The following is a 57,217-nucleotide window of genomic DNA, read 5'->3' as shown; positions in this document are numbered from 1 at the left end:
CGTCGGCGCCGTCCACCCGGGAGACCGTCGTCATGAAGCCCGACGCCAAGATCCCCGGCGGCCTCAAGGTGGTCCGCCCGGCCGAAGTGGCTCCGGCCGCCGAGTCCTTCACGTCCGGGTCCTGACTCTCCCCGCACAGCGACTGGCGCGGCGGAGCTTGGGTCCGGTGTTGCAACGACCACCGGACCCAAGCTCGGCCGTGTGCGCGGTCAGTGGGTGTAGGCCTCCACTTCGGACAACTGACCAGCCGGCCAACCGGTGTTCGCGGTGAACGTCAGCCGCAGGTACCGCACCGGAGTCCCGGTGAGCGTCACCGTCGCGGTGTTGCCGCTCGACGGATCGAAGGTGTACCCCGTCGCCGCCTTCAGGGAGCCGTACACGGAGTTGTCGGTACTGCCCGTCACACCGATCGTCTGGGTGCGCGTCGCCCAGGCGGCGGCCGGAGGCAGCTTCAGCACCAGCCGCCCGACCGCCTCGGCGGCGCCGAGGTCCACGGTGACGGACTGCGGGAAGGCGTTGTTGCGGCTCTCCCAGTAGCTGTCGGCGTTGCCGTCCACCGCGTTGCCCGCGCCGTACACGTCGGCGTGGCCCGTCTCCGTCACGGGGCGTCCCTGAGCGAGGTTGCCCGTCTCCTCGGGCGGGTCCGTGGGATCGGGCGGGTCCGTGGGCCCGCCGCCCCCGGGGACACCGCCGTTGGTCCACACCGGGGCGGGCCAGACACCCGTGCAGGCGGGCGGGTTCGCGTACCAGCCCGAGTTGCCGGCGCCCTGCGTGATCTGGAAGCCGCTTCCGACGCAGTTGTGGATCGGGTTGGACTGGGCGATGTGCGTGGCGACGACCTTGTCGAACGAAGCCGTGCCCGGGGCCTGGATCTGGAGGGCGTACGTCCCGGCCCCGTCGATCTTGATGTTGTCGAAGTGCAGCCCGTTGCTCGCGCCCTCGATGAGGTGGATCGCGGCGTAGGAGCTGTCCAGGATCTCGCTGTCGGTGATGTTGATCGTCGCACCGTTGATCGGCTCGTTGAGGCCGCTGAACCAGATCGCACCGACGCCGAAGCGCCAGTTGAAGTCGTTGTTCCCCGTGCGGATCAGGGTGTTGCGGGCGGCTGTGTGCGTACCCGAGACGGCAGTGCCCTGCCCCGAGTTGACACCCGGGTACCGGTTGGCGATGTGCAGCCCGCCACCGTTGGTGATCGTGTCCGACATGACGTTGTCGGAGATCGTGATGTCCTTGCCGCCGTACGTCACGATGTTGTTGGCCAGGATCGGCAGGATCACCGTGTTGAACGTGAACCTGTTCTTCACGTTCGGGACGTTCTCCGCCCACATGGCCAGACCGTCGTCACCCGTGTTGCGGACGAAGGTGTTGGTCACCGTGGAGTTCGTGACCCCGTAGTGGAAGTTCACCCCGTCTGCGGTCTGGTCCAGGATCCGGCTGTTCCTGATGGTGAAGTCGTCCATCGGGCCGTCCATCCAGGCGCCGCACTTGGTGTGCTGCATCCAGACGTTGTCGACGACCGAGTCGGACATGGCCCCGCCGATGGCGTTGACCTGGTCGTTGTCCACCCGCTCACGGATGTCGCCGATGATGGCGAAGTCCCTGAGGGTGACGTCGCTGCTGCCGCCCTGCGCCGCGTACTTCCCGTACACGCCTACCGCCTTGCCGCGGTCGGTGGGGTGACGGCCGGTCAGCACGCTGTACCAGGGGCCCGCGCCGCGCAGGGTCACCTTGTCGACGACGATGTGGTCCTGGACCTTGAAGGTGCCCTGCGGGACGTACACCTCCTTGCCCTGCGTGCGGCCGGCGTCGACCGCGGCCTGGATCTTCGCGGTGGAGTCGGCGGCCCCCGTGGGGTCGGCGCCGAAGTCGGTCACCACGTCCAGCGCGCCCGACGGCTTGCCGACCGGTGCCGCGACATGCTCGAAGTCCGCCAGGTCGATGGTGAACGACGGCGAGGCGGCGGTGGAGGTGACCTGGAGCCGGATCTTCGTACCGGCGGCCAGGGTGGACCCGAACATGGTCCGGGTCTCGTCGTAGAAGTGGTGCGGATCGGTGTCGCCCGGGTTGTTGTTGAACGGGTAGCCCCCGTAGTACCAGCCGTACTTCGACGTCACCGGCACGCTCTTGAGTGAGGAGCCGTCGACCCGCAGGTCGAGAGAGGCGTCCCGGCCCGTCCCGGCCGCGTTGTCGGGCAGCGAGTAGCGGAACGTCATGGCGTTCGCGGGGGCGGTGAGCGTGAACTCGACGTACTCACCGGCCGAGTCGAGCGTGACGGCCTGCCGGCCGGACGCCTCGGACGGCAGCGATCCGTAGAGGCGGTCGGGGCCGATCAGGGAGCCGTTGGTGGCGGCGTACTCGGCCTCCTGCTCCTTGAACGGGACGGTGGCGCCCCGGCCGGATATCCCGACGGGCGAGGGCGCGGGGACCGCTGCGGCCTGCGCCGGGGGAGCGCCGGCCAGGACGACCGCGGCGGCGGTTCCCGCCGCGGCGAGTACGAGGGAGAGGGAGGCGGACAGGGAGCGTCTGAGAAGGCGCGGTCCAGTGAGTGGTGGGGTCACGTGTGGGACGTCCTTGCGGCTCGAGGGGCTCTTCGGACGCCCCACAGGCTAGGAGCAGTCCAGTAAAGAAGTCCACGGTGCTGCGCAAGATTTCGTCTGCATCGCTCAAATTTGTGACTCGAATCGGGAATGCTGAGCGAACGCGTCGTGCGCAGGGTTTCAGGAAATGGAGCTTGTCATGTCCATTGACAGGCGATCCGTCCGGCTGGCTTCATGTGGGGAACGCAATGGGAGCGCTCCCATGTGTCGGGCCCGCCTCACCCCCACGAAAGGCGACAACGGATGAAGCCATGGACGAGAAAGCGGCTGGGCACGGCGCTGGCCGCCGCGGCGACCGCCACCGCGCTGCTGATGACGGCGTCCGGCCCGGTGGCCGCACGGCCGGCATCCGAGCCCCCGGCGGCACGGACCGCGGCGGCCGGGACGGACTGGCTGCACACCGAGGGCAACAGGATCGTCGACGCGCAGGGCGACGAGGTCTGGCTCACCGGGGCCAACTGGTTCGGCTTCAACGCCACCGAGCGCGTCTTCCACGGGCTCTGGTCGGCCAACCTGGACACGATCACCCGGCAGATGGCGGAGCGCGGCATCAACATCCTCCGCGTCCCGATCTCCACCCAGCTGCTGCTGGAGTGGAAGAACGGGCAGGCCGCGACGTCCAGCGCGGTCAACACCTGGGCCAACCCCGAGCTGAAGGACAAGACCACCCTGCAGGTGTTCGACGCCTTCCTGGGGGTCGCCGAGAAGTACGGCATCAAGGTCATGCTGGACGTCCACAGCGCGGAGGCCGACAACTCCGGCCATGTGTACCCCGTGTGGTGGAAGGGGGCGATCACCACCGAGCAGTTCTACTCCGCCTGGGAGTGGGTGACCGCCCGCTACAAGGACGACGACACACTCGTGGCGATGGACGTCAAGAACGAACCGCACGGCAAGCAGTCGGACAGCCCCCGGGCCAAGTGGGACGGCTCAACGGACCAGGACAACTTCAAGTACACGTGTGAGACGGCCGGCAAGCGCATCCTCGCGATCAACCCCCACGTCCTCGTCATGTGCGAGGGCATCGAGGTCTACCCCAAGGACGGGGTGAACTGGTCCTCCACCTCGGCGGCGGACTACCACGGCATGTGGTGGGGCGGGAACCTGCGCGGCGCGAAGGACCACCCGGTCGACCTCGGCCCGCAGCAGGACCAGTTGGTCTACTCCCCGCACGACTACGGACCGCTCGTGTACCAGCAGCCCTGGTTCCAGGGCGAGTGGAGCCGCACCACGCTGGAGCGGGACGTCTGGGACCCCAACTGGCTCTACCTGCACAAGGAGGGCACCGCACCGCTGTTCATCGGTGAGTGGGGCGGCCACCTCGACAACGGCCCCAACCAGAAGTGGATGACCGCCCTGCGCGATCTGATCGTGGAGAACGGCATCCACCAGACCTTCTGGTGCGTCAACCCGAACTCCGGGGACACGGGCGGCCTGCTGGGCCACGACTGGGCGACCTGGGACGAGGCCAAGTACGCGCTGCTCAAGCCCGCCCTGTGGCAGTCAGGTGGGAAGTTCGTCAGCCTCGACCACGAGGTCGGACTCGGTGGCCAGGGCAGCACCACCGGCATCAGTCTGGGCGACCTCTACGGCGGCTGAGCCCGCCCCCGCCCGGCGCACCGCCCCCTGAACGTCCTGGGGTGCCGATGAACCCCACCGCCTCGGCACCTCAGGGCTCTCCACCCGGACACTCCTCAGCCGTCCCCGCGCAACGCGTTGATGAGCAGCAGGGCGATGTCGTCGGTCCCCGGCGTCGCGCGCTTGGCGTACCGCACGAGCGTGTCCGCGACGGTCTCCATGTCCTGGTCCAGCGCGAGGGCGAACTGCGCGGCCAGGTCGGCGGCGGCGTCGTCGAAGGCCACCCCGGGAGCCTCCACGAGCCCGTCCGTGTACAGGGCGAGCGCCCCGCCGGGAGGCAGCGGGAACTCGGCCGTCGGGTAGCGGGACGCGGGGTCGATGCCCAGGAGGAGGCCGGGCGGCAGGTCGAGGACCTCGGTCTGCCCGTCCGGCTGTCTCAGCAACGGCGGGGGGTGGCCCGCGGTGGCCATGCGGACGGTGTGCCGCGCGAGGTCGAGATCGATGTAGAGGCAGCTGGTGAAGAGGCCGGGATCGAGGTCGGTGAGCAGCCGGTTGGTGCGCGCCAGGACCTCGTCGGGCGGAGCGCCCGCGGAGGCGTGGACGGCGGTGCGGACCTGCCCCATGAGCGCGGCGGCGTTCTCGTTGTGCCCTTGTACGTCGCCGATGGCGGCGGCGGCCGTGGTGCCGTCCAGCCGGATCAGGTCGTAGAAGTCCCCGCCGATGCCCATGCCCCGGGTCGACGGGAGGTAGCGCGCCGCCACGTCCAGACCGGTGATCGCGGGCAGCGTCTGGGGCAGCAGGTGGGCCTGCAGGCTGTGCGCGAGCCTGTCCTTGGTGTCGTACAGCCTGGCTCGGTCCAGCGCCTGGGCGAGCAGCCCCGCGATGGAGGTCAGCAGGGCGCGTTCCTCCGGTTCGAAGGGGTGGGGCCGGTCATAGGCGAGGACCAGCGACCCGACCGGGTGCCCGGAGACGATCAGCGGCAGGAAGGCGCAGGCGGCCACCGCGTCGCGGAGGTCCGCCGAGGGATAGGCGCGCTCCAGCTCGGTGAACGTGGGGTAGAAGTCGGGGATGCCCGTCATCAGCACGTGCGCGGCGGGCGTGGCGGAGGTCAGCGGGGCACCGTCGAATCGCTCCATGAGTGCGGGACGGCTGCCCCTGGCGCCCTCGACCCTCAGCCGCCCCTCCGCCGACGTCATCACGACGAGCGTCTGTATCCGGAAGGCGGGCATGAGCTGGTCGGCGGTCAGTTCGATCACGTCCCGTGTGCCGACCGCCTCGGTGAGCGTCGCCGCCAGGTGCATCAGGTGGTACAGCGCGGTGGCCCGGCTGGGCACCGCGGAGTAGGTGGGCAGCGCGGGTGAGGGGATGTCCCGGGGGCCGGGCCGCGAGGCGGGCAGGATCCGGACGCTGATGCCCGTGTCGTTCGGGAACAGGTGGAAGGACAGCCATCGGTCCGGTGGCCGCAGAACGGTGAAGGAGGTCTGCTGGCGGCTGATGACGGCCGCCCGGTAGTGGTCCTCGACGGAGGGGTTGTCCAGCCAGGGGAGCGAGACCCAGGGGAGGGTCCCCAGCACGTCCTCGGCCCGGGCTCCCAGGAGGGCGGCGGCGTCGTCGTCGAGGAAGACGACCGTACCGTCGATCGACAGCGAGCAGCTCCCGCCGGGCAGCCGCCGCACGAACTCCGCGATGGCCGTGGCCTCGGCCGGGCCCGGGGCGTCCGGCTCCGGGGGCGACAGCACCCGTGGCTGGGTGCCCGGCAGGATCGGGTAGCCGCTGCTCTCGGCCTGCCGCAGGAGCATGCCGATCCCGTGGCAGCCCCTGACGACGGCGTCACGCTCCTCGGGAGCCAGAAGCGGCGAGTGCGAACCGGGCCAGAGCAGCGCGAGCCCGCCCCGGGCCTTGGAGCCGGTGTGGATGGGGGCGGCGCCGAGCGCGAACTGGTACGGCAGCACGAGCGCAGGCCGTGGATAGCGGCGTGCGAGCTCCTCCTGGCTGCCGAGCCAGATCAGACAGCGCAGACGCACGGAGTCGGCCACCGGAATCGGCGCGGACAGCGGCACCCGGGTCCACGGCGCGGCGAGCTGCCCCGGCACCCCGGCGAGCACGGCCAGGTGGAGTGTGGTCCCGTCCGGCGACAGCAGGTACAGCATCGCCACGGACGCACCGGTCTCACGCACCACGTGGGCCACGGCGCTGTCCAGCAGCTCCGTGCCCGAACCCGTGGCGGCGACAGAGGCGGCATGGTCCTGCACGCCTTCCAGCGTCCCGCGTGACGGACGGCCGCGCACCCGCTGACGCACGTCGCCCCGGCGGCGGTACGGCCGGGTGCGCGAGGTGCGCGTCGCGGACGGGGAGCACCGCCCCGGCGGCGTCCGCCGTACATGGGCGAGGGCCCGGATGCTGGGGAGCATCCGGGCCCTCGGCGAAGCGTCACACGCGGTTACGGGTGCTGTGCCGCCCGTGCCTCGCGCCGGTTGTCACGGAAGGTGTTCACCCGCCGTGCCGTGGCGAAGAGCGGGATCACCGCCCCCAGGACCACCTGGAGCGCACAGCCGGTCTGCAGGAGCAGCTGACCGCCGGGGGCGTCGAACGCCCACGCGGCGAGGAGCCCCATCGCTGCCACGATCCAGCTGAGCATCGCCACCGCGAGGACACCCCGCGGCTTCGGGTACTCGACCCGGCTGACCATCAGCCACGCCACTCCGATGATCGCGAGGAGCGTCGGCACGAAGGGCAGCTCCAGGAGCACGATCGAGACGACCGTGAGCGCTCCGAAGGGGCTCGGCATGCCCTGGAACATGCCGTCCTTCAAGGTCACGCACGAGAACCGCGCAAGCCTGAGCACCACCGCCAGCAGCACCACGATCGCCGCGAGCGCCGACACCCGCTGGTGTGCGTCGTCCGCGACCATGCCGTACACCAGCACGAAGTACGCCGGTGCCAGACCGAAGCTGATGAGGTCGGAGAGGTTGTCCAGCTCCGCACCCATCGGCGAGGACCGCAGCTTGCGCGCCACGAGGCCGTCGAAGAGGTCGAACACCGCCGCCAGGAGCATCAGGATCACCGCGGTGGCTGCGGAGTGCCGGGCCATGCCCGACTCGTCGCTGCCGGTGAGGTGAGGGATGAGGATGCCCGTGGTGGTGAAGTACACCGCCATGAATCCGCACGTGGCGTTACCGAGGGTGAGGGTGTCCGCTATCGACAGCCGCATGGAGAGCGGCATGTCCTCCGCGTCGTCCTCCTCGTCGGCCTCAGGTACCCAGCCGGTCTGCGTCTCAGGATCAACTACGGTCAATTCGAGTCACCCCCGCGGTCGTGGCCTGGCCGACCTCGACCGCGACGTCGACACCTTCGGGAAGGTAGATGTCCACGCGCGAGCCGAAGCGGATCAGACCGATGCGTTCGCCCTGCTCCACCTTCGTACCCTGCGGGATGTAGGGCACGATCCGACGGGCGACCGCTCCCGCGATCTGCACCATCTCGATGTCGCCGAGCTCGGTGTCGAAGTGCCAGACAACGCGCTCGTTGTTCTCGCTCTCCTTGTTGAACGCCGGGACGAACCCACCAGGGATGTGCTCGACCGAAGTCACGGTACCGGCCAGCGGAGCCCGGTTGACGTGAACATTCAGCGGGCTCATGAAGATCGCGACGCGGGTGCGCCCGTCCTTCCACGGCATGATGCTCTGCACCACGCCGTCGGCCGGCGAGATGACGCGACCCTGGGTGATCTCGCGCTCGGGGTCGCGGAAGAACCACAGCATGCCCGCCGCGAGCGCGGTGGTGGGCACGGCCACGGCGGCCCAGCGTCCGGACTTGCGGGCCCGGGCGAGGCTGAGTGCCGCGGTGGCGACGGTCGGGAGGAGCCACGGCGATGCTCCACGGGCGAGGCGGACCCCGCCGCGCGTTGCAGGGATTTGGCTGTCGGGCATGGTTGACCTTCGTAGCGGATGATGCCGCGCTGGCAACGGGGGGACGGCGGCTTTCCGGCGATGCTATCGGGTGCGAGCGGCAACTGGGCAAGCCAGCAGCCGAGTCGGACAGCTGAAAGGCTCCGGACGGGGGTGACCGGGTGTGATGTTCTTCGCCACCAAATCACCTCGAAAGGTACATTTCAGCCCTGGAGCCGGTACTCCTCGAGCAGCCGGCGACCGATGATCATTTTCTGGATCTCGGCGGTACCTTCACCGATCAGCAGCATCGGGGCCTCGCGGTAGAGGCGCTCGATCTCGTACTCCTTGGAGAAGCCGTAACCGCCGTGGATGCGGAAGGCGTCCTCGACGACTTCCTTGCAGTACTCGGAGGCGAGGTACTTCGCCATCCCTGCCTCCAGGTCGTTCCGCTCCCCGGAGTCCTTTTTGCGCGCTGCATTGACCATCATCGCATGAGCGGCTTCGACCTTGGTGCCCATTTCAGCCAGTTTGAACTGGATCGCCTGGTGCTGGGCGATCGGTTTTCCGAAGGTCTGACGCTGCTGGGCGTACGACACGCCCAGTTCGAACGCACGTTGTGCGACGCCACAGCCACGCGCGGCGACATTCACCCGCCCGACCTCGACACCGTCCATCATTTGGTAAAAACCTCGGCCGGTCGTGCCGCCCAGTACGCGATTGGCCGGAATGCGCAGTCCGTCCATGATGAGCTCGGTGGTGTCGACACCCTTGTAGCCCATCTTGTCGATCTTCCCCGGGATCGTGAGGCCGGGGCGGACCTCCCCGAAGCCCGCCTCCTTCTCCACGAGGAAGGTCGTCATCGACTTGTGCGGAGCGGTGCCCTCGGGGTGTCCTTCGTCACTCCGGCACAGGACGGCGACCAGGGTGGACGAGCCGCCGTTCGTCAGCCACATCTTCTGGCCGTCGAGGACGTACTCGTCGCCCTCCCTGACGCCCTTCGACGAGATCGCGGAGACGTCGGAGCCGAGCGCCGGCTCGGACATCGAGAACGCTCCCCGCACCTCGCCCAGCGCCATCCGCGGCAGGAACGTGTCCTTCTGCTCCTGCGTGCCGTGCTGCTTGAGCATGTACGCCACGATGAAGTGCGTGTTGATGATGCCCGACACGCTCATCCAGCCCCGGGCGATCTCCTCGACGCACAGCGCGTACGTGAGGAGTGACTCGCCCAGACCGCCGTACTCCTCCGGAATCATCAGCCCGAACAGGCCGAGTTCCTTGAGGCCTTCGACGATGTCCGTCGGATATTCGTCGCGGTGCTCCAGCTGGGTGGCGACAGGAATGATCTCCTTGTCGACGAAATTCCGGACCGTGGAGAGAATTTCCTGCTGGACGTCCGTCAGACCGGCGGTCTGTGCGAGTCGGCTCATGGCTGCTTCTCCACGTTCTTGCTCGTCGTCTGGTCGATCTCGGGGCGGCCGGGCTGCTCGCCGCCGCGTTCCTTGATGTACGTCTCGGTGGGGACCATCACCTTGCGGCGGAACACGCAGACCAGCGTGCCGTCCTGTTTGTAGCCCTTCGTCTCGACATGGACGATGCCGCGGTCGCTCTTCGACCTCGACGGCGTCTTGTCGAGGACGGTCGTCTCGCCGTAGATCGTGTCACCGTGGAAGGTCGGCGCGACGTGCTTCAGCGACTCCACCTCCAGGTTGGCGATGGCCTTTCCGGAGACGTCGGGAACCGACATACCGAGCAGCAGCGAGTAGATGTAGTTGCCGACGACGACGTTCTTTCCGAAATCGGTCGTGCTCTCGGCGTAGTTGCTGTCCATGTGCAGCGGGTGGTGATTCATGGTCAGCAGGCAGAACAGGTGGTCGTCGTATTCCGTGACCGTCTTCCCGGGCCAGTGCTTGTAAACAGCACCGACCTCGAACTCCTCATAGGTGCGTCCGAACTGCATATCAGGCCTCCGGAGCTTCGAACTTGGAGGTGCGCTGCATCCCGGCCGCGCGGCCCTTGCCCGCGATGACCAGGGCCATCTTGCGGCTGGCCTCGTCGATCATCTCGTCGCCGAGCATCGCCGAGCCCTTCTTGCCACCCTCTTCCGAGGTGCACCAGTCGTACGCGTCGAGGATGAGCTCGGCGTGGTCGTAGTCCTCCTGCGCGGGCGAGAACACCTCGTTGGCGGCGTCGACCTGACCGGGGTGCAGCACCCACTTGCCGTCGAAGCCCAGCGCCGCCGCACGGCCCGCGACCTCGCGGTACGCGTCCACGTCGCGGATCTGCAGGAACGGGCCGTCGATGGCCTGCAGGTCGTGCGTGCGGGCCGCCATCAGGATGCGCATCAGGATGTAGTGGTACGCGTCCGCCGGGTAGCCGGGCGGCTGCTGGCCCACGACCAGGGTCTTCATGTTGATGGAGGCCATGAAGTCGGCCGGGCCGAAGATCAGGGTCTCCAGGCGGGGCGAGGCGGCTGCGATGTCGTCGATGTTCACCAGGCCCTTGGCGTTCTCGATCTGCGCCTCGATGCCGATCTTCCCGACCTCGAAGCCCATCGTCTTCTCGATCTGGGTCAGCAGCAGGTCGAGCGCCACGACCTGCTGCGCGTCCTGCACCTTCGGCAGCATGATGCAGTCGAGGTTCGGGCCCGCGCCCTCGACGACCGTGATGACGTCGCGGTACGTCCAGTGCGTCGTCCAGTCGTTGACCCGCACGACGCGCGTCTTGCCCGTCCAGTCACCGTTGTTGAGCGCGTCGACGATGTGGTGCCGGGCGCCCTCCTTGGCGAGCGGCGCGCACGCGTCCTCCAGGTCCAGGAACACCTGGTCGGCCGGGAGGCCCTGGGCCTTCTCCAGGAACCGCGGGTTCGAGCCGGGCACCGCCAGACAGGAGCGGCGCGGACGAAGTCGGTTCACCTGGGCGGTGGGCGTGGTCATGCGGGGACCTCCAGAGGGTCGAGCTTGTTCGCTTTCCGGATCTCGTCGACGATACGGCCGATGATCTCGGTGATGCCGAAGTCCTTCGGGGTGAAGACGGCGGCGACGCCGGCGGAGATGAGGGCCTGCGCGTCGGCCGGGGGGATGATGCCGCCGGCGATCACGGGGATGTCCGGCGCACCGGCGTCGCGCAGCCGGCCCAGCACGTCCGGGACCAGTTCCGCGTGAGAGCCGGACAGGATGGACAGGCCGACGCAGTGCACGTCCTCCGCCAGGGCGGCGTCGGTGATCTGCTCGGGTGTCAGCCTGATGCCCTGGTAGACCACCTCGAAGCCGGCGTCCCTGGCCCGTACGGCGATCTGCTCTGCGCCGTTGGAGTGCCCGTCCAGGCCCGGCTTGCCGACCAGCAGGCGCAACCGTCCGACACCCAGGTCCCCGGCGGTGCGGGCGACCTTCTCGCGGACCTGTGCGAGCGGTGTCCCCGCCTCGGCGGCGACGGCCACCGGAGCGGAGGAGACGCCGGTCGGCGCCCGGAACTCACCGAACACGTCGCGCAGTGCCCAGGCCCACTCGCCCGTGGTGACGCCCGCCCGGGCGCACTCCACGGTCGCCTCCATCATGTTCTCGGTGCCCGCCGCCGCCTTCTTCAGAGCCGTCAGGGACTCGGTGGCCCGGGACTCGTCGCGGTTGTCGCGCCACTCGTGCAGCGCGGCGACGACCCGGGCCTCGTTCTCCGGGTCCACCGTCATGATGGCGGCGTCGAGATCGGCGGTCAGCGGGTTGGGTTCGGTCGTCTCGTAGATGTTGACGCCGACGATCTTCTCCTCGCCGCCCTCGATCCGGGCCCGTCGTGCCGCGTGCGAGGACACCAGCTCCGACTTGAGGTAGCCGGACTCCACGGCGGCCATCGCGCCGCCCATCTGCTGGATCCGGTCGATCTCGGCCAGCGACTCGGCGACCAGCTCGTCGACCTTCGCCTCGACGACGTGCGAGCCGGCGAAGATGTCCTCGTACTCCAGCAGGTCGCTCTCGTGCGCGAGGACCTGCTGGATGCGCAGCGACCACTGCTGGTCCCAGGGGCGTGGCAGCCCCAGTGCCTCGTTCCAGGCGGGCAGCTGCACGGCGCGTGCGCGGGCGTCCTTGGAGAGGGTGACGGCCAGCATCTCCAGCACGATGCGCTGGACGTTGTTCTCCGGCTGCGCCTCCGTGAGCCCCAGGGAGTTGACCTGTACGCCGTACCGGAAGCGGCGCTGCTTGGGGTTCCCGATGCCGTACCGCTCGCGTGTGACCTGGTCCCAGATGCGCCCGAACGCGCGCATCTTGCACATCTCCTCGATGAAGCGGACGCCCGCGTTCACGAAGAACGAGATGCGGGCGACGACGTCGCCGAACCGCTCCTCGGGCACCTGCCCGGAGTCACGTACGGCGTCGAGCACCGCGATGGCCGTCGACATGGCGTACGCGATCTCCTGGACCGGAGTGGCCCCCGCCTCCTGCAGGTGGTAGCTGCAGATGTTGATCGGGTTCCACTTCGGGATGCGGTTGACCGTGTACGTGATCATGTCGGTCGTCAGACGCAGCGACGGGCCCGGCGGGAAGACGTGCGTCCCCCGCGACAGGTACTCCTTCACGATGTCGTTCTGCGTCGTGCCCTGGAGCTTGTCGGGGTTCGCGCCCTGCTCCTCGGCGACCACCTGGTACAGCGCCAGGAGCCACATCGCGGTCGCGTTGATCGTCATCGAGGTGTTCATCTGCTCCAGGGGGATGTCCTGGAACAGCCGCCGCATGTCACCGAGGTGCGAGACGGGCACGCCGACCCGGCCCACCTCGCCGCGGGCGAGGACGTGGTCCGGGTCGTAGCCGGTCTGCGTGGGCAGATCGAAGGCGACCGACAGACCTGTCTGGCCCTTGGCGAGGTTGCGCCGGTAGAGCTCGTTGGACGCCTCGGCGGTCGAGTGACCGGCGTACGTCCGCATGAGCCACGGACGGTCCTTCTGACGTTCGGTCATCGTTGACCTCAGACGTTGCGGAAGCGGTTGATGGCGTCGATGTGCTGCTCGCGGAGCTCGGTGTCGCGCACGCCCAGTCCCTCGCGGGGCGCCAGCGCGAGGATGCCGACCTTGCCCTGGTGCAGGTTGCGGTGCACGTCGTGCGCGGCCTGGCCGGTGTCCTCCAGGGAGTAGACCCTGGAGAGCGTCGGGTGGATCTTGCCCTTGGCGATCAGGCGGTTGGCCTCCCACGCCTCGCGGTAGTTGGCGAAGTGGGAGCCGATGATCCGCTTGAGCGACATCCACAGGTAGCGGTTGTCGTACTCGTGGTTGTAGCCCGAGGTCGAGGCGCAGGTGACGATCGTGCCGCCCTTGCGGGTGACGTACACGCTCGCGCCGAACGTCTCACGGCCCGGGTGCTCGAAGACGATGTCCACGTCCTCGCCGCCGGTCAGCTCGCGGATGCGCTTGCCGAAGCGCTTCCACTCACGCGGGTCCTGGTTGTGCTCGTCCTTCCAGAACCTGAAGCCCTCGGCGTTGCGGTCGATGATCGCCGTCGCGCCCATCTTCCGGCAGATCTCCGCCTTCTGGTCGCTGGAGACGACACAGATCGGGTTGGCGCCGCCGGCCAGCGCGAACTGGGTGGCGTAGGAGCCGAGTCCGCCGCTCGCGCCCCAGATCAGCACGTTGTCGCCCTGCTTCATGCCTGCGCCGTTGCGCGAGACGAGCTGGCGGTAGGCGGTCGAGTTGACCAGGCCCGGGGAGGCGGCCTCCTCCCAGCTGAGGTGCTTGGGCTTCGGCATCAGCTGGTTGGACTTGACGAGTGCGATCTCCGCCAGGCCGCCGAAGTTGGTCTCGAAGCCCCAGATGCGCTGCTCGGGGTCGAGCATCGTGTCGTTGTGGCCGTCCGAGGACTCCAGCTCGACCGAGAGGCAGTGCGCGACGACCTCGTCGCCCGGGTTCCACGCGTTCACTCCGGCGCCGGTGCGCAGGACGACACCCGCAAGGTCCGACCCGATGACGTGGTACGGCAGGTCGTGGCGCCTGGTGAGCTCGCTGAGCTTGCCGTAGCGCTCCAGGAAGCCGAAGGTCGACACCGGTTCGAAGATCGAGGTCCAGACGGAGTTGTAGTTCACCGAGCTGGCCATGACGGCGACGAGCGCCTCGCCGGGCCCGAGTTCGGGCACGGGCACCTCGTCCAGGTGCAGCGACTTGCGGGGGTCCTTGTCGCGGGTGGCGAGGCCGGCGAACATCTCGGCCTCGTCCTTGTGCACGGTCACCGCGCGGTACGACTCGGGGATGGACAGGGCCGCGAAGTCCGCGGCCGTGCTGTCCTGCGATTGGATCGCGTCCAGGATTTCCTTCACGGTGATGCCTCCGGCAGATCGGGTCTCCGGCGTCGGGGGAAACGCTCGGAGGACCCCTGTGGTCAGGGGAACGGTGCGGTGTGGAGGTGTGCCGTCGGTTCGGCGGGTGGTGCGGTGTGCCTGCTCGGTGGAGCAGAAAAGGTTTGCCTGTGACGCAGGCGCCCGGGCGCGCCGACACGTGGTCTGCGGGGACAGCCGGCGTACGAGAGGTCTCTGCACGCCGGCCGCCCGGACTCCTTCAACGTATGGCACTGCGTGACAGGTGGCAAGGCACCCAGTGCCAACAATTTCTCTCAGTTGTCATCTCGTAGGCACGCATGAGCAACATCATGGGCGGTATGTCATGTTGCGCCCCCTTTTCCGGGTGCTACGGCGCGGTGCGGTACACGTACGGCGTCGTCGTGCTCAGGGCGGTGAAGCCGAGCCGTCGCAGGATCGGGGCGGACAGGTCCGTCGCGTCGACCTGGAGGAAGCGGCAGCCGTGCCTGGCGGCGACGCGCGCACGGTGGGCGACCAGTGCCCGGTAGATCCCCCTGCCGCGCCAGGGCGCCGCGGTCCCGCCTCCCCACAGCCCGGCGAAGGCTGTACCGGGGTACATCTCCATCCGGGCCGAGCTCACCGGTTCGTCGCCGGCCATGGCGACCACCGCGGCGAACGTGTCCGGGTCTGCGTCGAGACGGGCCAGCGTCCGGTGGCGCAGCCGTGAGCCGTCGGTGCCGAAGGCCAGCTCATGGGCCCGGACCATCAGTTCCACCCCGGCCGCGTCGGTCACGTCCCGCAGCCGGACGCCCTCGGGGAGTTCCACCGATGCGGACCGGCCCTCCACCGGCGCCACCAGCAGGGTCTCCGACGGCTCCGCCTCGAAGCCGGCGGCGGTGAGTAGCCCGCCCAGTCCCGCCGGGCGGTCGTGCCCGTACAGCTTCCACTCGAACTCACCGAGGCCCCGGGCGGTGTAGTGCTCCACCTGCGCGGCGATCTCCGACTCCGCGCGGCCGGGGGAGAGGTCGGGGGCCGTCCACACGACCCCGTTCCAGTCGTCGGCGCCACCGGTCTGGCGCACGACGCCACCCACCCGTTCGACGTGTGTCCCGGGGCTGTCGGGCCGGGCGTGTTCGCGCATCTCGTGGTCGAACAGGGCCAGCGTCTCGTCAGGGTTCATGCGCGCATCCGAGCACGTGGGACCCCTGCTGACCACCGGGTTTTCCGATGACACTGCGTCAACCGGCGTCCTGGGGGCACACGGAAGTGATCTTGACGGAACGTTACGGGCTGGGGTGATACGCGATGGGCATACGGGCGCGCGGGGGAATGCGGAACGGGCGCGGACCCGACTTCGACGTCCGGCGGACGGCCTTCGGCTTCGTCCTCGCCGGCATCCTGCTCGCCGGGGGCGGGCTCGCGCTGCGCACCGCTCTGCGGAGCGCCGAACGGCATCCGGTCGCCGCCGTCGTCCTCACGGTCCTGCTGGTGGCGGGGACTGTCGCGCTCCTGCGCAGGCGGCGAAGCCGCAGGCGGGCCGCGAGAGCCGCGACGGCGGTGGTCGAGACCGCCTACGACGTCGTGAACGCCGCCCTGGAGGAGCAGGCCGAGGCCGCTGCCGTACAGGCCACCGAACCGCTGCCGCGCCCGCTGCCGGTCGACTACGCGGCCATGGATCCGTACGAGTTCGAGGAGGCCGTGGCCGGACTCTGCCGGCGCGACGGCTGCCCGGACGCCGAGGTCGTCGGCGGTGCGGGTGACCTCGGCGCGGACGTGGTCGCCACGACGCCGGACGGGCGCCGGCTGGTCGTGCAGTGCAAGAGGTACACGGCCGACAACAAGGTCGGCTCGCAGGACCTCCAGCGCTTCGGAGGCACCTGCTACGCCGTGCACGAGGCCGACGTCGCCGTGATCGTCTCCACCGGCGACTTCACCGGCCCCGCCCTGGAGTACGCCGAGCAGTGCGGGATCCTCTGCCTCGGCCCGGACGAGCTCGGCGCGTGGAGCGAGGGGGCCGCGCCGCCGCCCTGGCACGGGACGGCTGCCGTGGAGCCCGCCGTCGAGGGGCCCGCCTTCGAGGACGAGCTGCCCGAGGCGCCGCTCAGTGCTCCTTCAGGGCCTGCTGGATCGTGCGCATGATCTCGTCGAGCGGGGCGTCGGTGCGGGCCACGGTGACCAGCACCTCACCCTCCCTGGACACAGAGGCCGCGGGGGTCTTCGCGGGCTCGCCGCCCGCGGTCCGCCCCGCTCCGATCCCGGTACCGAAGGTGTCCCGGACGATCGCGAACGCGTGGTCGAGCTGCGACTCGACGTCGCCCTGGCCGTCCGCGCGCAGCCAGCGCCGCAGCACGTGGTTGTGCGCGGTCACCACGGCGGACGCCGCGACCTCGGCGAGCAGCGGGTCGTCATTGCCCACGTGGTGGTCGCGCTCGTCGAAGTGGCCCAGCAGATAGCGCGTGAACAGCCGCTCGTAGCGGGCCACCGAGGCGATCTCGGCCTCGCGGAGCGTGGGCACCTCACGGGTCAGCTTGTAGCGCGCCACGGAGACAGCGGGCTTCGCCGCGTACATCTTCATGACCTCCTTGATGCCGCGGCACACGGTGTCGAGCGGGTGCTCGTGCGCGGGGGCGGCGTTGAGGACGGCCTCGGCCCTGACGAGGGTGTCGTCGTGGTCCGGGAAGATGGCCTCCTCCTTGGACCGGAAGTGGCGGAAGAACGTGCGCCGGGCGACCCCGGCCGCCCCCGCGATCTCGTCGACCGTCGTCGCCTCGTACCCCTTCGTGGCGAACAGTTCCATCGCCGCCGCCGCCAGTTCGCGGCGCATCTTGAGCCGCTGGGCGGCGGCCCGGGTGCCGGCGGTGGTTTCCGGGGCGTCCGTCGCGGTGGAGGAACGGGGGGACTTGGCGGGTTGGGACATGAGGTGAACGTAACCCATCGGCGCAGGGGAGTGCGTCCGTGGGGGCGGGTCGCCCGAGGGGCCCAGCAACCCGCCCCACCCTGCACCGGTGTCAGCGGCGGGCATATTCGCGGAAGCCGCGCCCCGTCTTGCGGCCGAGGCAGCCCGCGGCCACCAGATGTTCGAGGAGCGGCGCCGGGGCGAGCCCAGGGTCGCGGAACTCGCCGTGCAGAACCTTCTCGATGGCGAGCGAGACGTCCAGACCGACGACGTCCAGGAGCTCGAAGGGCCCCATCGGGTAGCCGCCGCCCAGCTTCATCGCCGCGTCGATGTCGTCGAGCGACGCGTAGTGCTCCTCGACCATCTTGATCGCGTTGTTGAGGTAGGGGAACAGCAGCGCGTTCACGATGAAGCCGGCCCGGTCGCCGCAGTCGACCGGGTGCTTGCGCACCTTCACGCAGACCTCGCGGACCGTGGCGTGCACGTCGTCGGCGGTGAGCACCGTACGGACCACCTCGACCAGCTTCATCGCGGGCGCCGGGTTGAAGAAGTGCATCCCGACGACGTCCTCGGGGCGTGAGGTCACCCGGGCGACCGCCACGACCGGCAGCGACGAGGTGGTGGTCGCGAGCACCGCACCCGGCTTGCAGACCTTGTCCAGGGTCGTGAAGAGCTGCTGCTTGACCTCCAGGTCCTCGGCGACCGCCTCGACCGCGAGATCGACGTCGGCGAAGGAGTCCAGCGAACCCGACGCGGTGATCCGGGCGAGGGTCTCGTCCCGGGCCTCCTCCGTCAGCCGGCCCTTCGACACCGAACGACCCAGGGACTTGGCGATCCGCGCCTTCGCCGTGTCCGCCTTCTCCTGGCTGCGCGCGGCGAGCACCACGGCGTACCCGGCCTTCGCGAAGACCTCCGCGATGCCGGAGGCCATCGTCCCCGAGCCGGCCACCCCCACCGAGGACACGCTCCGCCCGGTGACCGCGCCCGCGCTCTCCTTCGGGGTCAGGGCGTCCGGCACCACGGTCTGGCCGCCGGCCGCGTCGTACGTGTAGAAGCCCCTGCCCGCCTTGCGGCCGGTCAGGCCGGCTTCGCTGAGCTGCCCGAGCACCGGTGCCGGGGCGTGCAGCCGGTCGTGGGACGCCGTGTACATGGCCTCCAGGACGGTGCGGGCCGTGTCGATCCCGATCAGGTCGAGCAGCGCCAGGGGACCCATCGGCAGCCCGCAGCCCAACTTCATGGCGGCGTCGATGTCCTCACGGGAGGCGTAGTTCGCCTCGTACATCGCCGCGGCCTGGTTGAGGTAGCCGAACAGCAGGCCGTCCGCGACGAAACCCGGCCGGTCGCCGACGGCGACCGGCTCCTTGCCCAGCTCACGGGCGAGCCGGGTGACGCTCTCCACGGCGGGCGGCGCGGTCAGCACGGAGGAGACCACCTCCACGAGCTTCATGGCAGGCGCCGGATTGAAGAAGTGCAGGCCGAGGACGCGCTCGGGGTGCTGCGACTCGGCGGCCAGCCGGGTCACGGAGAGGGCGTTCGTGCCCGTCGCCAGGATCGTGGTGGGGGAGACCACAGCGTCGAGCTCCCGGAAGACCTGCTGCTTGATCTCGTAGGTCTCGGGCACGACCTCGATGACCAGCTCCGCGTCCGCGGCGGCCTGCAGATCGGAGAACGTGCGGAACCGGGCGAGGACGTCGCGCCGCTCCTGCTCCGTGATCCGCTCACGGCGCACGGCGCGCGCGGTGGAGGCCTCCAGGGAGGCGACGGCCTGCCGGGCCGCGGCCTCGCTGATGTCGATTCCGATGACCTCGCGACCCGCACGGGCCAGGACCTCGGCGATGCCGGTGCCCATGGTGCCGAGGCCGACGACGGCAATGGTGGAGAGAGGGGTGTCCATCACGGGACTCCAGGGTGAGTGACGACTGTGAGGAGCACGGCGGCGCACGTGGGTCTTGGATCGACCGGCGCTCGGTGTGCGGGGACTGTGTGTCGTGGTGCACGGACCCGGGTGCGCACGGGCACCCACGGGTGAGGAGGTGACGGGCTCTGTCCCGAGCCACGTCTCACGAACTGCCGAACCGACAAGCAACTCCGGACGGCTGCGTCACCAGGCCACCGGAGCCTGCGGGTGTGTGTCCCGCTCACTTGAGCTTAACCGGCGAGTAACGAGCGCGCCAGCCCTGGCGGCCTGTGCACTGGCACACAGTTCCGCGAACACCGAGAGTGCGCGTCGCTAAACTCACCGTCATGGATGAGGAGTTCCGCTCACTGACGGACAGGCTCGGGGACGAGGCGGGCTGGTGCGAGGACTTCCGGCGACTGCTCGCCACCGAGGACGACGAGGAGCTGGCCCTGGTCCTCGTCGAGCGTGAACGGCCGCTGTGGGCCCGCGAGATCGCGGCGTTCCGGCTCGGCTGCCGGGGCGACCGCCGGGCATTCGAGGCACTGGTCCTTCTGCTCAACCACCGTGATCCCGAGCGCTGCGTGTCGGCCGCGCACGCCCTGCGTCTCCTCGGCGACCCCCGCACGCCCAGAGCGGCGGCCGCGCTCGCCACCAACAGTCTGCGGACGGGCTACGCCCTGCACCCGGTGCGGCTGCTGACCGCGCTGCGCGCACCCGAGTCGGTACCCGCCCTGGTCAGCACCCTGCACCGGCTCCTGACCCCCGGCGAACCGCACTGGCGCGTGGCTCTGGCCTGCGTCGAGGGGCTGGGGAGCCTGGGGGACGACAGGGCCCGCCCCGTCCTGGAGGCAGCCCTGCCGCACCCGCGCCTCGGTACGGCGGCGGAGGAGGCGCTCAGGCGGCTGCCGGAGGGGTGAGGGGGCGGGCGGGTGCAAGGGGACCGCAGTCGACTGGCTCCCCATTACCGTCCGGCATCCACCAGAGGCGCCAGGAACGGGCCCCCACCCTCCTAGTAAGAGCCGTCCGAGAAGATCACGTTCCGTGGTGACGGCCACCTCATCCCGATCGCGACGGCCTGCGCGTCAGTCGCACGCGGCAAGCAGCTCGCGGACGGCGGTTCTCACGGATTCGTCCTGGACGAAGCCTCGCCACCCGCCGCTGCTGCGCAGCCGCTGATCAAGGGTCGGCACACCACGCACGAGCTCGGCAGCGGGCCGGGCTGCGCGGCCGATTCGGGCCAGGTAGCGCACTGCGGGGAGCATGACCGGCAGCCATTGTCCCTCGGCCGGCCCCCGCAAGGCAGTCATCAGCGCCGGCACGGTGCTTTCGGTGTCGCCGGTTACCGCCCACAGGGCGTGTGCTGCTTCGACACGGGTCCAGGGTTCGGTGTCGGAGGTCATGGTCCGGAGCCGGTCCGCGTGCTGGGCGGCGTGCGTGCCCAGGTCGGCGAGCATCTGCAGGGCAGGGCGCGGGAAGCCCTTCCCCGCGACAGTTCGTCCAAGTGCTTCCAGGGCGGGGCCGGGTTCTCCACCGACCTTCCAGTAGGCCCAGGCCGCGAGTTCCGTGTGCTCCGCGCCGACGGCCGACCGGGCCAGGAGAAGTTCCGCCGCCCCGTTTCCTGCTCTTCCGATTCCCGCGAGCGCTCCCGCTGCAGCGGTCCAGGTCCGGTCGTCCTCCAGCAGGCCGAGCAGCTGCGGAACCGCTGCATCGGCAGCGGGGCCCCAGTCAGCGAGCACCTGACAGTACGCGCTGAGTACGTGGTCGTCCGTAGCGGAATCGAGCCGGCCGCAGATCATGGGAAGCAGCAGGTCGGCGTGGTCGGGAAGGTGGCCGACGACCTCATGGAGCGCGGGGAGGACTGCGTGATGCCAGTCGGCGGAGGGGTAGTGAGCAGAATTCGAAGCGAAACCGGACCGTGGGTGAGCCGCCGCATCGATCAGGCCCGGCACGCAGCGGGGGTCGTTCATCCGGGCCAGCGCCCATAGGGCCGCCTCGGCGACGGCCTCCCGTTTACGTGTGGTCCGGGCACGGGTGTCGCCGATCAGCGCGGCGACCTCATCCGCGTGAGCCGCGGCCGCCGGACCCAGACAGGCCAGCAGTTCGGCCGCCCTGAAACGGACCTCGGCTGCGGGGTCGTCCAGCCGTGCCACGAGGCGTGGAAGGAGCGCGGTGGCAGGTGAGCGCCACTGGGCCAGCAGCCCGCCGGCACGGGCCAGGCCGCCGATCCGCTGTTCGACGTCGGGGTGGTCATCCAGCAGGCCGAGTGCGAAAGAGGGAGACGGGCCGGTGAGCAGCGCAGCCGTCCAGTGGTGGACACCCTGCACACCGGTCTCCACCGCGCTGGTGCGCTGCCACAATTCGACGCTCTTCGCCCACATGCGGGCGACCCTACGTCGGACGTCAGCCGTCGTCGCAGCGGCGTGGTGAGATGCCTGATCACATGCTCAGACGAAGGCCGCTTACGCGTCCCTCAGCCACCAGCCCGAGCCATCACGGACGACGGGCCGTTCGGACCTCGAGTCCAGCCGCAGGCTGACCGGCTGGGGCCTCGTCAGGCTGTTTCGGGCACTCGACCTCAGCCTCGACACCAGCGGCACGCAGCCGGTGGGCGAGAAGAGTCGTCTCGGGCATCGTCCCTGCGAACATGCCGGCCCGGATCTGCTGAAGTGTCCTCTTCGTCCGGGCCAGATCTCCGCCAAGTTCGGCGCGAAGAACCTTCATCACGGGCACCGAACTGGCGTGAGGATCACTGAGTAGTACGAGCCGCGCCTCGCCGTGCTCGGCCAGAAGACGCCGGCGCAGGTCGTCCGGCACGGAGCTTGCCCCTGTCCCGCACTCGTACAAAGCGTCACCGCAGCCGGAGCAGTGGTAGCCGATGTCCCATTCAAGGCTCTGCCCAACCAACGCCAGTACGCCGACGCACTCCAGCTCCGAGCCGCAACCCGAACACTGTGCCGGGTAGCTGACAGACGCGGTCAGCACGACCTGTCCCCTCCACCGGCACGACCTTGACGCCCCGGACCCCGGGGCCCTGATGCCAAAGGCAAGCTAGGTCCCCACGGGCAGCGCGGGGAACACGACCACCGAGCCGTCCTTGTCGCGGGCGATCTCGATCGCCACGTCTGTCGCACGGCTGTTGACCGTGATGCCATCGCCGAGCTGGTGAATCCGGTGTGTCGCGCGCATCAGTCGATCGACTTCACCAGGTGTGAAGACGGGCCGCAAACCATTCGGGCGGGCCAGCTCCAGCGCCGACAGACGCACCAGGACACCGGCGATGCCGGAATCGAGCTCGTCGAGGCGCTGTTGATCGCGCCTGAGTGCGCGGGTGAAGCTCTCGAACAGGTTGCCGGGGTCGTTCTGGGCATGCTCGACGGCTTGCAGGACGATGACCCGTCGCTTCAGTGCGAGGGCGAGGGTGGCGAGTTCGAGGTGGGCGCGGAAGGTGCCTCCCTGGTCGTCGACGCCGGGGAACGACTTGGTCAGCGCGGCGATCTCGACGGCCTCGCCGTCGGGCAGCTTGTCGAGTGCGCTCCGCCACCGGGCAAGGCGGCGATCAGCCCTGCCCAGCGCCGTGTTGATGGCATGCACCGCCGAGTCCAGTCCCAGCGAGACACCGAGCTTGCCCTGGTCCAGCAGGATGGCGGTCGCTTTGTCGATGGCATCGCGGCAGCCGTCGAGTTCGCTGTGCTCGTCATCGAGCTTCTCTTCGTGCAGTTGCTCCAGCAGCTCTGTGATGTGCTCGATGGCCTGTTGGCGCTGGCGGTCGGCATGCGCGCTCACCCCCACCGCCACGGCCATGAGCACGAGCGGCGCGGCCACGGTGAGCGCCGCGCTGCCGGCGGCCGCGACACCGGCCGTCGCGCCGGCCCCACCTGCTGCGCCCGCCGCTGCCGCCTTGCCGACCGGCACGAAGGTCGCGCCGGCGACGATGCGGCCCCCGTGGTCCACGATTGGACCGCGGATACCACCGGCCAGAGCCTTCGACACCATCGGGCGAAGGGTGCCCTGACCGAGCTGAGCGGCGACCTTCGCCGGAACCACCATGGTGTACAGGTTCTCGCCGGCGGCGGTGGCCGTGGCCGCAGCGGAGGAGTTCCGCGCTGTCTGCGTGACGAGTTGCGACAGGTGCTGTGCCAGGGGACTCACGGCATCGAGCGGGATGCCTCGGCTGCGGTCGAGGTCGGCGGGCAGCGGATGCACCTCAAGCGTGGCGATCGGCTCGTCGGCCAAGGCAGCCAGCACACTGCGCAGTTCGCCCAGGCGCTCAGCCGTCATCGGACCGTCCCCGGCCACTGCGGGCACCCGGACGTCACCCGTCGCGAGTGTCCACACCGGAACGGCTGGTGCCTTGCGGTAGTCAATCATCGTCTCCCCCTTGTACGCCCACAGCCGCGTACGGCTGACGCCCGACAGGAACGGCATGAACCCTCATGTGATCAACCGGCACGGAAACCCGGTGATCACTGGCCTCTTGCCTGCCCTGCGGCCGACTGACCCAACTCCCCCTGAACGTAGTTAATCTACGTGATCTGCGGACGTGCGAACGCCCTGCGCAGGAAGCGGTCGGCCTCGGAACCGGGCACGGAGATACGGGCAGGGCGAGCCGGCGGTCGCACGGACGCCGATCGAGCCCCCGGCGGCTCCTTCACAGCTCGGCCCAGACCGTTTTGCCGGGTGCGCCGACACGGTCAGGCGTACGCGGAAGTCGCGCCCCGGACGTTGCCGTGCTGCACCGTAGTAGAGGAACTCCGCGAGGTTGTCCGCGTCGGGTGAGAGATCAAAGAAGCGGCTGCGGCGGAGGCGGGCAGGGATCCGCGCGGCCGGTACGTCGACGTCGAACACCCGGAACGTGGAGAGCTGCTGGGCGACCTTGGAGACCTCTTCGCCGCCGTCCGAACTGGCCAGACGCGGCAGAGTGGAGAGACCACTGCTCAGCCGCTGGATGCCGAAGCTGCCGCTGTCGGACTCCTTCCCGGCCCGCTTGTCGACGACCTTGGCTTCCTCGCCGGAGACGGTGATGCGTCGGCCGCGTCCTTGCGTGCGCTCGAACTGGAAGCTCTTGATGCGGGACAGGCTGTAGGCGTCCTCGCTGCTGCGGAGCTTGCGGCGGCGGACGGTGAGTTCGTACTCGTCGGGTGCGTTCACGCTCGCGTGGGTCGTCCACGTCGCCTTGAGGCGGATCGTCATGGACGTGGGCGGCTTGGGGCCACCCCAGAACGCGACCTCGTCGAAGCCGCCCCGTGCGTCCAGGGCGGGCTGGAGGTCGGTGCGGATGATGTCCGAGAGCAGGGAAGACCTTCAGCAGGTTGGACTTGCCGACCCCGTTCGGCCCCACCAGGACTGTGAGGGGGCCGAGGGGGACGGTCACGTCACGGAGACTGCGGAAGTTCTCCACGTGGAGTTCGAGCAGACGGCTGGGCATGGTCGCGGACCTATCGGGTGAGTGGGGCAGCGGTCATGTCATTCCGGGAAGGGCGCGCTTTCCGGGGCGTAGGTGCCGAGGGCGCGGACGTACCGGACCTCCTGCACCAGGGCACCACCTGCCTCGAAGGTCTCCTCCGCGCCGTCCGGCCGGAACCCCGCCCGCTCGTAGAAGCGCCTGGCCCGCGCGTTCCCCTTCAGCACCCAGAGCGTCGTCTCGTCGAACCCGTCCGCCGATGCCCGGTCGGTCACCTCGGCCAGGAGCGCGCCACCGATGCCGGTAGCGATGCGGTCGGGGTGCACATAGATCGCGTACAGCTCCGCGCTCCCGGGCCGGGCGCCCTCGTCGCGGCACGGGCCGTAACAGACCCACCCGGTCACCGTGGCGTCCGGAGCCTCGGCCACCAGGTTCACCGGCCCGCCCTCCGCCGTGAGGTGCGCGCGTCGGCGCTCGGCGTCCTGGGCGATGTCCATCGCGTCCAGATATGCCGACGGGATCAGCCCCGCGTACGCGCGTTGCCAGCCGCGTACCCGGATCTCCGCCACGGCGGCGCAGTCGGCGAGAGCCATGTCGCGTATGCGCACGCCGGGGGCGTACGCGGGGACGGTCCGTGTGATCACGCGGACCATCCTGGCGTACGCCCCCGGCGAGGGTCAGGCAATTCGTCAGCGGCGGAAGCCGAGCAGCCCGTGGAGCATGCTGCCCTTCGTGCTCGCGCCCGCCTTCGCGGCCGGGGCGGCCTTCGGTTCCGGCTGGGCGTCACAGACCGCTTCCGGCCCGCCGCCGTCACCGGCCGGCAGGCTGCCGTCGGTGAGGTAGCGCACCAGGTGCTTGTCCAGGCATCCGTTGCCGCTCAGCGTGATGCCGTGGTTGCCGCCGCCCTGCTCGACGACGAGGCCCGAGCCCTTGAGCCTCCGGCTCATCGTGACGCCGCCCTCGTAGGGAGTGGCCGCGTCGTCGGTGGCCTGGAAGATCAGCGCGGGCGGGATCTCGTCGTTGCCGACCTGTACGGGCTCCAGGGACTCCACCGGCCAGGTGGCGCACGGGGCGTTGTACCAGGTGTTGTTCCAGGTCATGAAGGGCGACTTGCGGTGCGTCTGCCAGGTGTCGTTGCGCCAGGTGCTCCAGGTCCGCGGCCATCCGGCGTCGCGGCACTGCACGGCCGTGTAGACGGAGTACCCGTTCTCGCCCGCCGTGTCGACGGCGGCGAAGTCCTCGTACGCCGTGGCGAGCGCGTCCTGGTCCTTGTCGTTCACGTACGCCGCGAACGCCTCGGCGAGGCGCGGCCAGTAGCCGTTGTAGTAACCGCCCGGCATGAAGGTGTCCTCGAGCTCCGCCGGCCCGACCTTTCCGGCCGCGGGGTGCTTCTTCACCGCGTCGCGCATCCCGTACCAGGCGGCCTCCACCCGGGCGGGGTCCTTGCCGAGGCCGTACGCCGCGTCGTTCTTCGCCACCCATGCGGCGAAGGCCTTGTGGCGGGCGTCGAAGGCGTGGTCCTGGCCGAGGTTGTCCTCGTACCAGACGCCGTCCGGGTCGACGACCGAGTCCAGTACGAGGCGGCGGACGCGCTCGGGGAACAGCTTGGCGTAGACCGCGCCGAGGTAGGTGCCGTAGGAGTATCCGAAGTAGTTGACCTGCCGCGCGCCGAGGGCCCGGCGGATGACGTCGAGGTCCTTCGCGGCGCTGACGGTGTCCATGTACGGCAGCAGGTCGCCGTGCTTCTCGCCGCACGCGGCGGCGAAGGACGCGGCGCGGTTGCGCGCCGTCCGTTCCGCCTCGTAGGAGTCCGGCACGGAGTCAGGGCGTACGGGGTCGAAGTACTTCGGCGAGCAGTTGAGGGCGGGGGTGCTCTTCCCGACCCCGCGCGGGTCGAACCCGATCACGTCGTACTGGGCGGCCAGTTTCGCGGGCAGTGCGGACGCCACGAAGCCCGCCATGGACAGCCCGCTGCCGCCCGGACCGCCGGGGTTGACCAGCAGGGGGCCCTGCGAGGTCTTCGCCGTGTGCGGGATGCGGGACAGCGCGAGGGTGACCGGCCTGCCTGACGGGTTGTCATGGTCGAGCGGGGCCCGCACGGTCGCGCACTGCAGTGCCGGATACGACTTCGTCCCGCAGCCGGTCCACTTGAGCGGCGCGGCGGGACGCGGCGCCGCCGTACCCGTCCCGGCGGACGCGGTGGGCGGTGTCGAGGCGGTGGACGGCGCGGCGGTCACCAGACCCGCGACCGTGGCACCGACGGCGACCAGAATTCCTGCACGTTTCGTCATAGGGCCTCCCGGGGCCGGAGATTGCGGCTGTGGGTGGCACAGCCCCGGCCGCATGCTTCCCGTATCGCGCCGGGGAAGGACACATGTCGGCGAGAGTTGACCCGTTCGGTGAGTGGGTCCCGTGCGGTCAGAGCAGTGACAGCTGGGTGGGGCCGGGTGCGGGGCCGTCCACGGCCGGCGCCGGCGTCTCGCGGGTGACGCGGCGGGCGCCGCCCCGGTCGGCCGGGCCGATGCCGAACTCGGCCGCCAGCTCGTGCACCCGGCGGGTGATGTCGCGCTGGTACCAGGTCGGCGCGTACGCCCCGTCGGCGTACATCCGCTCGTACCGCTCCACCAGATGCGGATGGTGGTGGCCGAGCCACTGCATGAACCACTCGCGGGCGCCGGGTCGCAGATGCAGCACGAGCGGGGTGACGGAGGTCGCCCCGGCGGCGGCGACGGCACGGACCGTGTCACGCAGTTGGCCGGGGCTGTCGCCGAGGAAGGGGATGACGGGCGCCATCAGCACCCCGCAGCCGATGCCGTTGTCCGCCAGGGCGCGGACGACGTCCAGCCGGCGCTCGGGCGAGGGGGTGCCCGGTTCGACCGTGCGCCACAGCTCCTGGTCCGTGAAGCCGACGGAGACGGAGACACCGACCTCGGTGACCTCGGCGGCCTGCCGCAGCAGGTCGAGGTCGCGCAGGATCAGTGTGCCCTTCGTGAGGATGGAGAAGGGGTTCGCGTGGTCGCGCAGGGCCGTGATGATGCCGGGCATCAGCCGGTACCGCCCCTCGGCCCGCTGGTAGCAGTCGACGTTCGTGCCCATCGCGATGTGCTGGCCGTGCCACTGCCGGGAGGCCAGGTGGCGGCTCAGCAGTTCTGCGGCGTTGACCTTGACGACGATCTGGGAGTCGAAACCGAGACCCGTGTCCAGGTCCAGATAGCTGTGGGTCCTGCGGGCGAAGCAGTACACGCAGGCGTGGGTGCAGCCGCGGTACGGGTTCACGGTCCATTCGAACGGCATGCGGGACGCCCCGGGCACCCGGTTCACGATCGAGCGGGCCCGGATCTCGTGGAAGGTGATCCCTCGGAATTCCGGGGTGTCGAAGGTGCGCGTGGTCACTGCGTCCGCTGCGAAGAGCGCGCCGCCGTTCCCCGTGTTCGTGGTGTTCTCTGCCAGATTGTCCCAGCGCATGAACCCCTCCTCGGTAGTACTCCGGCTGAGAATAGAACATGTGTTCCCTTGATCGTGCACGGCGGGGGGCGGGACCCGATTTTGAGGGGCCGTGCCCGAGGTGGTTGGCTCAGCAGCACCCCGAACAACCGAGTGCTGGAGGAACAGGCATGGCGCAGGTCGAGGCCACGACAGAGCGGATCATCGCGGCGGACGCAGAGACGGTGTTCGATGCGCTGGCCGACTACAAGGAGGTCCGGGGCAAGGTGCTGACCGGGCACTTCAGCGAGTACGAGGTGCGCGAGGGCGGAGACGGCGAGGGCACCCTCGTCCACTGGAAGCTCCAGGCCACGAGCAAGCGGGTCCGCGACTGCCTGCTCGAGGTCACCGAGCCCACGGAGGGGCAGCTGATCGAGAAGGACCGCAACTCCTCGATGGTCACCACCTGGACCGTCACCCCGGCCGGCGAGGGCAAGTCCAAGGCCGTCGTCTCCACCGTGTGGAACGGTGCCGGCGGCATCGGAGGCTTCTTCGAGAAGACCTTCGCGCCCAAGGGACTCGGCCGGATCTACGACGAACTGCTGCAGAACCTCGCCGCCGAGGTCGAGAAGTAAGCCTGAGCCCCCTGCCGTTGGCGTGCGGCCGGCCTCACCGGAACGGGTGGTTTTCCCGGGTGGCCGGTTGCGCGCCGTAGTGCCTCCCACCGGCGCATAAGCCCTCTACGCGCGCCGTGCGCGCGCCTGTTCGCGTTTGCCCCGCCTTGCCACCTGATGCGAGAAATGGGCGGCGCAGCTGCGATGAGGGGAGCGTCACGTGGTGGGTGGGATCACTCTGGTGAAGGACGAGCCGGGAGGCACGGAGCACGGGCCGCCCGGCACCTTCGTGGACGCCGGACCGCCCGCGCCGCCGACCGCCGCCGGACCGCCCGCCCCGCCGGACGAGATCAGCCCCCGCAGGGTCCGGCTGGTGTTCCTCGGACTGATGCTCACCCTGCTGCTCGCGGCGCTCGACCAGATGATCGTCGCCACCGCCCTGCCGAAGATCGTCGGTGAGCTGCACGGCCTGGACAAGATGTCCTGGGCGGTGACCGCCTATCTGCTCGCCTCCACGATCGGCCTGCCGATCTACGGGAAGCTCGGCGACCTCTTCGGGCGCAAGAGCGTCTTCCAGTTCGCGATCGTCGTCTTCGTCATCGGCTCCGCACTCGCCGGCTGGTCGCGCACCATGGACGAACTCATCGCCTTCCGGGCCGTCCAGGGCATCGGCGGCGGCGGGCTCATGATCGGCGTCCAGGCGATCATCGCCGACATCGTTCCGGCCAGGGAGCGCGGCCGCTACATGGGCCTCATCGGAGCTGTCTTCGGTCTCGCCTCCGTCGCCGGACCGCTCCTCGGCGGGTTCTTCACCGACCACGCCTCCTGGCGCTGGTGCTTCTACATCAACGTGCCGTTCGGCATCGTCACCCTCGCCGTCATCGCGCTCGTGCTGAAACTGCCCAAACCCGCCGTCCGCCCGCGGCTCGACGTGCTGGGTGCCCTGCTGCTGGCCGTCGCGTCCACCTGCCTGGTGCTGCTCACCAGTTGGGGCGGTACGGAGTACGCCTGGGGCTCGCGGACCATCCTGGGTCTCGCCGTCGGAGCCGTCGTGACGACCCTGCTGTTCCTCGTCGTCGAGCACCGGGCCGCCGAACCCGTCATCCCGCTGCGGCTGTTCCGCGACTCCGTCTTCAACGTCACCTCGCTGGTGGGCGCGGTCGTCGGGGTCGCGCTCTTCGGGGCCGCCAGCTACCTGCCGACCTACCTCCAGATGGTCGAGGGGGTGTCCGCCACCGAGTCGGGGCTGCTGATGCTGCCCATGATGGGCGGCATCGTCATCGCCTCCGTCGTCTCCGGACAGCTGGTCTCGCGCACCGGCCGCTACCGGGTCTACCCGCTCGTGGGCGGAGCCGTGTCGACCGTCGGGATGTGGCTGCTCTCCCTCCTCGACACCGATACGTCGGCGCTGGAGTACGGCGCCTGGCAGGCGGTCCTGGGCATCGGGATCGGCCTCGTCATGTCGATCCTGGTACTGGCCGTGCAGAACTCCGTACGTCAGTCCGACCTCGGCACCGCCACCAGCGCCCACAACTACTTCCGGCAGATCGGCGGCAGCGTCGGCGCCGCCATCTTCGGCACCCTGTTCGCCGGACGGCTCGCGGACGCGCTCGCGGTGCGGCTCCCCTCCGGGGCCGATCTGCCCGACCCGGAGTCGATCACCCCGCAGCTGGTCCACACCATGGAGCCCGCACTGCGCGACGCCTACATCCAGGCGTACGCCGACGCGATGCCGCGGATCTTCCTCTACCTGGTGCCGGTGCTTCTGCTCGGCCTCTTCCTCGCCTTCTTCCTCAAGGAGAAATCGCTGGTGTCCCACCACACCCCGCAGACGGCCCCCGACCCGGCCGCGGAGCACTCCACGATCCCCATGGCCCGCACCGATTCCGGCCCGCAGCAGCCCGTTCCGCCCTCCGGGACCCCGGTGCGCGGATGCGTCCAGCACCCCGACGGCACCGAGGTCGGCCGGGCCGCGCTCACGCTCATCGACGGTCAGGGACGGCAGGTCGGACGCGGGGCCAGCGACGGCGACGGGCGGTACGCGCTGAGCGCGCCCGGCGCCGGCTCCTATGTGCTGATCGCAGCCGCGGGCGGGCACCAGCCGCAGGCCGTCAGCGTCACGGTCGGCGAGCGGCCTGTGGAGCTGGACGTGGTGCTGGGCGGGGCGGGCCGGCTCGCCGGAGCCGTCCTCACACCCGACGGCGCGCCCGTCCGCGACGCGGCGGTCACGCTCACCGACGTACGGGGCGAAGTCGTCGCGAGCACCCGTACCGGGCGCGAAGGCGCCTACGTCATCAGCGAACTGGTGGCCGGTGAGTACACCCTGGCCGCCAGCGCCCCGGCTTTCCGCCCCGCCGCCCTCCCGGTCAGCGTGCAGGCCGCCCGGGAGACCAGACAGGACATCGAGCTGGCCGGCGGCGCCGTGCTGCGCGGGATCGTCCGAGCCCCCGGCGGACGCGCCGTCGAGGACGCCAGGGTCACGCTGCTCGACGCGGCGGGCAACGTGGTCGACACCCTGACCACCGGCTCCGACGGGGCGTTCCGGTTCGTGGACCTGTCGACCGGCGAGTACACCGTGATCGCCGCCGGCTACCCGCCGGTCGCCACCGTGCTCCAGCTCCCCGGAGGAGGACGGACCGAACGCGATCTCCAGCTGGGGCACGAGGACTGAGCGCGGTCGTGCGGAAGGGGGTGCGCGGACTCGGCCGCGCACCCCCTCCTCTCACGGCAGCAGACGGGGCTTCCGCCTCGCCGCGACGTCCTCGACCCAGCCGAAGGACACCACCGCCACCGCGATCAGCACCCACGCGAGGCCGAACTGCGTCCACGGGCTGTCCAGCGGCAGGTGCTGCTCCAGCGCCGGTACCTCCCACATCAGATCGATGAGCGGCACCGCGGCCATCAGCGCCACCTCGTGCCAGAGATAGACCGTCACCGCGCGGGCGTTGAACACCGTCACGATCCGGTCGGCCACCGGATGACGCACGAGGCCGTCGAAGCGGGGCCGGAAACGCAGCAGGAGCAGGACGAACCCCGCCGACCACAACGCCTGGGCCAGCGGGATGTCGTCCAGGTCGAACGAGCCCTCCGCCGGGTGCCCGGCGGCCCACCAGGCCCCCGCCGCCATCAACGGCGCCGCGACGGCAAGCGCTCCCGGGCCACGCAGCCGGTCGAGCACACCGTCGCGGTGCGCGAAGCCCAGCAGCCAGCAGAACAGGAACACCGACGCGTCGCTCAGCGCGCTGCCCAGCCGGCCGTCCGGCACACCCGACACCGTCTCCAGCACCACGACGGGCACCAGCGACAGGACGAGCACGGGTAGCGGCGCCGGCCTGAAGAGACGCAGCAGCACGGGGGAGAGCAGCACGAACCACAGGTAGGCGCGCAGATACCAGAGCACCGCCCAGGCCTGCTCCCCCCACGCGTTGCCCGGCGGGTCGCCGACCGGCAGGACCCAGAGGAGGACGTCCGGCCCCGGTACCCAGCCGTGCAGCAGCATCGCCACCCCGAGTACGAGACCGAACAGCCACACCGGAACCAGCAGCCTCCGGAGTCTGCTGCGGAGCACCACGGGGGCCGGCCGTTCGAGCGAGCGGGCCATGAGCGATCCGGCGAGCGCGAACATCACGCCCATGGAAGGGAAGACGTATCCCAGCCATGGCCACGCGAAGGTGTGGTAGGTGACCACCCGGACGAGCGCCACGGCCCGCAGCACGTCGAAGGACCGGTCGCGGCCGGTGGCCGTCGCCGTCGCGGGGGAGGGCGGGGCCGCCGTCCTGCGGTGCGTCCCCGCCACTACGGCGCCCCGACCTGGGACGTGCCCACCTCGCCGGTGCGCTTCAGCTTCTGCCAGCGCAGCCGGCCGCCGGTCGCCGCCGTCACGCAGGAGTGGATCAGCACGAGGTACATCAACTGTCGGTAGGCGAGCTGCTGGAGGGGCAGCATCAGCAGACAGCGGTACTTCTCGCGGTCGAGACGGAAGGCGTACGCCGCGCAGAACAGCTGAACGGCCAGGACGGCCAGCCAGGCGAGCAGCGAGGCACGGAAGTCCACGAAGATCATCGCGTAGACGGTGAAGACGTCGATGAGCGGCGCGAACACGGGTGTGACGATCTGGAAGAGGACGACGAGCGGCATGCCGACCCGTCCGAAGCGCCCCGAGGGCCCCCGGTCGGTGACGGAACGGCGGTGCTTCCACAGCGCCTGCATGGTGCCGTAGCTCCAGCGGTAGCGCTGACGCCACAACTGCCCCAGGGAGGCCGGTGCTTCGGTCCAGGCGCGGGCGTGCTCGGCGTAGACGACGCGCCAGCCCGCACGGTGGAGCGCGATGGTGATGTCGGTGTCCTCGGCCAGGGTGTCCTCGCTCATCCCGCCGGCCTCGAGGACCGCCTGGCGGCGGAAGGCCCCGATGGCGCCCGGGATGGTGGGCATGCAGCGCAGCAGGTCGTACATCCGGCGGTCCAGGTTGAACCCCATCACGTACTCGATGTGCTGCCAGGCACCGATCATCGTGGACCGGTTGCCGACCTTCGCGTTGCCCGCGACGGCACCGATCCCGGGGTCGGCGAACGGCTGGACGAGCTGGTGCACGGCGTCCGGCTCGAAGACGGTGTCCCCGTCCATCATCACGACGATGTCGTACCGTGCGTGCCGCACGCCGTTGTTGAGCGCCGCGGGCTTGCCGGCGTTCTCCTGCCGGACCACCCGCACATTGGGCAGGCCGAGCGCTTCGGCGATCTCCGCGGTGCCGTCCGTCGAGCCGTCGTCGACGACCACGATCTCGATGGGATGGGTGCTCGCGGCGAGGGAGTTGAGGGTATTGGCGATGCACTCCTTCTCGTTGTACGCGGGGACGATCACACTGACCGGCCCGGTCACCTCGGGGCCCCAGGTGAATCCGCGCCTGTTCCGCTGCCGGTGGTGACGCCGCGCGAGCAGGAGCATCATGCCGAAGCGGCCCAGGACCGCGACGCCGACGACGGCGAGCACGGCGGCCAGTCCCGGCACGCTCCACTCCGCCACGGCGACGGCGGCGAGCAGCGCGCGGCCCTCCCAGACGCTCGCGGTGTCCGCCGTGCGGTGGGCGGCCTGCTCGGCGTTGCCCTGCGCCGATCCCGCCTGCGCGGGGCCGCCGGGCTGTGCGGCGCCGTCCCCGTCCCCACCGGTCTCGCCGGCGGCGGCCGCGTCCTGCTGCTGCGCGCCGCTGACGGTGGTGAAGGTGTAACCCTTCGCCTTCATCTTCTTGATGTACTTCGGCAGCGCGGCCAGCGTCTCGGAGCGGTCGCCGCCCGCGTCGTGGAACAGGACCGAGGCGCCCTCGCCGCCCTCCGGAGTCGCCCATTTGACGATCTTGGAGACGCCCGGCCGTTGCCAGTCCTCGCTGTCGGTGTCGATGAACACGCTGGTGTAGCCCATCGCGCCGAGGCGCTGGTAGACGGGCCAGCTGTAGTCGTCGATCGCGTCGGTCCTCGAGGAGTACGGGGCGCGGAACAGTGTCGTCGTGATGCCCGTCGCGCCGGCCAGCGCGAGCTGTGTCTGGGCGATCTCCCGCTTGACGCGGGCCTCGCTCTGGTACGAGAGGTCGACATGGGTGAAGGTGTGGACCCCCACCTCGTTGCCCTCGTCGACCATCCTGCTGACGACGTCCGGGTAGCGCGAGATCATGGAGCCGACGAGGAAGAAGGTGCCCGGCACGTCGTTCTCCTCCAGGATGTCCATCACCTTCCCGCTCCACTCGGGATCGGGGCCGTCGTCGAAGGTCAGCACGATGGTCTTGTCCGGCACGGACTGGCTGCGGGCGGTGCCGCCGGGGAAGCTCAGGATGGGCCCGCCCTCCAGCACCTCGTCGGGCACCGTGTCCGCCGAGGCGTTCGAGCGCACCCGCTGGTCGTCGCCGACCTCGGCGCGGAGGTATCCGTCCAGCAGCATCGTGCAGACGAGCCCGAGCAGGAGCACCAGGGCCATGATCACGCGGGGCCGGGGAACGGCCTGGCGCCCGACGCGGCCGATCCTGCCGGGGGTGGCGTGACGGCGGCGGGAGGCGGCCATCAGTTCGCCCCGCCCGATGCCGTAGCCGAGCCCGAGCCCGAGCCCGAGGCCGTAGCCGAGCCCGAGGCCGAAGCCGTCGCCTGGCCGGACGGGGCCGCTCCGCCGGACGCCGGCGGTGCGGGCGTGCCGCTCGGGGGTGCGGTGCCGCCCGGCGGCACACCGTAGCCGGGCCGCATCCTGCCGCCCGGCCCCGCTTCCGCGGCAGGCCCGCCGTCGAACGGGAGCAACTGGGAGGGGGTCAGGGAGATGCCGCCCATGAAGGCGAGCCCCAGCACGGCCGCGTAGCCGACGCACAGGGTGCCCAGCAGCACGCCGACGCGGCGCAGCAGCTTGGCCCGGCGCCCGGAACTGTCCACGAAGACGGGCCCCTCCTGGGGCTGCCCGGCCGTGCGGCGGCGCTCGGCCGCGCGGGCCGGGCCGGCGTGTGCCCGGCGTCGGCCGCGCGGCGCCAGGTCTTTCTCGATGACGGGGTCGGATTGCATGTGCGCATGGTGGCGAAGCTTGTTGTGCGAACTCTGGAGCTTTTCTGGCCGTCCGCTGTGAAAAGGGCCCGAACCTGTCGGCCCGCTGAGAGTGCGGCGGACGCGCTGCGGCTTTCCCGTACCTCTCGAACCCTGGTCCGCAGGGGAGTTGAGGGATTCGGATGACCGGCCGAGGCCCTTTTCCATGAGTTCGCTGTGTCCTTGCGAAGGCCCGTGGTGTGAGAGGTTCAGGAGGTCCCGGCAGCACCGGCTGCCGTTCCGGACGACTTTCCGAGAGCAGGTGCACATACGTCATGCAAAGGCGCACACGGGTCTCCTCGGCCCTTGCCGGGCTGATCGCGCTCGGCCTCGCCTGCTCGGCCTGCTCGACGGGCGGTGTCGCCGATCAGGCGAAGGGGTCCGCTCCGCCACCGCCGACGGCCACCCGGACCGACTACACGCCGTACGTGAGCGCCACGACCGCCGCCGACACCGACGACGCGGGGTCCCCCGACACGTACAACCTGGCCTTCGTGACCTCCGAGGCCGCCGGCTGCACCCCGCTCTGGGGCGGCACCACGGCGGTCACCGATGAGGCGGTCGCGGCCCGCGTCGAGAAGCTCACCGCGAGCGGGGCGGACGTCCGGGTCTCCTTCGGTGGCGCCGCGGGCACCGAGGCGGCACTGACCTGCGGCAGCGCACGGGAACTCGCCGACGCCTACGCGGAGGTGCTGGACGCCGTCGGCGCCACGAAGGCGGACTTCGACATCGAGGGCGACGCGCTCACCGACACCGCCTCCGTCACCCGCCGCAACGAGGCGCTCGCCCTGCTCCAGGACGAACGCGACCTCGACGTCACCTACACCCTGCCGGTCATGCCCGACGGGCTGGAGGACACCGGGACCGCCGTCCTGGAGGACGCGGTGGACCAGGGGGTCGAGATCTCCGCGGTGAACATCATGGCGATGAACTACAGCACCTCCCACGACGGCGACATGGGCGACTACGCCGGGAGCGCGGCACGCGCCGCCCACGACCAGCTCGTGGACCTCCTCAGGCTGTCGCAGGAAGCGGCGTGGAAGGCGCTGCACATCACCGTGATGATCGGGGTCAACGACGTCGAGGGGGAGACCTTCACCCTCGACGACGCGACGTCGCTGCGTGACTTCGCCACCCGTCAGGGGGTCGGCGCCCTCTCCCTGTGGGCTGCCTTCCGCGACCAGGAGTGCGCCTCGGGCGAGGGCACGGCGACCGCGTCGGACACCTGCAGCGGGATCGACCAGGAGGCGGGCGCGTTCGCCGAGGCGCTGAGCGGCTGAGACGCCGACGGCCCGGCTCAGCGCGGCGGGGCCGCCCGCACCAGGGCCATCAGCGCCTTCGCCCCGGGGCTCATGGCCCGGGACGGCGGGAGCACGACGACGCTCTCGTAGACCGGCCGGTGCGTCCCGGCGACATCCACGGCGACCAGTCCGCCCGCTTCCGGCTTGCGGGAGAAATGGTGCGGTACCACGGCGATCCCGAGCCCCTCGTGCACCAGTTCCAGCAGGCTGTGCACGTCGCTGACCTCGAGCGCCACGGTGCGGCGCACCCCCGCCGCGGTGAACGCCTCGTCCGCCGCGCGGCGGGGCCCCCAGTCCGGGTGGAAGTCGATGAACGACTCGCCGCGCAGGTCGTCCCACACCACTCGCGCCCCCTCCTCCGCGAACCGGTGGCCGGGGGAGCACAGGACGACCATGGGCTCGCGGGCCAGCGGTACGAGATCGCCCCGCCACTCCGGCGGGCTGACGGTCGCGGCGAACGCGAGGTCCAGCCGGCCGCCCGCCACCCCGTCCAGCAGGCTGGACGTGCCCTCCTGCCGGAGCCGTATCTCCATGTGAGGGTGCTCCCGGTGGAAGGCCGCGAGCAACCGCGCCGTGCTCACCCCGGCCACGCACTGCTCCACCCCGAGCGTCAGCGTGCCGCGCAGCAGACCCCGGACGGCGTCCACCGCGTCCCGCGCGGCCCTGGCGCCCGCCAGCGTGCGCTCGGCCTCCGTCAGCAGGGCCTGTCCGGCCTCGGTGAGCCGGACCGACCGGGTGGTACGGCTGAAGAGCGGCGTCTTCAGCTCGTGTTCCAGGGCCCGCACCGACGCGGACAGCCCCGACTGCGACACCGCCAGCCGCTCGGCCGCCCTGGTGAAGTGCTGCTCCTCGGCGACCGCGACGAAGTGCTCCAGCTGACGCAATTCCATGATTGAGCAATCTAGACGATGAATCCCAGCGCAATCTCCTGTTGGACCGCTGGATCTTTCTCCGCCAGTCTTGAGGACGCGCACCAGACCTGGCGCGCTACGCCGTGCCCCGTGGAGTGCTCGTATGTACCTTCCGTCCGCCGACCGCTACGACGCCATGCCCTACCGGCGCACCGGCCGCAGCGGCCTGCTGCTGCCCGCGCTGTCCCTCGGGCTCTGGCACAACTTCGGAGGCGACCGGACCCCCGAGACCCAGGGCGCGATCCTGCGCCGGGCCTTCGACCTCGGCATCACCCACTTCGACCTGGCCAACAACTACGGCCCGCCGCCCGGTTCCGCCGAAACCGCCATGGGCCGCGCCCTGAAGACGGACTTCGCCGGCCTCCGGGACGAGATCGTCATCTCGACGAAGGCGGGCTACCACATGTGGGACGGCCCGTACGGGGAGTGGGGATCCCGCAAGAACCTGCGCTCCTCGCTGGACCAGAGCCTGAACCGCCTCGGCCTCGACTACGTCGACATCTTCTACTCCCACCGCTTCGACCCGGACACCCCGCTCGAGGAGACCATGGGCGCCCTCGACACGGCGGTGCGCCAGGGCAAGGCGCTGTACGCCGGTGTCTCCAACTACTCCGCCGAGCAGACCCGCGAGGCGGCCCGCATCCTGAACGAGATGGGTACCCCCCTCCTCATCCACCAGCCGCGTTACTCCATGCTGGACCGCTGGGTCGAGGACGGACTGCTGGACGTCCTCGACGAGCTCGGCACCGGCTCCATCGCGTACTCCCCGCTGGAACAGGGCATCCTCTCCGACCGCTATCTGAACGGTGTCCCGGAGGGCTCGCGGGCGGCGGGTACCAGCCCGTTCCTGTCGGCCGAGGCCGTCACCCCCGACCTGGTCGCCCGGCTGGGCGCGCTCAACGAACTCGCGCGGGAACGCGGGCAGTCCCTCGCCCAGATGGCGCTCGCCTGGGTGCTGCGCGGCGGCCGGGTCACCTCCGCCGTCGTCGGCGCGAGCAGTGTCGCCCAGCTGGAGAACAGCGTCGAGGCGGTCCGCGGACTGGAGTTCGGCGACGACGAGCTGGCCCGGATCGAGCAGCTGGTCGAGGGCACCGGCCGCGTCTGATCCCGGAGCCGTCCGCCGCCCGGCACCCGGGCGGCGGACGGCTTCACCGGACTGGACCAGTGACAGATCACCGAGGCCCTGGCCCGGCGGTGCCCCGGCGCGTACCGTGATCCGGCACGAAGATCCTCTTCCCGTGACGGGCGGGGGAACGGCCGACCAGCGACAGGACCGCGCACCGTGAAGATCCTCGTCAGCGCCGACATGGAGGGCGCCACCGGAGTGACCTGGCCGGGCGACGTGCTGCCCGGCACCCCGCAGTGGGAACGCTGCCGTGCGCTCTTCACCTCCGACGTGAACGCGGCGGCGCTCGGCTTCTTCGACGGCGGAGCCGACGAGGTGGTCGTCAACGAGGCCCACTGGAGCATGCGCAACCTGCTCCTGGAACGGCTCGACGACCGCGTCCAGATGCTCACCGGCAAGCACAAGTCCCTCTCCATGGTCGAGGGCATCCAGCACGGGGACGTCGACGGCGTCGCGTTCGTCGGCTACCACACGGGCGCCGGCACGGAGGGCGTGCTCGCCCACACCTACCTCGCCAACTCCATCACCGGGGTCTGGCTGAACGGGGTCCGTGCCAGTGAGGGCCTGCTGAACGCCCACGTCGCGGCGGAGTACGGCGTCCCCGTCGTCCTCGTCACCGGCGACGACCTGACCTGCGTGGACGCCCGCGGCTACGCACCCGCGGCGCGCACGGTCGCGGTGAAGGACCACGTCTCGCGCTACGCCGCCGTGTGCCGCACCCCGGCCCGCACCGCCGCCGACATCAGGGCCGCCGCCGCCGAAGCGGCCGCGCTCGCCGTCCGCCACGCGCCCGTGACCGGCGGGTCCTGGACGGTGGAGCTGGAGTTCGACGCGGAGCATCTGGCGGCCGCCGCGACCGTGGTCCCCGGCGTGGCGCCGAGCGGCGAGCGGCGGGTCGCCTACACCAGCGGGACGATGTACGAAGGTATTCGCACGTTCAAGGCGGTGACGACGATCGTGTCGGCCGCCGTGGAGGAGCAGTATGGCTGAGGCGGACCACCCCACCGGACCGGTCGACGAGCGCGCCCTCGACGAGTCGGTGACGTTCACCTCCGAACTGATCCGGATCGACACGACCAACCGCGGCGACGGCAGCTGCCGGGAGCGCCCGGCCGCCGAGTACGTCGCGGAGCGGCTGGCCGGCGCCGGGCTGGAGCCCGCTCTCCTGGAGCGCACCCCTGGACGGACGAACGTCGTCGCCCGGATCCAGGGCACCGACCCGTCGGCCGACGCCCTCCTCGTGCACGGCCACCTCGACGTGGTGCCCGCCATGGCGGCCGACTGGTCCGTGCACCCCTTCTCCGGCGAGGTGCGCGACGGCGTCGTGTGGGGGCGCGGCGCCATCGACATGAAGAACATGGACGCGATGGTCCTCGCCGTGGTCAGGGCCTGGGCGCGTGCGGGCGTCCGCCCGCGCCGCGACATCGTCGTCGCCTACACGGCCGACGAGGAGGCCAGCGCCGACGACGGCGCCGGGTTCCTCGCCGACCGGCACGCGGGGCTCTTCGACGGCTGCACGGAGGGCATCAGCGAGTCCGGGGCCTTCACCTTCCACGCCGGACCCGGCATGGCGCTCTACCCCGTCGCCGCGGGTGAACGCGGCACGGGATGGCTGAAGCTGACAGCGGAGGGCAAGGCCGGTCACGGCTCCAAGGTCAACAAGGCCAACGCCGTCAGCAGGCTCGCCGCCGCCGTCGCCCGGATCGGGGCCCACGAGTGGCCCGTGCGGCTCACCCCGACGGTACGGGCCGCGATCGTGGAGATCGCCGCGCTGCACCACATCCGCGTCGATCCCGACGCCCCCGGATTCGACGTGGACGAGCTCCTCGGCAAGCTCGGCCCGGCCGCCGCCCTGATCGAGCCGACCGTGCGCAACAGCACCAACCCGACGATGCTGGAAGCCGGTTACAAGGTCAACGTGATCCCCGGCCGTGCCACCGCCCAGATCGACGGCCGCATGGTGCCCGGCGGTGAGGACGAGTTCCGCGAGACCCTGGACCGCCTCACCGGCCCCGGCGTCGACTGGGAGTTCCAGCACCGGGAGGTCGCCCTCGAAGCGCCGGTCGACTCGCCGACGTACGCGAAGATGCGCGCGGCCATCGAGATGTTCGACCCGGACGCCCACGTCGTCCCCTACTGCATGTCGGGCGGCACGGACGCCAAGCAGTTCTCCCGTCTGGGCATCACCGGCTACGGCTACTCCCCGCTGAAGCTGCCCGTCGGCTTCGACTACCAGGCGCTGTTCCACGGTGTCGACGAGCGCGTCCCCGTCGACGCGCTGCACTTCGGCGTCCGGGTCCTGGACCAGTTCCTGCGCACCGCCTGACCCGCCGCACCACTCGCTGAACCGCACTGTCAGAACCAAGAGGGGGGAATCGATCATGGTGTCCACAGAGGCGTACGGCACGTGGCCGTCACCGGTCGACGCGGCGCTGACCGCCGCGCAGGACGGCAAGCCGGAATTCGTCGGCACCGTCGGCGACGAGGTGTGGTGGACGGAACCCCGCCCCGCCGAAGGCGGCCGCCGCGCCCTCGTGCGCCGCCGCGCGGACGGCGGCACCGGGTCCGTGCTCCCCGCACCGTGGAACCCGCGCAGCCGCGTCATCGAGTACGGCGGAATGCCGTGGGCGGGCGCCCCGCGTGAGGAGGGCGGACCGCTGGTCGTCTTCGTCCACTTCCCCGACCAGCGGATGTACGCCTACGCGCCGGACGGGCCCGACGAACCGTGGCCGCTCACCCCCGTGTCCGACATCGGCGGCGGACTGCGCTGGGTGGACCCGCAGTTGCAGCTCGCACACGGTGAAGTGTGGTGCGTACTGGAGGAGTTCACGGGGGAGTCGCCCACCGATGTGCGCCGGGTGATCGCCGCCGTGCCACTGGACGGTTCGGCCGCCGCCGATCGCGGAGCCGTACGTGAACTCACCGACGACCGGAACCGGTTCGTCACCGGCCCCCGGCTGTCGCACGACGGCGGCCGCGTCGCCTGGATCGCGTGGGACCACCCGCAGATGCCGTGGGACGGCACCGTCGTGAAGATGGCAGACGTCACCGCCGACGGCACCTTCACCGGGGTCCGCCCTCTGGTCGGCGACGTCGACGAGTCCGTCGTCCAGGTGGAGTGGGACCGCGACGGCTCGCTGCTCTTCGTCTCGGACGTCGGAGGCTGGTGGGAGCTCCAGCGGATCAGGCCGGACGCCGTCGCCGACGCGGTCGTCCCCACCAGCCGGCTCTGCGCGGTCAGGAACGAGGAGTTCGGCGGGCCGTTGTGGAGGATCGGCCTGCGCTGGTTCCAGCTCCTGGACAACGGGCTCATCGCGGTCATCCACGGCCGGGGCACCACGGCGCTCGGTGTGCTCGACCCCGAGACCGGTGAACTGGTCGACGCCGTCGGCCCCTGGACCGCGTGGGCCGAGACGCTCGCCGTGCAGGACACCAGGGTCATCGGAATCGCCGCGAGCCCCCACACCTCGTACGAGGTGGTGGAGCTGGACACGGCCACCGGGCACACCCGGACCATCGGCGCGCCCCACGAGGACGCCGTCGACCCCGCCTACCACCCCGAACCGGTGATCCGCACCTTCACCGGACCGGGCGGCCGGGAGATCCACGCCCACGTGTACCCCCCGCGCCACCCCGACCGCACGGGCCCCGAGGGCGAACTGCCGCCCTACGTCATCTGGGCGCACGGCGGTCCCACCGGCCGCACCCCGCTCGTACTCGACCTGGAGATCGCCTACTTCACCTCCCGGGGCATCGGCGTCGCCGAGGTCGACTACGGCGGCTCGACCGGCTACGGCCGCGCCTACCGCGAACGGCTCCGCGAGGAGTGGGGCGTCGTCGACGTGGAGGACTGCGCGGCCGTCGCGCTGGGCCTGGCCGAGGAGGGTTCGGCCGACCGGGGCCGGCTGGCGATCCGGGGCGGAAGCGCCGGGGGCTGGACCACCGCCGCCTCCCTCACCCGGACCGACGTGTACGCCTGCGGGGCGATCAGCTACCCGATCCTCGACCTGGAGGGCTGGGCGACCGGTGAGACGCACGACTTCGAATCGCAGTACCTGGAATCGCTCGTCGGCCCCTACGCCGAGGTGCCCGAGCGCTACCGGGAGCGCTCACCCGTCAACCACACCGACAGGCTGACCGCGCCGTTCCTGCTGCTCCAGGGACTCGACGACCCGATCTGCCCACCCGTCCAGTGCGAGCGCTTCCTCACCGCGATCGAGGGGCGCGGCATCCCCCACGCCTACATCAGCTTCGAGGGTGAGGGGCACGGGTTCCGCAGGGCCGAGACGGTGAAGCGCGCCCTGGAGGCCGAACTCTCCCTGTATGCACAGACGTTCGGCATCGAGCGCCTCGACGTGCCCCGGCTGGAGTTGAAGAAGTGACCCTGGAACCGCTCGCACGCCCGGCCCGGCTGCGGCCCGGCGCCCGGGTCGCGGTCGTCGCCCCCAGCGGCCCCGTGCCGGCCGAGCGGCTCGAACGCGGCCTCGACCTCCTGCGGGGATGGGGCCTGGATCCCTTCGCGACCCCTCACGCGCTCGACACGCACCCGCGGCTCGGCCACCTCGCCGGTACGGACGAGGACCGCGCCCGGGACCTCCAGGAGGCCTGGTGCGATCCGGGCGTGGACGCCGTGCTGTGCGCCAGGGGAGGGTACGGCGCGCACCGCATGGTCGATCTCCTGGACTGGTCCGCGATACGGGCGGCCGGGCCCAAGGCGTTCGTCGGGTACAGCGACATCACCGTGCTGCACGAGGCGTTCGCCCTTCGGGCCGGATTCGCCACGCTGCACGGCCCTATGGTCGCCACCGAGGCCTTCCTGAAGGACGAGGCCACGCAGGACAGCCTGCGGTCCACCCTGTTCGCACCCGAATCGGTGCTCACCCTGGGCCTGGACACGGCGGCGGCGCTGGTCCCCGGTACGGCGTGGGGGATCACCTTCGGCGGCTGTGTGAGCCTGCTCGCCGCCGACGCCGGAACCCCGGGCGCCCGGGCCTCGGCCCGGGGCGGGCTGCTGGTGATCGAGGACACCGGGGAGGAGCCGTACCGGCTCGACGGCATCCTCACCCGGCTGCTGCGCATCGGCGCCCTGGACGGGCTGTCCGGTGTGGTCTGCGGCTCGTGGGAGGCCTGCGGACCCTACGAGGGGATACGGGCCGTACTCGTCGACCGGCTCGGCGGTCTCGGGATCCCGGTGGTCGAGGAGTTGGGCTTCGGCCACGGCCCCACGGCGCTCACCGTCCCGCTCGGGGTGCCCGCGGTGCTGGACGCGCCCGCCGACGGCAGCCGGTGCACCCTCACCTCCCAGGTGCCGGCGCTGATCTGACGCGACGGCGGCCGCAGGACCGCGCCGGATCTTCCCGGGAGACTCGGCCCCCGTACGTTGACAGAGGTATGAGCTGTGTCACAGCATGGGCCGGGCCCGGTACTTACCGGTCGGTAAGGTGTCCTCGGTGTGGAGGTCCATGTGTCGCGAGCCGTATCCAGATTCCGCCGTCCACTCACCGTGCTCGCCGGGGCGGCACTCATCGCCCCACTCGCCCTGACCGGTGCGCCGCCGGCCGCAGCGACCGGCGGATACAGCGTCACCGCGCTGGAGTTCACCGTGCGGGCCGGTGACCGGTCCTGCACGGTGGACGCCGATCTCTACAGGCCCACCGGTGTCGACGCGCGGCACCCGGCCCCGGCCGTCCTCGCCACCAACGGCTTCGGGGGCAGCAAGTCCGACGGCTCGACCGACGTCATCGGCAAGGCCTTCGCCGAACGCGGCTACGTCGGCCTCGTCTACTCGGGCCTGGGGTTCGGCGGGTCCGGCTGCCTCATCACGCTCGACGACCCCGCGATCGACGGCAGGGCGGCCTCCGGCCTCGTCGACTTCCTCGCGGGGACCCGCGCCGCCGACGACGGCACCAAGGCCGACTTCGTCACCTCCGACGGACCCGGCGACCCGGTGGTCGGGATGATCGGCGGTTCGTACGGCGGAGCGATCCAGCTGGCGACCGCCTCCGCCGACCGGCGCGTCGACGCGCTCGTCCCCCTGATCACGTGGAACGACCTGGGGTACTCGCTCGCCCCCAACGCCACCGGGGCGACGCGGGGTGTCTCCTCCGACACCCCCGGCGTCTTCAAATGGCAGTGGACCAACGGCTTCTACCTGATGGGCGAGGGTCAGCCCCTGCTGGTCCCGAGTCTCGACCCGTCGCGCTTCGGCAGCCTCGGCTGCCTCCACTTCGCCGCGCGGGCCTGCGACACCATCCGCCTCCTGAACTCCGGCAGCTACCCGGCCGCCGCGACCCAGGAGATGCTGACGTACGCGCGGAGCGTCTCACCCGCCTCCTACCTCTCCGGTGTCACCGCTCCCACGCTCCTCGTCCAGGGCCAGGCCGACAGCCTGTTCAACCTCGACGAGGCCACCGCCACCTACCGGGCGCTCAGGTCCCAGGGCACGACGGCGAAGATGATCTGGCAGGCGTGGGGCCACAGCGGCGGTCAGGTGCCCGGCGAACTCGACCTCTCCACGGGTGATCTGGAGTCCAGTTACGTCGGGCAGCGCATCCTCGACTGGTTCGACCGCTACCTCCACCACGACGAGGAGACCTCCACCGGACCCGAGTTCGCCTACTACCGGGACTGGGCGAGCGGCTACGGCACCGCGGGCTCCGTGCCCGCCCCCTCCCGCACGATGTACCTCTCCGGCGACGGCGCCCTCGTGGACAGCCGCTCGGAGGTGGCCCGCGGCAGCCGCCAGTACACCAACTGGCTGCTGCCCACCAGCCACTCCGAGAGCTCCCTCGCCGGGATCATCGGCCTGTCCGACCCGGCGCCGTACGACACCAAGGGCACCTACCTGGGCTGGACGAGCGCCCCGCTGACCGCGCCGGTGGACGTCGTCGGCGCGCCGAAGGCCACCTTGAAGGTCGTGTCCCCGAAGACGGAACGGGTCCAGAACAGCGGTGACGCCGCGGACAAGCTCGTGCTCTTCGCCAAGGTGTACGACGTGGCGCCCGACGGGACCCAGAAGCTCGTCAACCGCCTGGTCGCCCCGGTACGCGTTCCCGACGTCACCCGCCCCTTCACCGTGGAGCTGCCCGGCATCGTCCACCGGTACGAGGCCGGGCACCGGCTGCGGTTCGTGATCGCCGGGAGCGACACGGCGTACTTCGGGAACCGGGGCGTCAAACCCGTCACCGTGGTCAGCGCTCCGCAGGACACCGGAGTCCTGGAGCTCCCCGTGGTCGGCTGACCGTCACCCGTACGGCCCTGCTCCGCAGCTCATCGAGTCCGTGACGGAGCGATCCTGGGGGCTGGGGACCGCCGTTCCCGCCCCGGACCCCAGGACCCAGCGAAAGGGCCGCCCATGAGTCCCAAGGACGTATCCGGCGGGAGCACGGGCGCCTTCAGCCCCGCCCGCATCGCCGTCACCCTCCTGGCCGTGCTGACGATCGTCTTCATCTGCGTGAACACCACCGAGGTCACCATCCGCGTGATCATCCCGAAGGTCACGATGCCGCTCTGGGCCGCCCTCCTCGGCGTCTTCGTGGCGGGTGCGCTCTGCGGGGCCTACCTGTTCCGCAGGCGGTCCTCGAGGTAGGGGAGGACCGCTCGTCCCCCCCCCGGCCGTTCTCCGCACGTCCGTGGCCTGTGCGGCAGCCTGAAAGGCGGCGCCGGGGGTACGCGCGTCTCATCACGCCCCAGGGGCGTGGCGGACGACTGTGGACGGCGGAGAGGACATGAACGTGCGGACTGTCGGTGTCGAGGAGGAGCTCCTGCTCGTGGACGCGGGAAGCGGCGATCCCCGGGCACTGTCCACGGCGGTGCTGGCCCTCGCGGAACGCCGCGCCGAGGGCGACTCCGTGTTCGAGCCCGAACTGCATGATCAGCAGGTCGAGTTCGCCACCGAGCCGCGCACTGCGATGGCGGACCTGGCGGAGGAGATACGGCGCTGGCGTGCCGAGGCGGCGGACAGCGCGGCCGAGGCGGGCGCCGCCGTCGCGGCCCTGGCGACCTCTCCGCTGCCCGTCAGCCCCTCCATAGGGCAGGACGAACGGCACCGGTGGCTGGCCCGGCGTTTCGGCCTGACCGCACAGGAGCAGCTGACCTGCGGCTGTCATGTGCACGTGTCGGTGGATTCGGACGAGGAGGGCGTCGCGGTGCTGGACCGGGTACGGCCCTGGCTCCCGGCTCTGCTGGCCCTGAGCGCCAACTCCCCCTTCTGGCAGGGGAAGGACACCTCCTACGGCAGCTACCGGAGCAGGGTCTGGGGCCGCTGGCCCTCGGCCGGCCCGGTGGAGCTGTTCGGCTCGGCCGACCGCTACCACGCGCAGGTCGGGGAACTGGTCGGCACGGGAGTCCTGCGCGACAAGGGAATGATCTACTTCGACGCCCGGCTCTCGCACCGGTATCCCACGGTGGAATTCAGGGTGGCAGACGTGTGCCTCGATCCGGCGGACACCGTGCTGCTGGCCACGCTCGCCCGGGGCCTGGTCGAAACGGCGTCACGCGCCTGGCGGGCCGGGGACCCGCCGGACCCGGTCGCGGCGAGCGTGCTGCGCATGGCCGACTGGCAGGCCGCGCGCTCGGGTACGGAGGGACAACTGATCCATCCGGTCACCAGGCGTCCCGAACCGGCCGCCGACGTCGCGCACGCCCTGCTCGACCACGTCCGTGAGGCGCTGGAGGACAGCGGGGACCTCGCGTCGGCGGAGGCCGCGCTGCGGACCCTGCTGGGACGGGGTACGGGCGCGCGGGTCCAGCGGGAACTGCTCGCGGATTCGGACAGTCTCCGCACCGTCGTGACCGAGTGCGCGGCCAGGACGCGCGGCTGACACCCATGGCGTCCGTGCGTGCCCGGGCCGGCCGGCCCGGGCACCGGGCGACTTCCCCGAACAGGGGACGTGGGCGCGCCAGGAGGGTGAGGATGGAGCGCATGCGCAGGCGTGTGGTCCTCGACGCCTTCGCCGAACCGGAGAACGGCGGGGAGGGCCGGTGATCATCTGGGTGAACGGCGCCTTCGGCAGCGGCAAGACGACGCTCGTCGAGGAACTCCGCGGGAGGATGCCCGACGCGCTCGTCTACGACCCCGAGCAGACGGGCTTCGTCCTGCGGGAGATCGTGGAGGTGCCGACCGGCGACTTCCAGGACCTGCCTCTGTGGCGTAGGCAGGTCGCGGACATGGCGGTCGGCCTAGTGCGCGAGTACGCGCGCCCGGTCCTCGTCCCGATGACCCTGGTCGATCCCCGGTACGCCGACGAGATCTTCGGGGCCCTGAGGGCCGCCGGGGTTACGGCACACCATTTCTTTCTCGATGTGCCCGCGCCCGTCCTGGAGGCGAGGCTCGAAGCACGGGTCCTCTGCCCCGGTGATCCCGCACGCGACGAACGGGCCCGCGCCTGGTGCAAGGCGCAGGTGCCCCGGTGCGTGGCCGCCGCCGGCCGGCTCGGGGGAGGGACCGTACGGCTCGACGGCGAACAGGCCACACGTGAACTCGGCGACCGGGTCATGTCGCTGCTCGCCTGAACGGTCAGGCGGGCACGTTCCGGTCGACGTACTCGAAGACCGAGCCGTCCGGGTGCAGGGCGATCAGATTGCGGCCCGCCGGGGTGGGCAGCGGGCCCGCGACGACCTTGGCGCCCACCCTGGTGAGCGCCGCGTGCGCCTCGTCGACGTCCTTGACCGCGATGGTCGCCGACACCTTGCGCAGCACCTCCAGCTCCGCCTCCGGCCCGCTCATCAGCAGGAAGCAGCCGATCGCGGCCACCGAGACCCCGCCGCGCTCGAAGCGCAGCGCCGGAGTGCCGGTCAGGCCCTCGTAGAAGGCCACCGAGGTCTCCAGGTCGTCGACACAGATGCGCAGCGTGGTTCCCAGGATCTCCATGCCCACGAGGGTAGTTGCCGACCCGCCCGGATGTGATCGGTTCCCCGCCGCCGCCCCCGTCGCCTGATCACGCGCGGCAGAGAACCTCGCCGTGGGGCACCATGAACCACGCGTCGGGCTCCTCGCCCCACGCGCGCCAGGCGTCCGAGACCGCCGCCAGCTCCTCCGCGCTCGCGTGGCCGCCGTCCACCGCCGGCCTCGCGTACACCGACGCCGTCGTACGCTCCGCCCACAGGCCGCTCCACCAGGCGCGGTCCTCCGGTGTGGCGAAGCACCAGGCCGCCGCGGTCGGGGTGATGTCGGTGAAGCCCGCCCGCCGGGCCCAGGACAGCAGGCGGCGTCCGGCGTCGGGCTCCCCGCCGTTGGCGCGGGCCACCCGGCCGTACAGGTCCTGCCACTCGCGCATCCCGGGCACCTCCGGGTACCAGGTCATGGCCGCGTAGTCGCTGTCGCGGGCCGCGACGACGCCACCCGGCCGGCAGACCCGCCGCATCTCGCGCAGCGCCTGTACCGGATCACCCACGTGCTGGAGCACCTGGTGGGCGTGCACGACGTCGAAGGAGTCGTCCGGGAAGTCCAGGGCGTGGACATCGGCGGTGGCGAACTCCACGTTGTCCAGGCCGTGTTCCGCGGCGGTCTCCGCCGCGCGGTCGAGGGCGTCGCGGCTCGGGTCGACGGCACTCACCCGCCCGGGCGCCACCAGCGCGGCGATGTCCGCGGTGATGGTGCCCGGGCCACAGCCCACGTCCAGGACCGTCTGCCCCGGACGGAGCTCGGGGACCAGGTACGCCGCCGAGTTGGCGGCGGTCCGCCACCGGTGCGAGCGCAGCACCGACTCGTGGTGGCCGTGTGTGTAGACGGCGGTTTCCTTCGGCATGGCTGTACGTCCTCTCTCGGACCTCAGTCGCGGGCGATGGCGCCGACGGTACGCCGCGATGTCGGATCCTGAGACAGGTATCTCGTTATGTGAGAGCGCTACACGGGCATCGGGCAGTACACCGTCAGCGCCTCGGGCAGTTTGTCGATCAGCAACTCCGTCCCGGAGTGCGCCACTTCGCCGTCGAACGCGTACGGAGTGCCGGGTGTGAGCCCTGCGAGCCGGACCCTGCTGCGCCGTACGGCGGCGTGGACGGGGGACCGGCTCAGTGGTCCGGCGACGGCCGCGGCGAGCAGCCGGAGGCCGGGGGTGCGGCCTCCGTGCACCACGCGGACGTCCAGCAGTCCGTCCGCCAGGTTGTGGCGGCGGCCCGGGGCCGGCCCCACCCTCTGGAACAGCCCGTTGCCGACGAAGAGGAGCCACAGCGGCCGTCGCCTGCCCTGGAGTTCGGCGGTCAGGGGGCGGGAGCCGCGCAGGGCCTCGAAGGCCGCAAGTACCCCGGCGGGCCAGCCGCCGATCCTGGGTGCCCAGTGCTCCCGGGTCCGCACGAGCTCCGGGTACACACCCAGGCTGAAGGCGTTGAGGAAGTAGCCGGGCGCCCCGTCCGGTCCCTCCGGTCCCGGCAGGAAGCGGCCGAGGTCGACCCGGACCGCGTCGCCGGCGGTGAGGGCCGTCACGGTGTCCTGCACGGTCTCGATGCCGAGGTCGTAGGCGAAGTGGTTCAGGGTGCCGCCGGGGAACACCGCGAGCGGGACGTTGTGGGTCGCCGCGGCGGCCGCCGCCATGTTGACGGTTCCGTCGCCCCCGCAGACACCCAGGGCCTTGCCCTGGCGGGCCGCCTCCTCCAGGCATCCCCGCAGGTCGGCGGGCGCGCACTCCACCGTCTCCGCGAGCGGCAGCGCGTCGCGGATCAGGGCTGCCGCGTTCGTCGCGGAGCCGGACTCGCGGTTGACGACCACCACGAGGTCCTTGCCGGCGGGCAGTACCGGAGCCCCGGACCGCGGCCGGCCCGGCGCCGGCAGCTGCCCGCGGGTCGGGACGACACCTCGCAGTGCGAACGCCGCGCCGACCCCGAGCGCCGCACCGGCCACCACATCGCTCGGATAGTGGACCCCGGTGTAGACGCGGGAGGCGGCCACGGCGGCGGCCACGGGCGCGACGACCGCGCCCCAGCCCTTCGACTCCAGGGCGACCCCCGTCGCGAAGGCCGCCGCGGAAGCCGCGTGCCCCGACGGGAAGGAGGTGGTGAACGGCTGACGCTTCAGCTGCCTCATGACCGGGACCATGTCCAGTATCGGGCGCTCCCTGCGCACCGCCTGCTTGCCCACGGTGTTGATCGCGGCCGAGGCGACCGCCAGCGAGGCGACCCCGCGCAGGGCCGCCCTACGGGACCGTGCGCTGGAGCCCAGCGCCGCCATGCCCGCGGCGGCTCCGAACCACAGCAGCCCGTGGTTGGCGCTGCGGCTCAGCCGGGGCAGGACGGCGTCGGCGCCGGGCCAGTGTCTCTCGGCCACGCCCTGGAACGCGGCGACATCGCGCTGCAGGAACCGGGTGCGCCAGAAGCCGGGGGAGAAGGGACCACTCTGTGTCGACATGGGACAGCGAATACCCTGCGACCGGTCGGTGAACCAGGAGGCGCGCACGGTGAGGTCCGTCGCACACCGGTCGAACCGCGTGAATCGGATGAAGTGTGTCGAATTCCCGTCGCCCTTCCCGGCTCGTCGCAGCTGAGGCGTTGCCCCGACAAGATCCGGCCCGTTAGCCTGCGTTCGTGATTCCGGTCATTGGCCGGAGTGTCGAACGAGATTGGTGGGCGATCATGGGGCGACTCGTCCCTGCGGTGACCAGGGCGCTGGATGTTCTCGAACTCTTCCTCCAGGGTGAGGGAACCCTCTCCGCCCCCGAGGTCACCCGCAAGCTCCAACTGCCGCGGACCACCGTCCACGAGCTGCTCACCACGCTCGCCGCGCGGTCCTACCTGGTCACGGTCCCGGAACAGCCGGGCCGCTACCGGCTGGGTGTGCGCACCTACCAGCTCGGCAGCCGTTACGCCGAACAGCTCGACCTCGCCGCCGAGGGCCAGCAGGTGGCCCGTGAGGTCGCCGAGACCTGCGGCGAGACGGTCCACGTGGCGATCCTGGAGGACACCGAGGTCATCTACATCGCCAAGGTGGACTCCACGCACGCCGTGCGCATGGTCTCCGCCGCGGGCCGCAAGCTGCCCGCCCACTGCACCTCCGTCGGCAAGCTGCTGCTCGCCGCCCTCCCGGAGGCGGAGCTCGACGCCCGTCTGGACGGGCGCGAGCTCGTCGCCATGACCGACAACAGCCTCACCGACGCCGTGGAGCTGCGGGCCGCGCTCGCCGTCGTCCGCAAGCGCGGCATAGCGGTCGAGCACCGCGAGTCGAACCCGGACGTGAGCTGTGTGGCCGCCCCCGTACGGGACCGGTCGGGACGCGTCGTCGCCGCGCTCTCCATCTCGGTGCCGATGATCCGCTGGAGCGAGGAGCGTGAGGCGGAACTCGCACAGCTCGCGGCGGGGGGCGCGGACGCGCTGTCCGGCCGGCTCGGACACCACCGGGGGCAGATGTGAGGGCCGCCCCCGAGGTGGCCGTGCGCGAGACGGCGGAGCTGGGTGAGGGCCCCACCTGGGACGCGGCGGCGGGACGGCTGATCTGGGTCGACATCCTCTCCGCCCGGGTGCACACCTACGACCCGTCGACCGGCCGCCGCACCGTGATGGCCACCGGGCAGCACGTGGGGGCCGCGAAGCCACGGGAGGGCGGCGGCCTCGTCGTCGCGCTGCGGGACGGCATCGGACTGTACGGCGCCGACGGTGCCTTCTCCTGGCTGGTCCACGACCCCGTCCCCGGGCGGCGCGGCAACGACGCCGCCGTGGCGCCGGACGGCTCGCTCTGGGCGGGCACGATGCGCTACGACGAGGCGGAGGGGGGCGGCACCCTGGCCCGGATCGCCCCGCACGGCACGGTGAGCCCGGTCCTGGACGCGGTGACGGTGAGCAACGGCACCGGATGGAGTCCGGACGGCCGGCTCATGTACTACGTCGACACCCCCACGCGCCGCGTCGACGTCTTCGACGTGGACGGGGAGCGCGTCCTGAACCGGCGCCCCTTCGTCACCGTCGAGGACGGCCCGGGGTGGCCCGACGGGCTGACGGTGGACGCCGAGGGCTGCGTGTGGGTCGCCTTCTGGGACGGCGCGGCGATCCGGCGCTACACCCCCGACGGCCGGCCGGACCTGGTCGTGGAACTGCCGGTCCGGAGGCCCACGGCGTGCGCGTTCGGCGGGTCCGGGCTCCGCGACCTCTACGTGTCCACCGCCCGGACGGGCCTGGACGCACCCCACCCGCTGTCGGGCTCCCTGCTCGTGCTCCCGGACCTGGGTCAGGGGCTGCCGGGGACGCCGTTCGCGGGGTGAGCGGCCGGGACGCCGAGCGGCCGTCCCGGCGGGGCGCCGGAGTGCGTGATTCTGCCGCCTTCCGGCGCCGGTCCGGGGGCGGAAGGCGGGGAACCTCCGTATAAAGGGGCCTGAGGGCGACGCAGGCGGAGGGAGGCCCCGGGATGCACTGGAGCGAGCGGGAGCCGCCCCGCCCCCTCGGGGAGGACCACGGACCCGTCAGGTACGGGCCGCCCGCACCGGACCCCGGACTCCCCGTGCTGCCCGAGCTGGCCGCCGTACTGGCCGCGTCGGCCGCGCGGACGCTGCCCGAGCCTCCTGGTGGCGGAACGATCCTGCGGGAGGCGGCCACTGCCTACTGGGAGCGGCGCGGCCTGCACGGTGGCCCCGGGGACGTCGCGGCGGCCCCGGGCGTCCAGTCCCTCCTGCTCGCGCTGATCGCCGCGTACGGAGGCGACGTGCTCATGCCCCGGCCGTGCCCCGCCACATGGATGCCGCAGGCACGGCTGCTGGGCCGGCCCGCCTACCACGTGCCGACACCCGCCGAGTGCGGCGGCATCCCCGACCCGTACGCCCTGCTGGAGACGGTGCGCAGGGTCCGTGCCGAGGGCGGCCGGCCCCGGCTGCTCCTGATCTCCGTGGCCGACGACCCGACCGCGACCCTCGCCCCGCCCGAACTGGTCCGCGAGGCCTGCGAGGCCGCCGTCTCCGAGGGCCTGCACGTCATCAGCGACGAGACCTGGCGGGACACCCTCCACCGGCCCCACGACACCGTCATGCTCAGCCCCGCGGAGATGTGTCCCGACGACGTCACCGTCCTGTCCGACCTCGCCGGAGCCCTCACCCCGTCCGCCTGGCCGGTCGCCGTCGCGCGCTTCCCGGCCACCGCGCGCGCCGCGGCGCGCCGCGCCCGCGTGCTCGACATCCTCACCGCACTCGGCGCCCTCGTCGCGGAGCCGGTGGCCAGGGCCGCCGCCCACGCCCTGCACGAACCCGACGCCGTCACGGAGCGGATCCGGCAGGCGGCGCGTCTCCAGGCCCAGGTCGCCTCCGCCGCGCACCGCGCGGTGCTCACCGTGGGCGCCCTCGCCAGGCCGCCGCAGGCCGGTCGCCACCTCTACGCCGACCTCGGCCCGCTGCGCGCACGGCTCGCGGCGCGAGGCGTCACGGACTCCATGGAGCTCGAGGACTACCTGACGAAACGTATCGGCGCCCCGGCTCCCGGCGGGCACCGGTTCGGGGACGAACTGGGAGCGCTGCGGGTACGACTGGGTACCGGACCGCTGCTCGGCTCAACCCCGGAGCAGCAGATGGAGTCCCTCACTGCGGTGGAGCCCTTGAAATTGCCGCACGTCGCCCGGGCGCTGAGCATTTTCGCAGCAGCCCTCGATGAACTCCGATGACAGGAGCCTCTCGATGACGGAACAGACCGAGCGCCCGTTCGCCGGAGCCGGCCCCGCGCCCGCCGGCCGTCCCGTCGCCGCTCCGCGCCGTCTCGGAGAGCTCCGGACCTGGCCCCGCAGCTTCGCGGACCGCCTCACCGCCCCCCTCCCGGGTGTCAGGGGCATGACCCGTCTGGCCAGGGAGCGGTCCATGCGGCCCAACGCCGAGGGCCTGAGGGGCATCCACCGGCTGCCGTACGCCCCCCAGCCACTCCCCGCCGCGGGGCCGGACACGATGGCCGTCACCTGGGCCGGACACGCCAGCTGGGTCATCCGTATCGGCGGCCTCACCGTCCTCACCGACCCGGTCTGGTCGCGACGCATCCTGGGCACCCCGGCCCGCATCACCCCCGCCGGCGTGCGCTGGGAGGAACTGCCGCCCGTCGACGCGGTCCTGATCAGCCACAACCACTACGACCACCTGGACGCGCCCACGCTCCGCAGGCTCCCGAGGCACACCCCGCTGCTGGTGCCCGCGGGTCTCGGCCGCTGGTGCCGCCGCCGCCGCTTCACCTGCGTCACCGAACTCGACTGGTGGGAGTCCGTGGAACTGGGCGGTGTCCGGTTCGACTTCGTGCCTTCCCACCACTGGTCCAAACGCACCCTCCTGGACACCTGCCGGTCCCTGTGGGGCGGCTGGGTGATCGGCGACGGGGCCGGGCGCCGGCTCTACTTCGCGGGGGACACCGGCTACGGCCACTGGTTCAAGGAGATCGGCCGCCGCTACCCGGACCTGGACCTGGCCATGCTGCCCATCGGCGCGTACGAACCGCGCTGGTGGCTCTCCGACGTGCACACCGACCCCGAGGAGGCCGTGCAGGCGTACACGGATCTCGGCGCCCGCGCGATGGCACCGATGCACTGGGCGACGTTCCTGCTCTCCGCCGAACCGGTGCTCGAACCGCTGACCCGGCTCCGCACGGCCTGGCAGCAGGCCGGATACCCGCGGGGCGACCTCTGGGACCTGCCGGTCGGCGGCTCACGTGTCCTGGATACCTGACGTGCCCGGACGGGCCGCCTCCGGCTCCTCAGTCGGCCGTACGCGCCCTCAGCCGCCGCCAGAGCGCCGGGGTCCCGCTGATCAGCAGCGTCAGCACGACCGCCGCGAGCACACCCTCCCACGGCTCCGGGAACAGCGAACCGCCCAGGATCCCGATCAGCTGGTACGTCGCCGCCCAGGCCAGACACGCGGGCACGTCGCCACGGGCGAACTGCCGCAACGGCATCCGGCCGAGCAGACAGGCCAGCATCACGGGTATCCGCCCGGCCGGCACCAGCCGGGACAGCACCAGCACCATCGTGTCGTGGTCGTCCAGCTTCCGCTGCGCCTGCGCGAGCCGCTCCGGAGCGGCTCTGCTGGTGATCGCCTCCAGCCACTTCGAGCCGTGCTCCGAGCGGACCCCCCGCTGTCCCAGCCAGAACAGGCATATGTCCCCGAGGAAGGCCGCTCCCGACGCCACGGCGAACACGACGAGCAGGGCGAACGGTGACGTCTGGTGCAGCGTCACGACGGCCGCCGTACTCACCAGCGCACCCGTCGGAATCACCGGCACCAGCGACCCCAGCGCCACCAGCAGGAACAACGTCGGGTAGCCGACGGCCTGCTGCGTCGACTCCGTCGGCAGCTGCCCCAGCACTTCATCGATCACCTACGGGCCTCCGGCCTCACATGCTCGCCGTGCCCCAGCCGGTGCACCGCCACCCCCGGTGCGACCAGGGACGCCTGGCGCACGAACTCGTCACCCGGCGCGTGGAACTCGTGCGGCCGGACCCCGTCCATCCCGATCGGCCAGTACGTGCCGTAGTGCACCGGAACCGCGGACCGGGGCTCCAGCAGCGTCAGCACCTGCGCGGCACGGGCCGCGTCCAGGTGGTGGTGGCCCAGGTTCGGCCCCCAGCCGCCGACCGGGAGCAGAGCCACGTCCACCGGCCCCACCGCGTCGGCCATGGCGTCGAACAGTCCGGTGTCCCCCGCGAAATAGGTGCGGGCCTCGCCCTCGACGACGTACCCGAGCGCGGGCACCCGGTGCGGGCCGACCGGGAGACGGCGTCCGTCGTGCAGGGCCGGGACCGCGCGGACCAGGACCTCGCCGACCCGCACCGTGTCCCCGGGGGCGACCTCGGAGATCCGGAGTCCGCGCACCCGGCGCAGCAGGCGCAGGCCCGGGACGGCCCCGACGGCACCGCGGGGCACGATCAGCAGGCTGCCGGGGGCGAGGCGGGCCAGGGAGGGGAGATGCAGATGGTCGGAGTGCAGGTGGGAGATCAGGACGGCGTCGGCGACCGCGGCCTCGGGCGGAGGGACCTCGCCCCGCCGACGGCGCAGATGCGCGAAGCGCCGCGCGAACAGCGGGTCGGTCAGCACCCGGACCCCGGAGTCCTCGATCGTGCAGGTGGCATGACCCCACCAGGTGACCTCCACCGTCCCGCCTCCTCGTCCGTGCCCACGACGTCGCCCTACGCGTACGAGGGTAGGCGGTCCGCGCCCCTCCCACGCCGGAGTGCTCCTTCACGCCGGACGCGGTACGGCAGCGAGCGGCTACGGAGGGCTACCGCGCGGGTAGGATGCTCACCGGTATCCGGGCTCGGGGGGAGCGGTTCATGGGCGACGTCGTCGCGGACGTACGGGTGGCGGCCATCGCCAGCCTCACACCGCTGGAAGAGCTCGACGGTGACCCGTTCCTCGTCGACACCCGCAGCCAGCACGCCATGTGCGCACGCTGGGCCGCCGGAGAGGGGTACGTCGTCACCCGTCAGCTCCGCGTCTACGGGCTGCGCCCCGATCACCGAGCCCTTTGGGCGGACGTCGAGAGCGGACAGGTCGACCTGTTCGTGGCCCCCAACGACCGGGTACTGGCGCGGGCACTCGTCTCGGTCCCGGACTTCGCGGGCGAGTGCGAGCGCCGTGGTGTGCGCTTCGAGCTCGCCGGACTCGAGGAGCCCGTCTACACCGCTCGCAGCAAGGCCAGCGTCCACCGCAGGCTCTCCATGCCGACCGCAGGATACGACGGCTGCTGAGCCCCGCGGACGGCCCGGGGCCCCACGAGCCTCCGAACGGGCTGTGACAGGCTTGACGCGGGCCCATGACGTACACCGGGCCCGGACGTGAGGTGGAACGGCGTGAGTGACCGGCGATGGCGTAAGGCGGGGGGAACCCT

At 71.2% G+C, this 57,217-nt stretch carries 49 protein-coding genes and 1 pseudogene (2 of these 50 only partly in view); 22 read left to right on the top strand and 28 right to left on the bottom strand.

What is annotated here, in order from left to right; genetic code table 11:
* Positions 1-125 carry the final stretch of an ABC transporter substrate-binding protein gene (locus tag LWJ43_RS04935; protein ID WP_277331051.1) on the top strand. Its footprint begins 1,135 nt before the window's first position, so 125 of the gene's 1,260 nt are visible here — the last part of the coding sequence; its start codon lies beyond the left edge, outside the window; it ends in the stop codon at positions 123-125.
* Between the two features lie 84 nt (positions 126-209).
* Here LWJ43_RS04935 and LWJ43_RS04930 read toward each other — a convergent pair whose 3' ends face one another.
* Positions 210-2,558, bottom strand: coding sequence for a galactose-binding domain-containing protein (locus LWJ43_RS04930; RefSeq protein WP_277331050.1), 2,349 nt, complete (start codon positions 2,556-2,558; stop codon positions 210-212).
* A 282-nt stretch (positions 2,559-2,840) separates the two neighbouring features.
* Between LWJ43_RS04930 and LWJ43_RS04925 the strand changes: the two genes are divergently transcribed.
* The gene (locus tag LWJ43_RS04925; RefSeq protein ID WP_277331049.1) at positions 2,841-4,196 is read left to right on the top strand and encodes a glycoside hydrolase family 5 protein; all 1,356 of its coding nucleotides are present in this window, start codon (positions 2,841-2,843) and stop codon (positions 4,194-4,196) included.
* A 95-nt stretch (positions 4,197-4,291) separates the two neighbouring features.
* On the opposite strand, the gene LWJ43_RS04920 is transcribed toward LWJ43_RS04925, so the two are convergent.
* The 9 genes from LWJ43_RS04920 to LWJ43_RS04880 all read right to left on the bottom strand — a co-directional run bounded on the left by LWJ43_RS04920 (position 4,292) and on the right by LWJ43_RS04880 (position 15,512).
* Complete coding sequence (locus LWJ43_RS04920) at positions 4,292-6,427, bottom strand: SpoIIE family protein phosphatase (RefSeq protein ID WP_277331048.1); 2,136 nt, start codon at positions 6,425-6,427, stop codon at positions 4,292-4,294.
* A 188-nt stretch (positions 6,428-6,615) separates the two neighbouring features.
* Positions 6,616-7,470: a CDP-diacylglycerol--serine O-phosphatidyltransferase gene (gene pssA, locus LWJ43_RS04915; protein ID WP_277331047.1), complete on the bottom strand. Its 855-nt coding sequence runs from the start codon at positions 7,468-7,470 to the stop codon at positions 6,616-6,618.
* On the bottom strand, positions 7,457-8,104 hold the full coding sequence (locus LWJ43_RS04910) for a phosphatidylserine decarboxylase (protein WP_014153043.1): 648 nt from the start codon (positions 8,102-8,104) through the stop codon (positions 7,457-7,459). Before LWJ43_RS04910 ends, pssA begins: the two co-directional genes overlap by 14 nt.
* Before the next feature lie 182 nt (positions 8,105-8,286).
* A complete protein-coding gene (locus LWJ43_RS04905; RefSeq protein WP_277331046.1) occupies positions 8,287-9,492 on the bottom strand; it encodes an acyl-CoA dehydrogenase family protein in 1,206 nt (401 codons plus the stop codon).
* Positions 9,489-10,022 carry a MaoC family dehydratase gene (locus tag LWJ43_RS04900; protein WP_277331045.1) on the bottom strand — a complete coding sequence of 178 codons (534 nt, stop codon included), beginning with the start codon at positions 10,020-10,022 and terminating at the stop codon, positions 9,489-9,491. Before LWJ43_RS04900 ends, LWJ43_RS04905 begins: the two co-directional genes overlap by 4 nt.
* 1 nt (position 10,023) lies before the next feature.
* Positions 10,024-10,998: an HpcH/HpaI aldolase/citrate lyase family protein gene (locus tag LWJ43_RS04895; RefSeq protein WP_277331044.1), complete on the bottom strand. Its 975-nt coding sequence runs from the start codon at positions 10,996-10,998 to the stop codon at positions 10,024-10,026.
* Positions 10,995-13,007, bottom strand: a complete 2,013-nt coding sequence (locus LWJ43_RS04890; protein WP_277331043.1) for a protein meaA — start codon at positions 13,005-13,007, stop codon at positions 10,995-10,997. Before LWJ43_RS04890 ends, LWJ43_RS04895 begins: the two co-directional genes overlap by 4 nt.
* Before the next feature lie 8 nt (positions 13,008-13,015).
* A complete protein-coding gene (gene ccrA, locus LWJ43_RS04885) occupies positions 13,016-14,353 on the bottom strand; it encodes a crotonyl-CoA carboxylase/reductase (RefSeq protein ID WP_277331042.1) in 1,338 nt (445 codons plus the stop codon).
* Between the two features lie 367 nt (positions 14,354-14,720).
* A complete protein-coding gene (locus LWJ43_RS04880; RefSeq protein ID WP_277331041.1) occupies positions 14,721-15,512 on the bottom strand; it encodes a GNAT family N-acetyltransferase in 792 nt (263 codons plus the stop codon).
* Between the two features lie 125 nt (positions 15,513-15,637).
* Here LWJ43_RS04880 and LWJ43_RS04875 point away from each other — a divergent pair, with 125 nt between their 5' ends.
* Positions 15,638-16,471, top strand: a complete 834-nt coding sequence (locus tag LWJ43_RS04875; RefSeq protein WP_277331040.1) for a restriction endonuclease — start codon at positions 15,638-15,640, stop codon at positions 16,469-16,471.
* On the opposite strand, the gene LWJ43_RS04870 is transcribed toward LWJ43_RS04875, so the two are convergent.
* Complete coding sequence (locus LWJ43_RS04870) at positions 16,434-17,249, bottom strand: TetR family transcriptional regulator (protein ID WP_277331039.1); 816 nt, start codon at positions 17,247-17,249, stop codon at positions 16,434-16,436. The two genes, LWJ43_RS04875 and LWJ43_RS04870, sit on opposite strands and share 38 nt — an antisense overlap.
* A 91-nt stretch (positions 17,250-17,340) precedes the next feature.
* On the bottom strand, positions 17,341-19,122 hold the full coding sequence (locus tag LWJ43_RS04865) for a 3-hydroxyacyl-CoA dehydrogenase family protein (protein WP_277331038.1): 1,782 nt from the start codon (positions 19,120-19,122) through the stop codon (positions 17,341-17,343).
* Between the two features lie 350 nt (positions 19,123-19,472).
* Here LWJ43_RS04865 and LWJ43_RS04860 point away from each other — a divergent pair, with 350 nt between their 5' ends.
* Positions 19,473-20,045 carry an adenylosuccinate lyase gene (locus LWJ43_RS04860; RefSeq protein WP_277331037.1) on the top strand — a complete coding sequence of 191 codons (573 nt, stop codon included), beginning with the start codon at positions 19,473-19,475 and terminating at the stop codon, positions 20,043-20,045.
* Positions 20,046-20,210: 165 nt separating this feature from the next.
* On the opposite strand, the gene LWJ43_RS04855 is transcribed toward LWJ43_RS04860, so the two are convergent.
* From LWJ43_RS04855 to LWJ43_RS04820, 7 genes and pseudogenes are all read right to left on the bottom strand, one after another.
* Positions 20,211-21,506 (bottom strand): HEAT repeat domain-containing protein, encoded by a 1,296-nt coding sequence (locus LWJ43_RS04855; RefSeq protein ID WP_277331036.1) that lies wholly within the window; start codon positions 21,504-21,506, stop codon positions 20,211-20,213.
* Positions 21,507-21,618: 112 nt separating this feature from the next.
* Entirely contained in the window at positions 21,619-22,110 is a 492-nt protein-coding gene (locus LWJ43_RS04850; protein ID WP_277331035.1) for a hypothetical protein, read from the bottom strand.
* A 66-nt stretch (positions 22,111-22,176) separates the two neighbouring features.
* Positions 22,177-23,496 carry a hypothetical protein gene (locus LWJ43_RS04845; protein ID WP_277335810.1) on the bottom strand — a complete coding sequence of 440 codons (1,320 nt, stop codon included), beginning with the start codon at positions 23,494-23,496 and terminating at the stop codon, positions 22,177-22,179.
* Between the two features lie 375 nt (positions 23,497-23,871).
* A pseudogene (locus tag LWJ43_RS33025) lies at positions 23,872-24,553 on the bottom strand (AAA family ATPase); the annotation flags it as partial.
* Between the two features lie 38 nt (positions 24,554-24,591).
* A complete protein-coding gene (locus LWJ43_RS04830) occupies positions 24,592-25,182 on the bottom strand; it encodes an N-acetyltransferase family protein (protein ID WP_462100862.1) in 591 nt (196 codons plus the stop codon).
* A gap of 36 nt (positions 25,183-25,218) precedes the next feature.
* Positions 25,219-26,820, bottom strand: coding sequence for an alpha/beta hydrolase (locus tag LWJ43_RS04825; RefSeq protein ID WP_277331033.1), 1,602 nt, complete (start codon positions 26,818-26,820; stop codon positions 25,219-25,221).
* 127 nt (positions 26,821-26,947) lie between these two features.
* On the bottom strand, positions 26,948-27,994 hold the full coding sequence (locus tag LWJ43_RS04820) for an Rv2578c family radical SAM protein (RefSeq protein WP_277331032.1): 1,047 nt from the start codon (positions 27,992-27,994) through the stop codon (positions 26,948-26,950).
* A gap of 149 nt (positions 27,995-28,143) precedes the next feature.
* Here LWJ43_RS04820 and LWJ43_RS04815 point away from each other — a divergent pair, with 149 nt between their 5' ends.
* Both LWJ43_RS04815 and LWJ43_RS04810 read left to right on the top strand, forming a co-directional pair.
* Entirely contained in the window at positions 28,144-28,587 is a 444-nt protein-coding gene (locus tag LWJ43_RS04815) for an SRPBCC family protein (RefSeq protein WP_277331031.1), read from the top strand.
* A gap of 199 nt (positions 28,588-28,786) precedes the next feature.
* On the top strand, positions 28,787-31,237 hold the full coding sequence (locus tag LWJ43_RS04810; RefSeq protein ID WP_277331030.1) for an MFS transporter: 2,451 nt from the start codon (positions 28,787-28,789) through the stop codon (positions 31,235-31,237).
* 51 nt (positions 31,238-31,288) lie between these two features.
* Here the strand turns inward: LWJ43_RS04810 and LWJ43_RS04805 are convergent, their stop codons facing one another.
* The 3 genes from LWJ43_RS04805 to LWJ43_RS04795 are packed head-to-tail and all read right to left on the bottom strand — an operon-like array spanning position 31,289 to position 35,096.
* The gene (locus tag LWJ43_RS04805; protein ID WP_277331029.1) at positions 31,289-32,362 is read right to left on the bottom strand and encodes an acyltransferase family protein; all 1,074 of its coding nucleotides are present in this window, start codon (positions 32,360-32,362) and stop codon (positions 31,289-31,291) included.
* Positions 32,362-34,614, bottom strand: coding sequence for a bifunctional polysaccharide deacetylase/glycosyltransferase family 2 protein (locus LWJ43_RS04800; protein WP_277331028.1), 2,253 nt, complete (start codon positions 34,612-34,614; stop codon positions 32,362-32,364). The genes LWJ43_RS04805 and LWJ43_RS04800 overlap by 1 nt, the downstream gene beginning before the upstream one ends.
* Positions 34,614-35,096 carry a hypothetical protein gene (locus LWJ43_RS04795; RefSeq protein ID WP_277331027.1) on the bottom strand — a complete coding sequence of 161 codons (483 nt, stop codon included), beginning with the start codon at positions 35,094-35,096 and terminating at the stop codon, positions 34,614-34,616. Before LWJ43_RS04795 ends, LWJ43_RS04800 begins: the two co-directional genes overlap by 1 nt.
* 293 nt (positions 35,097-35,389) lie before the next feature.
* Between LWJ43_RS04795 and LWJ43_RS04790 the strand changes: the two genes are divergently transcribed.
* Positions 35,390-36,394, top strand: a complete 1,005-nt coding sequence (locus LWJ43_RS04790; protein WP_277331026.1) for a chitinase — start codon at positions 35,390-35,392, stop codon at positions 36,392-36,394.
* A 17-nt stretch (positions 36,395-36,411) separates the two neighbouring features.
* Here LWJ43_RS04790 and LWJ43_RS04785 read toward each other — a convergent pair whose 3' ends face one another.
* On the bottom strand, positions 36,412-37,305 hold the full coding sequence (locus LWJ43_RS04785) for a LysR family transcriptional regulator (protein ID WP_277331025.1): 894 nt from the start codon (positions 37,303-37,305) through the stop codon (positions 36,412-36,414).
* A 124-nt stretch (positions 37,306-37,429) separates the two neighbouring features.
* Here LWJ43_RS04785 and LWJ43_RS04780 point away from each other — a divergent pair, with 124 nt between their 5' ends.
* From LWJ43_RS04780 to LWJ43_RS04740, 9 genes are all read left to right on the top strand, one after another.
* Positions 37,430-38,431 carry an aldo/keto reductase gene (locus tag LWJ43_RS04780; RefSeq protein ID WP_277331024.1) on the top strand — a complete coding sequence of 334 codons (1,002 nt, stop codon included), beginning with the start codon at positions 37,430-37,432 and terminating at the stop codon, positions 38,429-38,431.
* A 177-nt stretch (positions 38,432-38,608) separates the two neighbouring features.
* Positions 38,609-39,442: a M55 family metallopeptidase gene (locus tag LWJ43_RS04775; RefSeq protein WP_277331023.1), complete on the top strand. Its 834-nt coding sequence runs from the start codon at positions 38,609-38,611 to the stop codon at positions 39,440-39,442.
* Positions 39,435-40,778: a M20/M25/M40 family metallo-hydrolase gene (locus LWJ43_RS04770; RefSeq protein ID WP_277331022.1), complete on the top strand. Its 1,344-nt coding sequence runs from the start codon at positions 39,435-39,437 to the stop codon at positions 40,776-40,778. The genes LWJ43_RS04775 and LWJ43_RS04770 overlap by 8 nt, the downstream gene beginning before the upstream one ends.
* A gap of 55 nt (positions 40,779-40,833) precedes the next feature.
* The gene (locus LWJ43_RS04765; protein WP_277331021.1) at positions 40,834-42,834 is read left to right on the top strand and encodes a S9 family peptidase; all 2,001 of its coding nucleotides are present in this window, start codon (positions 40,834-40,836) and stop codon (positions 42,832-42,834) included.
* Positions 42,831-43,775 carry a S66 peptidase family protein gene (locus tag LWJ43_RS04760; RefSeq protein WP_277331020.1) on the top strand — a complete coding sequence of 315 codons (945 nt, stop codon included), beginning with the start codon at positions 42,831-42,833 and terminating at the stop codon, positions 43,773-43,775. Before LWJ43_RS04765 ends, LWJ43_RS04760 begins: the two co-directional genes overlap by 4 nt.
* A gap of 141 nt (positions 43,776-43,916) precedes the next feature.
* Complete coding sequence (locus LWJ43_RS04755) at positions 43,917-45,692, top strand: CocE/NonD family hydrolase (RefSeq protein WP_277331019.1); 1,776 nt, start codon at positions 43,917-43,919, stop codon at positions 45,690-45,692.
* Between the two features lie 114 nt (positions 45,693-45,806).
* Positions 45,807-46,040: a LapA family protein gene (locus LWJ43_RS04750; RefSeq protein WP_277331018.1), complete on the top strand. Its 234-nt coding sequence runs from the start codon at positions 45,807-45,809 to the stop codon at positions 46,038-46,040.
* Between the two features lie 139 nt (positions 46,041-46,179).
* The gene (locus LWJ43_RS04745; protein WP_277331017.1) at positions 46,180-47,274 is read left to right on the top strand and encodes a glutamate--cysteine ligase 2; all 1,095 of its coding nucleotides are present in this window, start codon (positions 46,180-46,182) and stop codon (positions 47,272-47,274) included.
* A gap of 160 nt (positions 47,275-47,434) precedes the next feature.
* On the top strand, positions 47,435-47,965 hold the full coding sequence (locus LWJ43_RS04740) for a P-loop nucleotide/nucleoside kinase family protein (RefSeq protein ID WP_277331016.1): 531 nt from the start codon (positions 47,435-47,437) through the stop codon (positions 47,963-47,965).
* A 4-nt stretch (positions 47,966-47,969) separates the two neighbouring features.
* On the opposite strand, the gene LWJ43_RS04735 is transcribed toward LWJ43_RS04740, so the two are convergent.
* The 3 genes from LWJ43_RS04735 to LWJ43_RS04725 form a co-directional block, all read right to left on the bottom strand.
* On the bottom strand, positions 47,970-48,323 hold the full coding sequence (locus LWJ43_RS04735; protein ID WP_277331015.1) for a VOC family protein: 354 nt from the start codon (positions 48,321-48,323) through the stop codon (positions 47,970-47,972).
* A gap of 67 nt (positions 48,324-48,390) precedes the next feature.
* The gene (locus LWJ43_RS04730; protein ID WP_277331014.1) at positions 48,391-49,200 is read right to left on the bottom strand and encodes a methyltransferase domain-containing protein; all 810 of its coding nucleotides are present in this window, start codon (positions 49,198-49,200) and stop codon (positions 48,391-48,393) included.
* A gap of 98 nt (positions 49,201-49,298) precedes the next feature.
* Positions 49,299-50,795 carry a bifunctional phosphatase PAP2/diacylglycerol kinase family protein gene (locus tag LWJ43_RS04725; protein WP_277331013.1) on the bottom strand — a complete coding sequence of 499 codons (1,497 nt, stop codon included), beginning with the start codon at positions 50,793-50,795 and terminating at the stop codon, positions 49,299-49,301.
* A gap of 224 nt (positions 50,796-51,019) precedes the next feature.
* On the opposite strand from LWJ43_RS04725, the gene LWJ43_RS04720 reads away from it, so the two are divergent.
* The 4 genes from LWJ43_RS04720 (at position 51,020) to LWJ43_RS04705 (ending at position 55,059) form a co-directional block, all read left to right on the top strand.
* On the top strand, positions 51,020-51,793 hold the full coding sequence (locus LWJ43_RS04720; RefSeq protein ID WP_277331012.1) for an IclR family transcriptional regulator: 774 nt from the start codon (positions 51,020-51,022) through the stop codon (positions 51,791-51,793).
* A gap of 20 nt (positions 51,794-51,813) precedes the next feature.
* Complete coding sequence (locus tag LWJ43_RS04715; protein WP_385455368.1) at positions 51,814-52,638, top strand: SMP-30/gluconolactonase/LRE family protein; 825 nt, start codon at positions 51,814-51,816, stop codon at positions 52,636-52,638.
* Between the two features lie 143 nt (positions 52,639-52,781).
* Entirely contained in the window at positions 52,782-54,020 is a 1,239-nt protein-coding gene (locus LWJ43_RS04710; protein ID WP_277331010.1) for an aminotransferase class I/II-fold pyridoxal phosphate-dependent enzyme, read from the top strand.
* Positions 54,021-54,033: 13 nt separating this feature from the next.
* Complete coding sequence (locus LWJ43_RS04705; protein ID WP_277331009.1) at positions 54,034-55,059, top strand: MBL fold metallo-hydrolase; 1,026 nt, start codon at positions 54,034-54,036, stop codon at positions 55,057-55,059.
* Positions 55,060-55,087: 28 nt separating this feature from the next.
* On the opposite strand, the gene LWJ43_RS04700 is transcribed toward LWJ43_RS04705, so the two are convergent.
* Both LWJ43_RS04700 and LWJ43_RS04695 read right to left on the bottom strand, forming a co-directional pair.
* A complete protein-coding gene (locus LWJ43_RS04700) occupies positions 55,088-55,708 on the bottom strand; it encodes a DedA family protein (RefSeq protein ID WP_277331008.1) in 621 nt (206 codons plus the stop codon).
* On the bottom strand, positions 55,705-56,481 hold the full coding sequence (locus LWJ43_RS04695; protein WP_277331007.1) for an MBL fold metallo-hydrolase: 777 nt from the start codon (positions 56,479-56,481) through the stop codon (positions 55,705-55,707). The genes LWJ43_RS04700 and LWJ43_RS04695 overlap by 4 nt, the downstream gene beginning before the upstream one ends.
* Before the next feature lie 179 nt (positions 56,482-56,660).
* On the opposite strand from LWJ43_RS04695, the gene LWJ43_RS04690 reads away from it, so the two are divergent.
* Positions 56,661-57,077 (top strand): recombinase family protein, encoded by a 417-nt coding sequence (locus LWJ43_RS04690; protein WP_277331006.1) that lies wholly within the window; start codon positions 56,661-56,663, stop codon positions 57,075-57,077.
* 102 nt (positions 57,078-57,179) lie between these two features.
* On the top strand, positions 57,180-57,217 hold the 5' end (the start) of the coding sequence (locus tag LWJ43_RS04685) for a phage holin family protein (protein WP_277331005.1). The gene runs 2,305 nt beyond the window's last position; 38 of the gene's 2,343 nt are visible here — the first part of the coding sequence; its start codon is at positions 57,180-57,182; its stop codon lies off the right edge, out of view.

It is taken from the genome of Streptomyces sp. JH34, assembly GCF_029428875.1.
In the GTDB taxonomy this organism is placed as follows: domain Bacteria; phylum Actinomycetota; class Actinomycetes; order Streptomycetales; family Streptomycetaceae; genus Streptomyces.
Note: the sequence above shows the minus strand (reverse complement) of the source record. Positions and strands in the feature narration are given on the sequence as shown.

What these genes read in the sequence shown, in the direction of transcription:
- LWJ43_RS04925 (WP_277331049.1), top strand. Translation starts at nt 2,841, where the DNA reads ATGAAGCCATGGACGAGAAAGCGGCTGGGCACGGCGCTGGCCGCCGCG.
- LWJ43_RS04910 (WP_014153043.1), bottom strand. Translation starts at nt 8,104, where the DNA reads ATGCCCGACAGCCAAATCCCTGCAACGCGCGGCGGGGTCCGCCTCGCC.
- LWJ43_RS04905 (WP_277331046.1), bottom strand. Translation starts at nt 9,492, where the DNA reads ATGAGCCGACTCGCACAGACCGCCGGTCTGACGGACGTCCAGCAGGAA.
- LWJ43_RS04900 (WP_277331045.1), bottom strand. Translation starts at nt 10,022, where the DNA reads ATGCAGTTCGGACGCACCTATGAGGAGTTCGAGGTCGGTGCTGTTTAC.
- LWJ43_RS04895 (WP_277331044.1), bottom strand. Translation starts at nt 10,998, where the DNA reads ATGACCACGCCCACCGCCCAGGTGAACCGACTTCGTCCGCGCCGCTCC.
- LWJ43_RS04890 (WP_277331043.1), bottom strand. Translation starts at nt 13,007, where the DNA reads ATGACCGAACGTCAGAAGGACCGTCCGTGGCTCATGCGGACGTACGCC.
- LWJ43_RS04880 (WP_277331041.1), bottom strand. Translation starts at nt 15,512, where the DNA reads ATGAACCCTGACGAGACGCTGGCCCTGTTCGACCACGAGATGCGCGAA.
- LWJ43_RS04875 (WP_277331040.1), top strand. Translation starts at nt 15,638, where the DNA reads ATGGGCATACGGGCGCGCGGGGGAATGCGGAACGGGCGCGGACCCGAC.
- LWJ43_RS04870 (WP_277331039.1), bottom strand. Translation starts at nt 17,249, where the DNA reads ATGTCCCAACCCGCCAAGTCCCCCCGTTCCTCCACCGCGACGGACGCC.
- LWJ43_RS04865 (WP_277331038.1), bottom strand. Translation starts at nt 19,122, where the DNA reads ATGGACACCCCTCTCTCCACCATTGCCGTCGTCGGCCTCGGCACCATG.
- LWJ43_RS04860 (WP_277331037.1), top strand. Translation starts at nt 19,473, where the DNA reads ATGGATGAGGAGTTCCGCTCACTGACGGACAGGCTCGGGGACGAGGCG.
- LWJ43_RS04855 (WP_277331036.1), bottom strand. Translation starts at nt 21,506, where the DNA reads ATGTGGGCGAAGAGCGTCGAATTGTGGCAGCGCACCAGCGCGGTGGAG.
- LWJ43_RS04845 (WP_277335810.1), bottom strand. Translation starts at nt 23,496, where the DNA reads ATGATTGACTACCGCAAGGCACCAGCCGTTCCGGTGTGGACACTCGCG.
- LWJ43_RS04830 (WP_462100862.1), bottom strand. Translation starts at nt 25,182, where the DNA reads ATGGTCCGCGTGATCACACGGACCGTCCCCGCGTACGCCCCCGGCGTG.
- LWJ43_RS04825 (WP_277331033.1), bottom strand. Translation starts at nt 26,820, where the DNA reads ATGACGAAACGTGCAGGAATTCTGGTCGCCGTCGGTGCCACGGTCGCG.
- LWJ43_RS04820 (WP_277331032.1), bottom strand. Translation starts at nt 27,994, where the DNA reads ATGCGCTGGGACAATCTGGCAGAGAACACCACGAACACGGGGAACGGC.
- LWJ43_RS04815 (WP_277331031.1), top strand. Translation starts at nt 28,144, where the DNA reads ATGGCGCAGGTCGAGGCCACGACAGAGCGGATCATCGCGGCGGACGCA.
- LWJ43_RS04800 (WP_277331028.1), bottom strand. Translation starts at nt 34,614, where the DNA reads ATGGCCGCCTCCCGCCGCCGTCACGCCACCCCCGGCAGGATCGGCCGC.
- LWJ43_RS04795 (WP_277331027.1), bottom strand. Translation starts at nt 35,096, where the DNA reads ATGCAATCCGACCCCGTCATCGAGAAAGACCTGGCGCCGCGCGGCCGA.
- LWJ43_RS04790 (WP_277331026.1), top strand. Translation starts at nt 35,390, where the DNA reads ATGCAAAGGCGCACACGGGTCTCCTCGGCCCTTGCCGGGCTGATCGCG.
- LWJ43_RS04785 (WP_277331025.1), bottom strand. Translation starts at nt 37,305, where the DNA reads ATGGAATTGCGTCAGCTGGAGCACTTCGTCGCGGTCGCCGAGGAGCAG.
- LWJ43_RS04780 (WP_277331024.1), top strand. Translation starts at nt 37,430, where the DNA reads ATGTACCTTCCGTCCGCCGACCGCTACGACGCCATGCCCTACCGGCGC.
- LWJ43_RS04770 (WP_277331022.1), top strand. Translation starts at nt 39,435, where the DNA reads ATGGCTGAGGCGGACCACCCCACCGGACCGGTCGACGAGCGCGCCCTC.
- LWJ43_RS04765 (WP_277331021.1), top strand. Translation starts at nt 40,834, where the DNA reads ATGGTGTCCACAGAGGCGTACGGCACGTGGCCGTCACCGGTCGACGCG.
- LWJ43_RS04750 (WP_277331018.1), top strand. Translation starts at nt 45,807, where the DNA reads ATGAGTCCCAAGGACGTATCCGGCGGGAGCACGGGCGCCTTCAGCCCC.
- LWJ43_RS04745 (WP_277331017.1), top strand. Translation starts at nt 46,180, where the DNA reads ATGAACGTGCGGACTGTCGGTGTCGAGGAGGAGCTCCTGCTCGTGGAC.
- LWJ43_RS04735 (WP_277331015.1), bottom strand. Translation starts at nt 48,323, where the DNA reads ATGGAGATCCTGGGAACCACGCTGCGCATCTGTGTCGACGACCTGGAG.
- LWJ43_RS04730 (WP_277331014.1), bottom strand. Translation starts at nt 49,200, where the DNA reads ATGCCGAAGGAAACCGCCGTCTACACACACGGCCACCACGAGTCGGTG.
- LWJ43_RS04725 (WP_277331013.1), bottom strand. Translation starts at nt 50,795, where the DNA reads ATGTCGACACAGAGTGGTCCCTTCTCCCCCGGCTTCTGGCGCACCCGG.
- LWJ43_RS04720 (WP_277331012.1), top strand. Translation starts at nt 51,020, where the DNA reads ATGGGGCGACTCGTCCCTGCGGTGACCAGGGCGCTGGATGTTCTCGAA.
- LWJ43_RS04710 (WP_277331010.1), top strand. Translation starts at nt 52,782, where the DNA reads ATGCACTGGAGCGAGCGGGAGCCGCCCCGCCCCCTCGGGGAGGACCAC.
- LWJ43_RS04705 (WP_277331009.1), top strand. Translation starts at nt 54,034, where the DNA reads ATGACGGAACAGACCGAGCGCCCGTTCGCCGGAGCCGGCCCCGCGCCC.
- LWJ43_RS04690 (WP_277331006.1), top strand. Translation starts at nt 56,661, where the DNA reads ATGGGCGACGTCGTCGCGGACGTACGGGTGGCGGCCATCGCCAGCCTC.